This window comes from Microbacterium sp. NPDC059771 (genome assembly GCF_042732495.1).
Classification (GTDB): Bacteria; Actinomycetota; Actinomycetes; order Actinomycetales; family Microbacteriaceae; genus Microbacterium; species Microbacterium sufflavum.
Map to the genome: position 1 here is coordinate 675,610 of NZ_JBHWHK010000001.1, position 55,632 is coordinate 731,241.

At 71.4% G+C, this 55,632-nt stretch carries 54 protein-coding genes (2 of these 54 cut by a window edge); 31 read left to right on the top strand and 23 right to left on the bottom strand.

Going from position 1 to position 55,632, the window contains the following annotated elements:
• A protein-coding gene (locus ACFV3I_RS03270) for an SDR family NAD(P)-dependent oxidoreductase (RefSeq protein WP_136033936.1) crosses the window boundary here: on the top strand, positions 1-522 show its 3' end. It extends 996 nt beyond the left edge of the window; 522 of the gene's 1,518 nt are visible here — the last part of the coding sequence; its start codon lies off the left edge, out of view; the stop codon is at positions 520-522.
• Positions 523-535: 13 nt separating this feature from the next.
• Here ACFV3I_RS03270 and ACFV3I_RS03275 read toward each other — a convergent pair whose 3' ends face one another.
• The 3 genes from ACFV3I_RS03275 to ACFV3I_RS03285 are packed head-to-tail and all read right to left on the bottom strand — an operon-like array spanning position 536 to position 2,755.
• A complete protein-coding gene (locus tag ACFV3I_RS03275) occupies positions 536-955 on the bottom strand; it encodes a hypothetical protein (protein WP_378803235.1) in 420 nt (139 codons plus the stop codon).
• A gap of 53 nt (positions 956-1,008) precedes the next feature.
• Complete coding sequence (locus ACFV3I_RS03280; RefSeq protein ID WP_136033940.1) at positions 1,009-2,073, bottom strand: HAMP domain-containing sensor histidine kinase; 1,065 nt, start codon at positions 2,071-2,073, stop codon at positions 1,009-1,011.
• A gap of 10 nt (positions 2,074-2,083) precedes the next feature.
• On the bottom strand, positions 2,084-2,755 hold the full coding sequence (locus ACFV3I_RS03285; RefSeq protein ID WP_136033943.1) for a response regulator transcription factor: 672 nt from the start codon (positions 2,753-2,755) through the stop codon (positions 2,084-2,086).
• Positions 2,756-2,842: 87 nt separating this feature from the next.
• On the opposite strand from ACFV3I_RS03285, the gene ACFV3I_RS03290 reads away from it, so the two are divergent.
• The 3 genes from ACFV3I_RS03290 to ACFV3I_RS03300 all read left to right on the top strand — a co-directional run bounded on the left by ACFV3I_RS03290 (position 2,843) and on the right by ACFV3I_RS03300 (position 5,834).
• Positions 2,843-3,508 (top strand): M15 family metallopeptidase, encoded by a 666-nt coding sequence (locus ACFV3I_RS03290; protein WP_136045217.1) that lies wholly within the window; start codon positions 2,843-2,845, stop codon positions 3,506-3,508.
• Positions 3,509-3,840: 332 nt separating this feature from the next.
• Positions 3,841-4,887 (top strand): alanine racemase, encoded by a 1,047-nt coding sequence (gene alr, locus ACFV3I_RS03295; RefSeq protein ID WP_378822360.1) that lies wholly within the window; start codon positions 3,841-3,843, stop codon positions 4,885-4,887.
• Entirely contained in the window at positions 4,884-5,834 is a 951-nt protein-coding gene (locus ACFV3I_RS03300) for a D-alanine--D-alanine ligase (RefSeq protein ID WP_136036692.1), read from the top strand. The genes alr and ACFV3I_RS03300 overlap by 4 nt, the downstream gene beginning before the upstream one ends.
• Before the next feature lie 6 nt (positions 5,835-5,840).
• Here the strand turns inward: ACFV3I_RS03300 and ACFV3I_RS03305 are convergent, their stop codons facing one another.
• The 4 genes from ACFV3I_RS03305 to ACFV3I_RS03320 are packed head-to-tail and all read right to left on the bottom strand — an operon-like array spanning position 5,841 to position 9,563.
• Positions 5,841-6,818, bottom strand: a complete 978-nt coding sequence (locus ACFV3I_RS03305; RefSeq protein ID WP_378822362.1) for a sugar kinase — start codon at positions 6,816-6,818, stop codon at positions 5,841-5,843.
• A complete protein-coding gene (locus ACFV3I_RS03310) occupies positions 6,815-7,573 on the bottom strand; it encodes an SDR family oxidoreductase (RefSeq protein WP_378822363.1) in 759 nt (252 codons plus the stop codon). The genes ACFV3I_RS03305 and ACFV3I_RS03310 overlap by 4 nt, the downstream gene beginning before the upstream one ends.
• Positions 7,570-8,598: a zinc-binding dehydrogenase gene (locus ACFV3I_RS03315; RefSeq protein ID WP_378822364.1), complete on the bottom strand. Its 1,029-nt coding sequence runs from the start codon at positions 8,596-8,598 to the stop codon at positions 7,570-7,572. Before ACFV3I_RS03315 ends, ACFV3I_RS03310 begins: the two co-directional genes overlap by 4 nt.
• Before the next feature lie 11 nt (positions 8,599-8,609).
• Positions 8,610-9,563, bottom strand: coding sequence for a C-terminal binding protein (locus tag ACFV3I_RS03320; RefSeq protein ID WP_378822365.1), 954 nt, complete (start codon positions 9,561-9,563; stop codon positions 8,610-8,612).
• A 145-nt stretch (positions 9,564-9,708) separates the two neighbouring features.
• On the opposite strand from ACFV3I_RS03320, the gene ACFV3I_RS03325 reads away from it, so the two are divergent.
• The 9 genes from ACFV3I_RS03325 (at position 9,709) to ACFV3I_RS03365 (ending at position 19,368) form a co-directional block, all read left to right on the top strand.
• Positions 9,709-10,797 carry a mandelate racemase/muconate lactonizing enzyme family protein gene (locus ACFV3I_RS03325; RefSeq protein ID WP_136032658.1) on the top strand — a complete coding sequence of 363 codons (1,089 nt, stop codon included), beginning with the start codon at positions 9,709-9,711 and terminating at the stop codon, positions 10,795-10,797.
• 54 nt (positions 10,798-10,851) lie between these two features.
• Positions 10,852-11,913, top strand: a complete 1,062-nt coding sequence (locus tag ACFV3I_RS03330; protein WP_205814384.1) for an ABC transporter substrate-binding protein — start codon at positions 10,852-10,854, stop codon at positions 11,911-11,913.
• Between the two features lie 34 nt (positions 11,914-11,947).
• Entirely contained in the window at positions 11,948-13,507 is a 1,560-nt protein-coding gene (locus ACFV3I_RS03335) for a sugar ABC transporter ATP-binding protein (RefSeq protein ID WP_378822366.1), read from the top strand.
• Positions 13,504-14,490, top strand: coding sequence for an ABC transporter permease (locus tag ACFV3I_RS03340; protein ID WP_378803243.1), 987 nt, complete (start codon positions 13,504-13,506; stop codon positions 14,488-14,490). The genes ACFV3I_RS03335 and ACFV3I_RS03340 overlap by 4 nt, the downstream gene beginning before the upstream one ends.
• Complete coding sequence (locus ACFV3I_RS03345) at positions 14,487-15,476, top strand: ABC transporter permease (RefSeq protein WP_136032665.1); 990 nt, start codon at positions 14,487-14,489, stop codon at positions 15,474-15,476. The genes ACFV3I_RS03340 and ACFV3I_RS03345 overlap by 4 nt, the downstream gene beginning before the upstream one ends.
• A gap of 32 nt (positions 15,477-15,508) precedes the next feature.
• The gene (locus tag ACFV3I_RS03350; RefSeq protein ID WP_136032667.1) at positions 15,509-16,288 is read left to right on the top strand and encodes a glucose 1-dehydrogenase; all 780 of its coding nucleotides are present in this window, start codon (positions 15,509-15,511) and stop codon (positions 16,286-16,288) included.
• 23 nt (positions 16,289-16,311) lie between these two features.
• Entirely contained in the window at positions 16,312-17,805 is a 1,494-nt protein-coding gene (locus ACFV3I_RS03355; RefSeq protein WP_206251955.1) for an aldehyde dehydrogenase family protein, read from the top strand.
• 80 nt (positions 17,806-17,885) lie between these two features.
• Positions 17,886-18,911 carry a LacI family DNA-binding transcriptional regulator gene (locus ACFV3I_RS03360; RefSeq protein WP_205814383.1) on the top strand — a complete coding sequence of 342 codons (1,026 nt, stop codon included), beginning with the start codon at positions 17,886-17,888 and terminating at the stop codon, positions 18,909-18,911.
• 67 nt (positions 18,912-18,978) lie between these two features.
• Positions 18,979-19,368 (top strand): VOC family protein, encoded by a 390-nt coding sequence (locus tag ACFV3I_RS03365; RefSeq protein ID WP_136036685.1) that lies wholly within the window; start codon positions 18,979-18,981, stop codon positions 19,366-19,368.
• Between the two features lie 22 nt (positions 19,369-19,390).
• Here the strand turns inward: ACFV3I_RS03365 and ACFV3I_RS03370 are convergent, their stop codons facing one another.
• The 6 genes from ACFV3I_RS03370 to ACFV3I_RS03395 form a co-directional block, all read right to left on the bottom strand.
• Entirely contained in the window at positions 19,391-21,925 is a 2,535-nt protein-coding gene (locus tag ACFV3I_RS03370; protein ID WP_378803245.1) for a DEAD/DEAH box helicase, read from the bottom strand.
• 24 nt (positions 21,926-21,949) lie between these two features.
• Entirely contained in the window at positions 21,950-22,444 is a 495-nt protein-coding gene (locus ACFV3I_RS03375) for a roadblock/LC7 domain-containing protein (protein ID WP_136036683.1), read from the bottom strand.
• Positions 22,444-22,980 carry an ATP/GTP-binding protein gene (locus tag ACFV3I_RS03380; protein ID WP_136036682.1) on the bottom strand — a complete coding sequence of 179 codons (537 nt, stop codon included), beginning with the start codon at positions 22,978-22,980 and terminating at the stop codon, positions 22,444-22,446. The genes ACFV3I_RS03375 and ACFV3I_RS03380 overlap by 1 nt, the downstream gene beginning before the upstream one ends.
• A 98-nt stretch (positions 22,981-23,078) precedes the next feature.
• Positions 23,079-23,450, bottom strand: coding sequence for a hypothetical protein (locus ACFV3I_RS03385; RefSeq protein WP_136045494.1), 372 nt, complete (start codon positions 23,448-23,450; stop codon positions 23,079-23,081).
• Between the two features lie 140 nt (positions 23,451-23,590).
• Positions 23,591-24,259, bottom strand: coding sequence for a DNA alkylation repair protein (locus ACFV3I_RS03390; RefSeq protein ID WP_378822368.1), 669 nt, complete (start codon positions 24,257-24,259; stop codon positions 23,591-23,593).
• A gap of 19 nt (positions 24,260-24,278) precedes the next feature.
• Positions 24,279-25,316, bottom strand: coding sequence for an aromatic acid exporter family protein (locus tag ACFV3I_RS03395; protein ID WP_136032684.1), 1,038 nt, complete (start codon positions 25,314-25,316; stop codon positions 24,279-24,281).
• Positions 25,317-25,451: 135 nt separating this feature from the next.
• Between ACFV3I_RS03395 and ACFV3I_RS03400 the strand changes: the two genes are divergently transcribed.
• From ACFV3I_RS03400 to ACFV3I_RS03410, 3 genes are all read left to right on the top strand, one after another.
• Positions 25,452-26,408, top strand: coding sequence for a manganese catalase family protein (locus ACFV3I_RS03400; protein WP_136036679.1), 957 nt, complete (start codon positions 25,452-25,454; stop codon positions 26,406-26,408).
• Between the two features lie 102 nt (positions 26,409-26,510).
• Entirely contained in the window at positions 26,511-26,966 is a 456-nt protein-coding gene (locus ACFV3I_RS03405; RefSeq protein ID WP_136036678.1) for an SRPBCC family protein, read from the top strand.
• Between the two features lie 142 nt (positions 26,967-27,108).
• On the top strand, positions 27,109-28,158 hold the full coding sequence (locus ACFV3I_RS03410; protein ID WP_378822369.1) for a DUF998 domain-containing protein: 1,050 nt from the start codon (positions 27,109-27,111) through the stop codon (positions 28,156-28,158).
• A gap of 20 nt (positions 28,159-28,178) precedes the next feature.
• Here the strand turns inward: ACFV3I_RS03410 and ACFV3I_RS03415 are convergent, their stop codons facing one another.
• Positions 28,179-28,778, bottom strand: coding sequence for a TetR/AcrR family transcriptional regulator (locus ACFV3I_RS03415; protein ID WP_378822370.1), 600 nt, complete (start codon positions 28,776-28,778; stop codon positions 28,179-28,181).
• A 123-nt stretch (positions 28,779-28,901) separates the two neighbouring features.
• On the opposite strand from ACFV3I_RS03415, the gene ACFV3I_RS03420 reads away from it, so the two are divergent.
• Entirely contained in the window at positions 28,902-29,846 is a 945-nt protein-coding gene (locus ACFV3I_RS03420) for an alpha/beta hydrolase family protein (protein WP_378822371.1), read from the top strand.
• 68 nt (positions 29,847-29,914) lie between these two features.
• Here the strand turns inward: ACFV3I_RS03420 and ACFV3I_RS03425 are convergent, their stop codons facing one another.
• Both ACFV3I_RS03425 and ACFV3I_RS03430 read right to left on the bottom strand, forming a co-directional pair.
• Positions 29,915-31,522 carry an alpha/beta hydrolase gene (locus ACFV3I_RS03425; protein ID WP_378822373.1) on the bottom strand — a complete coding sequence of 536 codons (1,608 nt, stop codon included), beginning with the start codon at positions 31,520-31,522 and terminating at the stop codon, positions 29,915-29,917.
• A gap of 21 nt (positions 31,523-31,543) precedes the next feature.
• The gene (locus tag ACFV3I_RS03430; protein ID WP_378822374.1) at positions 31,544-32,185 is read right to left on the bottom strand and encodes a hypothetical protein; all 642 of its coding nucleotides are present in this window, start codon (positions 32,183-32,185) and stop codon (positions 31,544-31,546) included.
• Between the two features lie 94 nt (positions 32,186-32,279).
• Between ACFV3I_RS03430 and ACFV3I_RS03435 the strand changes: the two genes are divergently transcribed.
• The 12 genes from ACFV3I_RS03435 to ACFV3I_RS03490 all read left to right on the top strand — a co-directional run bounded on the left by ACFV3I_RS03435 (position 32,280) and on the right by ACFV3I_RS03490 (position 45,596).
• Complete coding sequence (locus ACFV3I_RS03435) at positions 32,280-32,891, top strand: TetR/AcrR family transcriptional regulator (protein ID WP_378822375.1); 612 nt, start codon at positions 32,280-32,282, stop codon at positions 32,889-32,891.
• Between the two features lie 163 nt (positions 32,892-33,054).
• Entirely contained in the window at positions 33,055-33,285 is a 231-nt protein-coding gene (locus tag ACFV3I_RS03440) for a hypothetical protein (RefSeq protein WP_136045203.1), read from the top strand.
• Positions 33,282-36,230, top strand: a complete 2,949-nt coding sequence (locus tag ACFV3I_RS03445) for an AAA family ATPase (protein WP_378822376.1) — start codon at positions 33,282-33,284, stop codon at positions 36,228-36,230. The genes ACFV3I_RS03440 and ACFV3I_RS03445 overlap by 4 nt, the downstream gene beginning before the upstream one ends.
• 75 nt (positions 36,231-36,305) lie before the next feature.
• Positions 36,306-36,509, top strand: coding sequence for a cold-shock protein (locus ACFV3I_RS03450; protein ID WP_025104028.1), 204 nt, complete (start codon positions 36,306-36,308; stop codon positions 36,507-36,509).
• Positions 36,510-36,697: 188 nt separating this feature from the next.
• Entirely contained in the window at positions 36,698-37,723 is a 1,026-nt protein-coding gene (locus ACFV3I_RS03455) for an iron-siderophore ABC transporter substrate-binding protein (protein WP_136032707.1), read from the top strand.
• 28 nt (positions 37,724-37,751) lie between these two features.
• Positions 37,752-38,795, top strand: coding sequence for an iron ABC transporter permease (locus tag ACFV3I_RS03460; protein WP_247638200.1), 1,044 nt, complete (start codon positions 37,752-37,754; stop codon positions 38,793-38,795).
• Positions 38,792-39,865: an iron chelate uptake ABC transporter family permease subunit gene (locus ACFV3I_RS03465; protein ID WP_136032712.1), complete on the top strand. Its 1,074-nt coding sequence runs from the start codon at positions 38,792-38,794 to the stop codon at positions 39,863-39,865. The genes ACFV3I_RS03460 and ACFV3I_RS03465 overlap by 4 nt, the downstream gene beginning before the upstream one ends.
• Positions 39,862-40,662: an ABC transporter ATP-binding protein gene (locus tag ACFV3I_RS03470; protein WP_247638201.1), complete on the top strand. Its 801-nt coding sequence runs from the start codon at positions 39,862-39,864 to the stop codon at positions 40,660-40,662. Before ACFV3I_RS03465 ends, ACFV3I_RS03470 begins: the two co-directional genes overlap by 4 nt.
• Positions 40,652-41,611, top strand: coding sequence for a siderophore-interacting protein (locus ACFV3I_RS03475; RefSeq protein WP_247638202.1), 960 nt, complete (start codon positions 40,652-40,654; stop codon positions 41,609-41,611). The genes ACFV3I_RS03470 and ACFV3I_RS03475 overlap by 11 nt, the downstream gene beginning before the upstream one ends.
• A gap of 1 nt (position 41,612) precedes the next feature.
• Positions 41,613-42,452: an ABC transporter ATP-binding protein gene (locus ACFV3I_RS03480; protein WP_136032718.1), complete on the top strand. Its 840-nt coding sequence runs from the start codon at positions 41,613-41,615 to the stop codon at positions 42,450-42,452.
• 28 nt (positions 42,453-42,480) lie between these two features.
• Positions 42,481-43,512 carry an ABC transporter substrate-binding protein gene (locus ACFV3I_RS03485; RefSeq protein ID WP_378803253.1) on the top strand — a complete coding sequence of 344 codons (1,032 nt, stop codon included), beginning with the start codon at positions 42,481-42,483 and terminating at the stop codon, positions 43,510-43,512.
• Positions 43,509-45,596 carry an iron ABC transporter permease gene (locus tag ACFV3I_RS03490; RefSeq protein ID WP_378822377.1) on the top strand — a complete coding sequence of 696 codons (2,088 nt, stop codon included), beginning with the start codon at positions 43,509-43,511 and terminating at the stop codon, positions 45,594-45,596. Before ACFV3I_RS03485 ends, ACFV3I_RS03490 begins: the two co-directional genes overlap by 4 nt.
• 210 nt (positions 45,597-45,806) lie before the next feature.
• Here ACFV3I_RS03490 and ACFV3I_RS03495 read toward each other — a convergent pair whose 3' ends face one another.
• A complete protein-coding gene (locus tag ACFV3I_RS03495; RefSeq protein ID WP_247638205.1) occupies positions 45,807-46,649 on the bottom strand; it encodes an alpha/beta fold hydrolase in 843 nt (280 codons plus the stop codon).
• A gap of 96 nt (positions 46,650-46,745) precedes the next feature.
• On the opposite strand from ACFV3I_RS03495, the gene ACFV3I_RS03500 reads away from it, so the two are divergent.
• Positions 46,746-47,312 carry a TetR/AcrR family transcriptional regulator gene (locus tag ACFV3I_RS03500; protein WP_136032725.1) on the top strand — a complete coding sequence of 189 codons (567 nt, stop codon included), beginning with the start codon at positions 46,746-46,748 and terminating at the stop codon, positions 47,310-47,312.
• Between the two features lie 16 nt (positions 47,313-47,328).
• On the opposite strand, the gene ACFV3I_RS03505 is transcribed toward ACFV3I_RS03500, so the two are convergent.
• On the bottom strand, positions 47,329-48,570 hold the full coding sequence (locus tag ACFV3I_RS03505; RefSeq protein WP_247638206.1) for a glycosyltransferase family 4 protein: 1,242 nt from the start codon (positions 48,568-48,570) through the stop codon (positions 47,329-47,331).
• Positions 48,571-48,733: 163 nt separating this feature from the next.
• Between ACFV3I_RS03505 and ACFV3I_RS03510 the strand changes: the two genes are divergently transcribed.
• Entirely contained in the window at positions 48,734-49,552 is an 819-nt protein-coding gene (locus ACFV3I_RS03510) for a tryptophan-rich sensory protein (protein ID WP_247638207.1), read from the top strand.
• Here the strand turns inward: ACFV3I_RS03510 and ACFV3I_RS03515 are convergent.
• The 5 genes in view from ACFV3I_RS03515 to kdpA are tightly spaced (at most 45 nt apart) and all read right to left on the bottom strand, a layout consistent with a single transcriptional unit that may run on beyond the window.
• Complete coding sequence (locus ACFV3I_RS03515) at positions 49,534-50,205, bottom strand: response regulator (RefSeq protein WP_136032732.1); 672 nt, start codon at positions 50,203-50,205, stop codon at positions 49,534-49,536. The genes ACFV3I_RS03510 and ACFV3I_RS03515 overlap by 19 nt on opposite strands.
• Positions 50,202-52,757 (bottom strand): ATP-binding protein, encoded by a 2,556-nt coding sequence (locus ACFV3I_RS03520; protein WP_247638208.1) that lies wholly within the window; start codon positions 52,755-52,757, stop codon positions 50,202-50,204. The genes ACFV3I_RS03515 and ACFV3I_RS03520 overlap by 4 nt, the downstream gene beginning before the upstream one ends.
• A complete protein-coding gene (gene kdpC / locus ACFV3I_RS03525) occupies positions 52,754-53,335 on the bottom strand; it encodes a potassium-transporting ATPase subunit KdpC (RefSeq protein ID WP_247638867.1) in 582 nt (193 codons plus the stop codon). Before kdpC ends, ACFV3I_RS03520 begins: the two co-directional genes overlap by 4 nt.
• Before the next feature lie 45 nt (positions 53,336-53,380).
• Positions 53,381-55,519, bottom strand: coding sequence for a potassium-transporting ATPase subunit KdpB (gene kdpB, locus ACFV3I_RS03530; protein WP_378803256.1), 2,139 nt, complete (start codon positions 55,517-55,519; stop codon positions 53,381-53,383).
• Position 55,520: 1 nt separating this feature from the next.
• Positions 55,521-55,632, bottom strand: the end of a protein-coding gene (gene kdpA, locus ACFV3I_RS03535; protein WP_378822379.1) for a potassium-transporting ATPase subunit KdpA. The gene runs 1,565 nt beyond the window's last position; the window shows 112 of its 1,677 coding nt (coding positions 1,566-1,677); its start codon lies off the right edge, out of view; the stop codon is at positions 55,521-55,523.

A 55,632-nucleotide genomic window follows, 5' to 3' on the forward strand; every position in this document is an offset into this window, starting at 1 on the left:
GCGATCGACGCGGGCGGGCTCGTGCCCGACGTGAACCGCGTCAACAGCTGGGTGCAGTCGGTCGACCAGGTGGATCCGCTGGAGATGCTGGAGGTGCAGCTCGCCAACACGACGGCGCCGTTCCTGCTGATCAGCCGTCTGCGCGCCTCGATGGCCGCGTCGTCCGCGCACCGGAAGTACGTGGTGAACGTGTCGGCGATGGAGGGGCAGTTCTCCCGCCGCTACAAGGGACCGGGCCATCCGCACACGAACATGGCGAAGGCCGCGCTGAACATGCTCACCCGCACCAGCGCGGGGGAGATGCTCGAGAAGGACGGCATCCTCATGACCGCCGTCGACACCGGCTGGATCACCGACGAGCGTCCGCATTACACGAAGGTCCGGCTGGCCGAAGAGGGCTTCCACGCGCCGCTGGACCTGGTCGACGGCGCCGCCCGCGTGTACGACCCGATCGTGCGCGGCGAGGCGGGCGAGGACATCCACGGCGTCTTCCTGAAGGACTACGAGCCCAGCCCCTGGTGACCCTCCGGACGGCTCAGGCCCAGATGTCGGAGAGGGCGACGGGGGCGCTCGAGACCGGGCCGTACCCGGTGACGCTGGCGACCGCGCGGAGCTGCGTGTACGCGCCGATCACGGACCGCGGGAGCGTGCTGGCGTAGTAGCCCGACGAGTTCGTCGACTGTCCCGTGTAGATCGTTTCCCAGCCGGAGGCTCCGTCGCCCTGGAAGTCGAACGTCTGCGTCAGATCGGCGGTGCCGGGGCGGGAGAGGGTGACCGTGCCCCAGGCGTAGTTCGCGTCGAGGGCGAAGGCGCTGAGCGTCAGCTCCGGGGTGCCGACCGAGGCGGCTGCGGCGGGAGCAGCGGCAGAGAACGCGATGACCGGTGCGGCCCACGCCGCGTGGACGATCGTGCGGCGGGAGAGAGCACCGCGTTCGCGCGGCTTTTCGGGCATCATGGCGAAACACTATCGTGCAGACGCGGTGCAGCGAGATCGCCGCGGCCCGGGGGTCAGCGCGGGTACGGGAGGGGGAACCACACCGTCACGACGAGGCCGCCCTCCGCGCGCGGCGTCAGCACCAGGGTGCCGCCGTGCGTCTCGGTGATGCGCTGCACGATCGCCAGCCCGAGCCCCGCACCGGCGTGGTCGTCGCGCGTGCGCTCGGACCCGCGCTGGAACGGCTCCACCAGCGTCGCGATCCGGTGCTCCGACAGGCGCTCGCCCGTGTTCTCCACGACGAGCGCGACGGCCTGCGGCATCATGTGCGTGCGCACGGCCACCGCCCCGCCGCTGGGCAGGTTGTGCACGATCGCGTTGAGCACCAGGTTCGTGACGAGCTGGGGCAGCAGGGCGGACGACCCGAGCATCGGCGCGGCGGCCCCACCCACCTCGACCGCGACCCCGCGGCGGTCGGCCAGGGGCAGCAGCGCCTCCACCGCCTCCTCGGCCAGCAGCGACAGGTCGACCAGCTGCCGCGGGAACGTGCGCTGCTCCGCACGGCTGAGCAGCAGCAGCGCCTCCGTCAGCGCGATCGCGCGCGTGTTCACCTCGCGCAGGCGGGCGATCAGCTCCTCCGCGTCGCGGTCGGGGTCGTCGCGGGCGACCTCGAGCAGCGTCTGCGAGATCGCGAGGGGCGTGCGCAGTTCGTGCGAGGCGTTCGCCGCGAACCGCTGCTGCTCGGCCACGTGCGCCTCGAGCTGCTCGAGCATGCCGTCGAACACGTCGGCGAGGTCGCGGAACTCGTCGCGCGGCCCCTCCAGGCGCACCCGATGCGACAGCGACCCCTGGGCGGCGAGGCGGGCGGCGTCGCTGATGCGTTCGAGGGGCGCCAGCATGCGTCCGGCGAGCAGCCAGCCGCCGCCGAGCCCGATCGCGAGCAGGGCGACCATGACCGCGATCGCCACCGGCACGAACGCGCGGATGAGGTCGGAGCGGTTGGGCACGCGGATGTCGGCGATGATCTGCACGTCGGGGATGTACCGCAGCAGGTACAGCGCGACGGCCGCGAGCAGCAGCACCCCGGACACCACGACGATCCCGGCGTAGCTGAGGGTCAGCTTCAGCCGGGCGCTCATCCCCCGGCGCCTAGGCATCAGCGTCCGCCTCGATCCGGTACCCCACGCCGGGAACGGTGCGGATGATGCCCGGCTCACCCAGACGCTTGCGCAGCGACGACACCGTGATGCGCACGGCGTTCGTGAACGGGTCCGCGTTCTCGTCCCACGCGCGCTCCAGCAGCTCCTCGGCGCTGACCACGCCGCCCTGTGCGTCGACGAGCACCTCGAGCACCGCGAACTGCTTGCGGGTGAGGGCCACGTACCGGTCGTCGCGGTACACCTCGCGGCGGAACGGGTCGAGCCGGAGACCAGCGACCTCGAGCACGGGCGGCCGGGAGCGCTGGCGGCGGCGGTCGAGGGCCCGCAGGCGCAGCACCAGCTCCCGCAGCTCGAACGGCTTGGTGAGGTAGTCGTCCGCGCCGATCTCGAACCCGGTGGCCTTGTCGTCGAGCCGGTCGGCGGCGGTGAGCATGAGGATCGGGATGCCGCTGCCGGACGCGACGATCCACCGCGCGATGTCGTCGCCGGAGGGGCCGGGCACGTCGCGGTCGAGCACGGCGATGTCGTAGGAGTTGATGCTCAATAGTTCCAGAGCGGTGTCGCCGTCGCCCGCGATGTCGGCCGCGATGGCCTCCAGGCGCAGCCCGTCGCGGACGGCCTCGGCGAGGTAGGGCTCGTCCTCGACGATCAGCACACGCATGGCTGTGATCCTACGCACCGCGGTATATCGCGAACGTATGCAAAAGCGCATACGCCCTCGCAACCGCGCGCTTCCTTCACTGGAACCATGAACACCCGCACGAACCCCCGACCACCGCGGTCGCGTCGCCGTCGTCTCGGTGCGGCGCTGCTGGCGCTGGCCCTCGTCGTCCTCGGCGCGCTCGCGGTGCAGCAGTCTCTGGCCGCCGCCTCCGCCGACGCCGGACGGACCGTCCCGTCTCCGGCGCCGACCCCGTTCCCCGATCTGTCTTCCGGCGGCGCGGGGACCGACCACGGCGATGCGGACGGCACGATCGCCGACGGTGACCAGCCGACCGTGTTCGACGTGGAGCGGCCGAGTGTCGGCAACCTCGACCCCGATCTGCTCGCCGCCCTGCAGCGGGCCGCGAGCGATGCCGAGGTCGACGGCGTCGGGTTCCGCGTGAACAGCGGCTGGCGTTCGGCCGAGCTGCAGGAGCGGATGCTGCAGGACGCGATCGCCGAGTACGGCTCGGAGGCGGAGGCGCGCCGCTGGGTCGCGACGCCGCAGACCTCCGCGCACGTGTCCGGTGACGCGGTCGACCTGGGGCCACTGCCGGCGCTCGACTGGCTGGCGCAGCGCGGCTGGCGCTACGGCCTGTGCCAGACCTATGCGAACGAGTCCTGGCACTACGAGCTGCGCCCCGACGCTGCGGCGGACGGCTGCCCGCAGATGTATGCCGATCCCACCGAAGACCCGAGGATGCGCTCGTGACCCGGGTGACGGCCCGGGGCCTGCGCGACTCCGCCGTCGCCCCTGCTTCCGCGCCCGCGTCTGTCGCGCCCGCGTCCGTCGCATCCGCGTCTGTCGCGTCCGCGTCTGTCGCGCCCGCGTCTGTCGCGCCCGCGTCCGTCGCGCCCGCGTCTGTCGCGTCCGCGTCTGTCGCAGTCGCGCCGGCCGTTCCTGCGCTCGCCCATTCCGCCTCCGTCCGCCCCGCGCTCGCCGGTACCGGGCGCGACGTCGCGCCCGTCGCCGTCCCCTCCGGTGTCCGTTCCACGCCGCCGTCCCGCCTCTCGCGCCCGCGGTTGTGTACGCTCCCGGAGGCCGTGGCGCAGAACGTGTCGCGCGTGCGGCAGTCGACGTCCGCGCAGATCATGGCCGTGGTCAAGGCCGACGGCTACGGGCACGGGGCGGTCGCGGTCGCCGAGGCTGCCGTCGCCGCGGGTGCGACGTGGCTCGGGGTGACCGACGTCGCCGAGGGCCGTGCGCTGCGCGCGGCCGGGCTGGCCGTCCCGATCCTGTCGTGGCTGAACCCGGGCGGGATCGACGCGGTCGCGGCCGCGCTCGACCGGATCGACGTGGCGGTGGGCTCCGTCGACGAGCTGAGGGCGCTGATCGCGGACGCGGTCGCCCCGGTGCGGGTGCACCTGCACCTCGACACCGGGATGGCGCGAGGGGGCTGCCCGCTCGCCGACTGGCCTGAGCTGCTGCGGCTGGCCAGGGCGGCGCGCGGCCGCGTCGAGGTGGTCGGGGTGATGGGGCATCTGCCGCGCGCGGATGAGGCCGATCCGGCCGCCAACGCCGCGGCGGTGCTGCGGATGCGGCACGGCCGCGACGCGGTGCTCCGCGCCGGCTTCGGTCCGGTGCTCGTGCACCTCGCCGCGACCTCCGGCGCGCTGACCGATCCGGCGACGCACTTCGACCTGGTGCGCGTGGGGGCCGGGCTCGTCGGCATCGATCCATCGCTCACCACCGTGCTGACCGGCGCGGCGCGGTTCACCGCCGCGGTGGTGCACAGCGCGTTCGTGCCGGCGGGCACCGCGGTCGGGTACGGCGGCGCGCACGTGACGGATCGGGCGACCCACCTCGCGGTCGTGGGCGTCGGATACGCCGACGGCATCCCGCGCGAGCTCGCGCGGGGTGCCGGCGTGGAGCTCGACGGTGGCAGGCACCCCGTCGTCGGGCGGGTGTCGATGGACCAGATCGTGATCGACACGGGAGCGACCGCGGTGCCGCGCGGGGCCGTCGCGACCGTGTTCGGACCGGAGGGCGGCGCGGTGCCGTCGGTGCAGGACTGGGCGAGGTGGGCGGGCACCATCCCGCACACCATCGTCACCGGCATCGGCCCGCGCGTGGAGAGGGGGATCGCATGACGACCAGGGTGCTGGTGATCGGCGGGGGGCAGAACTCCGAGCACGACGTGTCGCTGGCGTCGGCGGCCGCGGTCGCCGCAGCGCTGCGACTCGGCGACCACGAGGTGGTGTGTGCGACCATCGGCCGCGACGGCGTGTGGCGGTCCGACGCGCTGCCCACGGCCGGGAGCGCGGCAGAGTCACTGCAGCAGGCGCTCGGGCTCCTGGCCACGGTCGACGTCGTGTTCCCTGCCGTGCACGGGGTGCTCGGGGAGGACGGTGCGCTCGCGGCCCTGTGCGCACTCGCCGGGGTGCGCGTGGTCGGCTCCGGGCTGCGGGCGGGCGCGATCGGCATGGACAAGTGGACCACGAAGCTCGTGGCCCAGGCGGTCGGCATCGGCACCGCGCGGGGGCGACTGGTGGGGGCGGCCGACCTCGGCGACGCGGAGTTCGACGAGCCCGTGGTGGTGAAACCCGTCTCGGCCGGGTCGAGCCACGGTGTGAGCCTGGTGTCGGCGGAGGGCGAGCTGCTGGGGGCACTGCGGGAGGCCGCGCGCTTCGACCGGCGGATCCTCGTCGAGGAAGTCGTGCGCGGCCGGGAGGTAGACGTGGCCGTGATCCGCGAGAGAGGCGGCGTGCGGTGGGCGGCCCCGCCCCTGGAGATCCACGCGCCCGGACTGTTCGACACCGCGACCAAGTACGACGGCTCCGCCCGCTTCACGGTTCCCGCGCAGCTGGATCCCGCGCAGACGAGCGCCCTGCAGCGGGCGGCGGTGGCCGTGTTCGACGCCCTCGGCTGCGACGGGGTGGCCCGCATGGACTTCTTCCTCACGGAGCGGGGGCCCGTGCTAAACGAGGTCAACACCATGCCGGGCATGACCGCGGCGTCACAGGTGCCGCGCATGTTCGCCGCCGCGGGCGTGCCCTACGTCGATCTCGTGACGCGACTGGTGCGGGCTGCGTCGTGAAGGGGGTCAGCGGATGACGGGTTCCGTCGCCGAGAGCAGTCCGAGCTCGGATCGGCGCGGGAGCCCTTCCCAGTCGCCGGGGCTGAGGCAGGCGAACGCTCCGGCGGCGTTCGCAGTCGCCAGGCGCTCGGCCGGCTCTCGCCCCGCCGCGAGTTCGGCGAGGTAGCCGCCGACGAACGCGTCACCTGCGCCGACGGTGTCGACCGGCTCGATGGCTATGCCCGGTGCCGTATGCCGCTCGCCGTCGATCACGGCCAGGCATCCCTCAGCGCCGAGCTTCACCACCGCCTGCTGGGGCCCGAGGTCTGCCAGCCGTCGCGCCAGCTGTTCCGGCTCCGCGTCTTGGTCGAGCACGAGTTGTGCCTCGTCGGCGCCCGCGAAGACGATGTCGATCTCGGGCAGCAGCCGTCGGTACACGGCGCGTGCCGTGGCGGCGTCCCAGAGGGCGGCGCGATGGTTCACGTCGAACGACACGGTCACCCCGTGGGCGCGGGCGTCGGCGATCGTGCCGACCACGGCGTCGAGGGCAGTCGTTGACAGCGCGGCCGTGATCCCTGTCACGTGCAGGATCCGTGCAGCGCGCAGCACCTCCTGTGGTACGTCCGTCCGACTGATGCGGGAGCCCGCGCTGCCCGTGCGGGCATAGGTCACCTGAGCCAGCACCGGAGTGCGGGCGATCCGCACCATGTGAGCGGTGGGGGCTGCGGCGTCGACGACGGCGTGCACGCGGACGCCCTCTGCCCGCAGTTCCCGGAGGATGAGCTCGCCGAAGGCATCGTCACCGACGCGCCCGCACCATGCCGCCGTGCCGCCCAGTCGTGTCACGGCGATGGCGACGTTGCTCTCGGCGCCGCCCACGCTCAGCGTGAAGTCGGTGTTGTGGGCCAGCGGCCCGACGCCCGTCGAGCGGAACAGTGCCAGGGTCTCGCCCAGCGTGACGACGTCGACCGTGGGCACCGTGGCGCCCGGCTCCGGGCCGCTCACCGGGCGAGCCATCCGCCGTCGACGGGCAGCACGACACCGTGCACATAAGCCGCCGCATCGGAGGCGAGGAACACCACCGCGCCCGCGAGGTCGTCCGGGTTGCCCCAGCGCCCGGCCGGGATCCGTTCCAGGATCTGGGTCCGGCGGACGCCGTCGTCGAGCAGCGCCTCGTTCATTTCGGTCGCGATGTAGCCCGGCGCGACCGCGTTGACATTGACGCCGCGGGCCGCCCACTCGTTGCACAGCGCCTTGGTGAGCTGCGCCACGGCGCCCTTCGACGCGGCGTACGCGGCCACGCGCAGCCCGCCCTGGAAGCTCAGCAGCGAGGCCATGTTCACCACCCGCCCGGAACCCCGCTCCAGCATGACCGCGCCGAAGCGCTGTGCGAGCCGGAAGGCGGCGCGGGTGTTCACGGCGAGCACCGCCTCGAACTCGTCCAGCGGGAAGGCCTCGGCGGCGTGCCGCGCCTGGATGCCCGCGTTGTTGACGAGCACGTCGACCGTTCCCCGGGCCAGCACCTCGTCGCAGGCGCGATCGATCGAGTCGACGGAGGCAAGGTCCACCGCGACCGCCGACAGGGAGACGCCGCACTCCCGCGCGACGTCCTCGAGGTGCGCGGCATGACCGCCGCGCTGCATCGTGATGACATCGGCACCGGCACGCAGCAGTCCTTCCGCCACCGCGGCACCGATCCCGCGCGACGCTCCGGTGACGACCGCCGTACGTCCGTCGAGCCGGAACGGCGCGGCGCTCATCGCTGGGCCTCCGCCGCCGCCACGGTGTCTGGAGCGACGAGCACCTTGAGGGCGGAGCCCGCTGAGGTGGCTTCCGCGAAGGCCTGTGTGGTCTCGGCCAGGTCGTACACCGAGACCGGCAGACGCTCCAGACCGAGGGCATCGCTCTCCACGAGGCCCACGGCATCGCGGAAGTCCGCGGTCGTGTACACCCGCACCCCGACGAGCGTCTGCTCGGTGAAGGTCACCGCCTGCAGGTCGAGCTCGACCGGTTTCTTGTAGACGCCGACCAGCACGATCGTGCCCCGCACCGCGGCCGCACGCGGCAACTGCCGGGCGACCGAGGGGTGGGCGGCGGAGTCGAACACGATGCGCGCGCCGCCGGGGATGGCCGCCCGGATAGCCTCCGCTGCATCGTCCGTCGCGGGCAGCGTCTCGAAACCGAGCGTCTCGGCCAGGGCGCGTCGGTCATCGCCCGGCTCGACGACCAGGATTCGTCGGGCGCCATAGTGCTGCGCGACGAGCGCGGTGAGGATGCCGATCGGACCGGCTCCGAACACCGCGACCGTCTCTCCTCCGGTCAGCCGCGACCGCCGGACCGCGTGCACCGCGACGGCGAGCGGCTCGATGAGCGCCGCGGTCCGCACCGGCACCGCGTCGTCGACCGGGAAAAGCCGGTCGTGCGGGAAGGCGGCGAACTCCGCGAGCCCGCCGGGCTCGTCGATCCCGTACAGGCCGAGCCGTTCACAGACGTGCGCGAGGCCGTCGCGGCAGGGGGTGCACGTGCCGCAGCTGAGGAGCGGAAGCACCGCCACCCGACGCCCGTGCAGCTCGGGGTCGTCACCGCTCACGACCCGACCGGTGACCTCGTGTCCCGGGATCAGGGGGGCCGCGGCGCGCGGATGAGTGCCGTGCAGGATCGAGAAGTCGGTGCCGCACAGGCCGGTCAGCTCGACGTGCACCAGCGACTCGCCCGCGCGGAGAGCGGGGCGCGGGGCGTCGGCGATGCGGACGAGATCCGGGCCCTCCCAGATCGCGGCTCTCATGGAGTTTCCGTTCACTTGCTCACCTCCGGGTTCAGCAGGTCGCGCGGTGCGCGTCCGGCGCAGTACTCCACCACGTTCTCGATCGTCCGCCTCTTCAGTTCGGCCTCGGACTCCTCGCTGTACCAGGCGGTGTGCGGCGTGACCACGACGGACGGCAGTTGCAGCAGCGCGCTGGTGGGCGGGAGCGGCTCTTCCTCGAAGACGTCCAGCGCGGCCGACTTGATGCGGCCGTCGCCGAGGGCTCGCACGAGCGCTGCCGTGTCGACCACCCCGCCGCGGCAGGTGTTCACCAGCATCGCTCCCGGCTTCATTCGCTGCAGCGCGTCGTCGTCGATGAGGTGACGAGTGCGTTCGTCGAGCGGCACGTGCAGCGACACGACATCGGCTGTCGCGAGCAGCTCGTCGAGCCCGACGAGCGTCACCCCTCCGCCCGATGCCTCGGTGCGGGGGTCGTGGCCGACGACGGCGAAGCCGAGAGCGGCGGCCTTGCGCGCGGTGGCGGCACCGATGCGGCCGACTCCCACCACGCCGAAGGTCAGGGCCGAGATGCGGTGCAGGGGCTTCACACCGCTGAGGGCGTAGGTGCCGGCGCGGGTCCGGCGGTCCAGCTCGGTCACCCCCCGCACGAGGGACAGGGCGAGCGCGATCGCGTGATCCGACACGTCCTCGGTCCCGTAGTCGGGCACATTGCACACCGCGACACCGCGCGCTGTCGCGGCTGCCACGTCGACCGTGTCGACACCGACCCCGTACCGACCGATCGCTCGCAGCTGCGGGAGCGCGTCGAGGACGCGCGCCGTGATGGGGGCGTACTGCACGAGGATCGCGTCTGCACCGGCTGCTGCGGCGATCACCTCGTCTTCCGTGCGGCACTGGAACAGCTCCAGCGCGATCCCGTGCGCGGCGGCGACGGCGGTCTCCTCCGCGATCGCATCGTGGTCGCAATCCGTGATGACGATCCGCATGCGTCGTCCTCTCCTTCGTGGCGATGACACCGTCCGCTCCCGTACGGCGAACCGGATGGTTGGCAACAGTAGCCGATCTGTGTATGGTTAGGAAATCGGTTTTCTAGCGGGGTCCGCAGGACTCCTCGATTCGGAGCACTCATCAATGGCGAAGATCACGAACGTTCGTACCGACCTGTACCGGGTGCCGCTGGCGACCGCTCTGTCGGACAGCACGCACGGCGACATGCTCGACTTCGAGCTCATCGTCGTGCGGATCACCGATGCCGATGGCGCTACCGGAATGGGGTACACCTACACGGTCAACGCGGGAGGCGACGCGGTCGCGCGGATGATCGACCCCTACCTCGGCGACATCCTCCGCGGTGAGGACGCCGATCTGATCGAGGCGCTGTGGCAGAAGATGTGGTGGCATCTGCACTACGCGGGACGCGGCGGGCACGTCACCTCGGCCATCTCCGCGGTCGACATCGCGCTGTGGGATCTGAAAGCCCGTCGGATGGGTCAGCCCCTCTGGCGCGTCTTCGGCGGCTTCGACCCGCGCGTGCCCGTCTACGCGGGGGGCATCGATCTGCAGTTCAGCACCGAGCAGCTGCTCGCCCAGGCCGACGGGTTCCGCGCCCAGGGCTTCCGCGCGATCAAGATGAAGGTCGGTCGTCCTGACCTGCGCGAGGACGTCGCACGTGTCGCCGCGATGCGCGAGCACCTCGGCGACGGCTTCCCGCTCATGGTCGACGCGAACATGCGCTGGTCGGCGGATCAGGCCATCGCGGCCGCCCGTGAGCTGCGCGCCTTCGACCTGGTGTGGCTGGAGGAGCCGGTGATCCCCGACGACCTGCGCGGCCAGGCTCGGGTGCTGGCCACCGGAGGGCTGCCCATCGCCGCCGGGGAGAACTTGCACACCCTGTACGAGTTCCGCGCCGCGATCGACGCCGAGGCCGTCACGTACCCCGAACCCGACGTGAGCAACTGCGGAGGCATGACCGTGTTCCGTAAGATCGCGGCGCTCGCCGAGGCGCACAACCTGCCGGTGACCAGCCACGGGGTGCACGACCTCACCGTGCACTGCCTCGCCGCGGCACCGAATCGCACCTACATGGAGGCGCACGGCTTCAGCCTCGAGCCGTACCTCGCAGAGACCATGCCGATCGTCGACGGCGTCGTGACCGCGCCGGATCGGCCGGGTCACGGCCTCGACCTCGACTTCGACCGGCTCGCATCGCTGCGAGCCTGACCCTCGGCCGCCGCCACCGCAGACGGCTGTCCATCAGAAATCAAAGGAGATGTCATGAGATCCACGCGCATCATCACGGCGGCCGCCCTGGCTGCCGGAATGCTCATCGCGGTCAGCGGCTGCGCGAAGCCGCTCGACGACGGCGGCGGTGCGGCGGCGAACGGCAAGGGTACCGAGCAGGTCGTCGAGAGCAGCTCGGAAGCCACCTGCGTCAACCCGAAGCCATCCGACAAGAAGCTGTCGGAGCTGAAGATCGGCTTCTCGCAGTCGGAGAACGAGCAGAACCCGTTCCGAGCGACCGAGACCGCGTCGGTGCGGCAGTCCGTCGAAGACGCCGGGTCGGAATTCGTCTACACGAACGCCAACAGCGACCAGGCCAAGCAGCTCAGCGACATCCAGTCGATGATCAACCAGGGCGTGGACGCACTGATCGTGGCGCCCATCAGCGCCACGGGCCTGCAGAGCGCGTTCGAGGCAGCCAAGGCCAAGGGCATTCCGGTCATCACGATCGACCGCGAAACCGCGGGCCAGCCCTGCACCGACTTCATTTCATTCATGGGCTCCGACTTCGAGAAGCAGGGGCAGCGCGCGGGTGAGGCGATGATCGACGCCCTGGGCGGCAAGGGCGTGGTCGCCGAGATCCAGGGCGCACCGGGGAGCGACGTGGCGACGTTGCGCACCAAGGGGTTCGCCGCAGCGACCAAGGACGCCTCCGGAATCGACGTGGTCGCCCAGCAGACCGGCAACTGGGCGACCAGTGAGGCGCAGGAGGTCCTGGCGCAGCTGTTGTCGTCCAACCCCGACATCAACGCGGTCTATACGCACAGCGACACCATGGCGCTGGGCGCTCTGACGGCCATCTCGCAGGCCGGACTGACGCCGGGCGCCGACGTCACCGTGGTGTCGATCGACGGCACGAAGGACGCGGTGAAGCACGTCGCCTCGGGCGACATCGCCGCGATCGTAGAGACGAACCCCCGGTTCGGACCCGCCGCGCTGGACCTGCTGAAGGACTGGTTCGCCGGAGACCCGGTGTCGCAGAAGATCATCATGAAGGACGAGCTCTACACGAAGAAGAATGCCCAAGACGCGCTCGACTCCGGACGAGCGTACTGAGCCCCGCCATGACACTGCGCGAGAGGACGGGCGCATGAGGTCGCCCGAGACGAACGTGATCCTCGAAGCCCGCGACATCACGAAGAGCTTCAACGGGGTCCGCGCCCTCAAAGGGGCGTCGCTGACGCTCCGGGCCGGCGAGGTGCACGGGCTGAACGGCGAGAACGGCGCCGGAAAGTCCACGCTCATCAAGATCATCACCGGGTTCTACCAGCAGGACGGCGGCGAGGTTCTGCTCGACGGTCGTCCCGTACGGTTCCAACGGCCCAAGGACTCCCAGGCTGCGGGCATCAGCACCGTCTATCAGGAGGTGAACCTCATCCCGGAGCGCACGGTGGCGGAGAACATCCTCCTCGGGCGCGAGCCGCGGCGGGCGGGGTTCCTGCGCAAGCGGGCTGCCGTCGCCGAGGCTCAGGCGATCCTCGACCGGTTCGGTCTGGGGATCTCGGCCAGGGCGACGCTGTCGTCGCTGTCGTTGGGGATGCAGCAGATGGTCGCGATCGTACGCGCGGTGGCCTTCGAGGCGAGGGCGGTGATCCTCGACGAACCCACGTCGGCGCTCAACGGCACCGAGATCGACATCCTGTTCGGCGTCGTCCGGCAGCTGCGGGACGAGGGGCTGGCGATCATGCTCGTCAGCCACCGCATGTCCGAGTTGTATGAGCTGTGCGACCGCTTCACGGTGCTCCGCGACGGGCGCTTCGTCCTCGAGAGCACCCCGGCGCAGCTGCCTCCGGCCGAGCTCGTGGCCGCCATGCTCGGGGGCATCGCCCTCAACGACACCCAGCGCGACCCGGCGCAGCACCGGGAGCGCATGGCCGCGCTCGACGACGGGGACACCGTGCTCGACGTCGAGGGGCTCACGTGGGGCAATCGCCTCCACGACGTGTCGTTCGCCGTGCGCCGTGGCGAGATCGTCGGACTGCTCGGTCTGCTGGGGTCCGGGCGGACGGAGATCTGCAAAGCCGTGTACGGGGCGATCCGCCCGGACCGGGGCACGATCCGACTCGAGGGGACAGCGCTCACGCGGTCCTCTCCTGCCCGTTCCTTGCGAGCCGGGATCGCCTACCTCTCAGAGGATCGGCGCCACGAGGGCATCTTCCCCGGACTGAGTGTGCGCGAGAACCTGACCGCGGCGATCCTCGGACGATTGTCGACTTTCGGTGTGGTGCGACCACGGGAGCAGAGCGCCCTGGTGTCCCGATTCGCCGACGAGCTGCGACTCAAGGCCGCGGGTGTGGAGCAGCCGATCTCCGAGCTGTCCGGCGGCAACCAGCAGAAGGTGCTGCTGGCACGGTGGATCGCCACCGAGCCCAAGGTCGTGCTGCTCGACGACCCCACCCGCGGGATCGACGTCGGCGCGAAGGCCGAGGTGCACCGAGTGGTGCGTTCCCTGGCCGAACGGGGTATCGGTGTGCTGGTCACCTCCAGTGAGACGGAGGAGCTGCTCGCCCTGTGCGACCGGCTCGTCGTGCTGAGCGAGGGAGCGGTGGTGGGCGAGCTCGATCCGCTCGCCGTCGATCCGGCCGATGTCGTCGGTCTGCTCTCGGCCGCCTCTGCCGGCTCTCTGACGACGACGGGAGGGAACCCGTGAGCGTTACGACCACGACCACGTCGGTGGTGATCCCCGAGCGCACACCCCGGGAGAAGCTCGCGCACTTCGCGCGCACCTCGACCGTCTACATCGCGCTGGTGGTGCTCGTCGTCTACAACCTGGTGGCCACCTCCGGCTTCGCGACCGTCGCCACCCTGCAGAACGTGCTGTTCGCCGTCGCTCCGATCGTGCTGATCGCGGTCGGCCAGACACTCGCTATCGGAACCGGGGGGATCGACCTGTCGGTCGGGTCGGTGATGTCGCTGTCGTCCGCGATGATCGCGCTGTACCTCGGGTACGGCGAGGTGGTGGCGCTGCTGACGGGAGTTCTGGTCGCAGCAGCTCTGGGTGTGCTCAACGGCACCATGATCGCCTACCTGCGCATCAACCCGCTCATCACCAGCCTCGGGCTGCTGGTCGCCGTCCGCGGCCTCGCTCAAGCCCTCTCGGGTGGGGCGCGCAGCCCGCTGCCCGGCGACGGCCTGTTCGAGTGGCTGGGCAATGCCGTGCTGTTCGGCATCCCTGCCGTCGCACTGATCGCGGTCGTCGTGGCGGCGGCGATGTGGCTGCTGGTCAAGAAGACGACGTTCGGACGGTACGCGCTCTTCGCGGGCTCGAACCGCGCGGCCGCCCACCTCACGGGTACGCCGCGCAACCGCACGCTCATCGCGATCTACGCCCTCAGCGCCGGTCTCGCCGGTCTCGCCGGCGCTTTCGTGTCGGCGCGCATCGGGGCGTCCGATCCCAGCTTCATCGGCATCCATCTGGAGCTGACCGCGATCGCCGCCGTGGTGATCGGCGGCACGCCGCTGGTCGGCGGTCGCATCAACATCGGGGGCACGGTCGCTGCAGCGGTGTTCCTCCAGGTGCTCGACACCACGTTCATCATGAACAACCTCGATTTCGCGTACGCGCAGGTACTGAAGGCGGTCCTCATCGTGGTCGCCCTCTTCCTGCAGCGTGCTGGGAAGGACGCACGATGACGGCCCTGGCGCAGGATCCCTCGCGACGGACGAGCGCGTCGTCGCACGGCCCGGGGCGATGGGCATCCGGCATGCAGCGCTACGGGATCGTGGGCGTGCTGGTCGCGGTGGGCATCGTGGCGACGTTCGTGTCACCGTCGTTCGGCACGATCGACAACGCCGCAAACATCGTCACCGCTGCCTGCTTCATCGGGCTGATCACCATCGGGCAGAGCTTCGTGCTCATCACCGGCGGGATCGACCTCTCGGTGGGTTCGATGATCGGCCTCGGCACGGTGCTCGCCGCGCTGGCGGCACCGGCCGGGTGGGTGGCGGCTCTGCTCGCGCCCATCGTCGCCGGAACCGTGCTGGGCCTCGTCAACGGCATCCTCGTCGGCAAGGCCCGCATGGCGCCCTTCATCATCACCCTCTCGGCATTGTTGGCGGTGAACGGCATCGCGGTGGCCCTCGCGAATTCGAGCATCGTGATCGATTCCGGCGTCTTCACGTCGATCGCCAACGGCAGCACCCTGGGCCTGCCCAACCTCGTCTGGATCCTGCTGCTGGCGTTCGTGGTCGCTGCCGTGGTTCTCAACCGCACCCCGTTCGGGTCGCGGATGTTCGCCCTGGGTGGCAACGAGGAAGCCGCGCGGATGATGGGCGTCAACGTGACGCGCGTGAAGGTGCAGGTGTACACGATCAGCGGTGCACTGGCCGGGCTCGCTGGCGCGCTGCTGGCCTCGCGGCTCTCGTCCGGCGTCGCCAGCTTGGGGTCGACGTACGAGCTGAAGTCCATCGCCGCGGCGGTGATCGGCGGAGTGCTGCTCACCGGCGGGGTCGGAACCATGCTGGGCGCGCTCTCGGGCGTGCTCCTCATCGCGATGATCGACAACCTCATCAACCAGCTCGGTTCGCTCAACGCCTATGTCCAGGACCTGTTCACCGGCGTGTTCCTCGTCCTGGCGATGATCGTGCAGACGCTCCTCAGCCGGCGACGAGAACACTGACCACCACCACTCCTTCGAGAAAGGGAACCCACATGTCGACTCTCGACAGCAAGATCGCACTCATCACCGGCGCCGCCTCGGGTATGGGCCGTGCCATGGCGCTCGGTTACGCCGCGGAAGGCGCCCACGTCGTCATCGCCGACCTCAACCTGGAGGGCGCGGAGACCGTCGTCCGCGAGATCGAGGCCAGCGGAGGACGTGCCTCCGCTCGAGTTCTGAACGTGGCCGATCCTGCCGCGTCCGCACAGCTCGTGGCCGACGTCGTCGAGGAGCACGGCCGCCTCGACGTGCTCGTCAACAACGCCGGCATCGGCCTGATCAAGGCGGTGTGGGACACCACGCCCGAGGAGTGGGACCGGATCTTCGCCGTGAATGTGAAGGGGCTGTTCTTCCTCACCCAGGCGGCGGCAGAACCGATGCGTCGTCAGCGCAGCGGCAAGATCATCAACATGGCCTCGGTCGCGGGTCGCCGCGGTGAGGCCCTGGTCACCGCATACTGCGCCTCGAAGGCGACGGTGATCTCGGTCACGCAGTCGGTCGCGCTCGCCCTTGCGCCGTACGGCGTGAATGTGAACGCGATCGCCCCCGGTGTCGTCGACACTCCCTACTGGAAGGAGGTCGACAAGCAGTTCGGCGCGATCACGGGCAAGGCCGAGGGCGAGACGTTCAAGGGCATCGGTGAGACCATCCCCCTCGGGCGCACCTCCGTGCCGTCGGACATCGTGCCGATGGCGGTGTTCCTCGCAGGATCCGGCTCCGACTACATCACCGGCCAGACGTTCAACGTCGAGGGCGGAACCTACTTCAACTGATCGTCTCGATTCGAGGAGCTCGCATGTCCACCATCACTCCCCGCCCGCTCCTGGGCGAAGGAACCCTACTCGGCACCACGCCGCGCATGCTGGTCGGCGGTGACTGGCGCGACGCAGAAGACACCCGTCCGGTCGTCAACCCCGCCACCGGTGCTGTGTTCGCCGAGGTCCCCGCCGCCGACGCCTCGCACGTCGATGCCGCGGTCGCGGCCGCGGTGCGTGCGCAGCGCGACTGGGCGCGTCGTCCGGCGACCGCGCGCGCGGCCGTCCTGGCCGAGATCATCCGACGCGTCGAGGAGAACGCGGAAGAGCTGGCGCAGCTGGTCGTCGCCGAGCAGGGCAAGACCATCACCGAGGCGCGCGGAGAGATCCAGGGCGTGCGGGCGTTCTTCGACTTTGCGATGAGCCAGAAGTACCGCACGGAGGGCGAGGTCGTCACACCGTCGAGTGCGGAGCGTCAGCTGATCATCCGCGAGGAGCCGTTGGGTGTGGTCGTGGCGATCATCCCGTGGAACTTCCCGGCAGCGATCTTCGCTCGCAAGGTGGCTCCCGCGCTGATGACCGGCAACGCCATCATCGTCAAGCCGAGCGATGTCACTCCGCTCTCATCCCTCGCCCTCGCGCGGATCTGTCAGGACGCGGGCGTTCCCGACGGGCTCCTCAGCGTGCTCACGGGGCGCGGCAGCGTCGTGGGGACGGCGCTGATCGACCACCCGGACACGTCGATGATCACGGTCACCGGGTCCACGAGGGCGGGGGTCGAGATCCTCGAGCGCGCGGCGAAGAAGGTCATCCCGGTGTCGCTCGAGCTGGGAGGCAAGGCCCCCTTCATCGTGTTCGGCGACGCCGACCTTCCACGCGCCGTGCAGGACGCATTCGAGGCGCGGTTCATGAACTGCGGTCAGGTGTGCACCTGCAACGAGCGCACGTACGTGCACCGGTCGGTGTTCGACGAGTTCGTCGCTCGGCTCGTCGAGAAGGTCCGCGGCCTGCGGGTGGGGGATCCGCTCGATGAGGACTCGCAGATGGGCCCGAAGGTGTCGGCGGAGGAATGGGCGAAGGTCGACGACATGGTGGCGGCGGCGGTGGCGGCCGGTGCGAAGCTCGAGATCGGCGGCGGGCGGCCGTCGGGGTCCGAAGGGAATCCGGGCTTCTGGTACGCCCCGACGGTCTTGACGGGTGTGACGAACGAGATGGACATCGTGCAGCAGGAGGTGTTCGGGCCGGTGCTGCCGATCGTGCCGTTCGACGACGAGGACGAGGTCTTCGACTTCGCCAACTCCACCCCGTACGGTCTCACCGCCTACGTCTACACGACCGACATCCGCACGGCCCTGCGCGCCACGGACGCACTCGCGTTCGGCGAGGTGTACATCAACCGGGTGGGCCCGGAAGAGGTGTCGGGCTTCCACACGGGGTGGAAGATGTCGGGTCTCGGCGGCGATGACGGGCATCACGGCTTCGAGCGCTACACCCAGCGCAAGACCGTGTACGTCGACTACAGCCGCGACGCCTGATCGCCGGCGAGCTGACGCAAGACCGCTGTGCCGGGTTCGGGGACCCCGGGCCCGGCACAGCCCGCATGAGAAGATGACGCGTGCCCGATTCACCCCCAGCTCGCGGGCGAGTCCGTCTGATCGACGTCGCCGAACTCGCCGGCGTGACCAAATCCGTCGCCTCCCGGATCCTCAGCCGTGACGAGACGCTGAATGTGCGGCCCAGCACCCGCGCGCGCGTGCTCGACGCTGCCGAGCGCCTGCAGTACTCTCCGCACGCCGGGGCGCGAGCGCTCGCCGCATCGACCACCGGTGCGCTGTCGCTGCTGATCCCTGACCTGACGAACCCCGTCTACGCCCGCATCGCCCGCGGCGCCTATCAGCGCGCGCACGATCTCGGCTACGTGGTGCTGTTGGCCGAGGACAATGAGGAGACCGATGCGCGGGCCGACTTCACCGACCTGGTGGACGCCGGTCGCGTGGATGGCCTGCTCATCGCGAGTGCCCGACAGGATCACCCGCTCATCGAGTCGGGCCGCCTCGCTGCGATCCCCCACGTGTTCGTCAACCGCACCGTGCCGGACTCCGGACGCAATGTCACCGTGGACCTGGAACTCGCGAGCCGGGTCGCGTACGAGTACCTGCATGGCCTGGGCCACCGCGCGGTCGCGCACATCTCGGGCCCCGGCGGGCTGAGCCCGGCACGGGACAGGGAACGGGGGTTCCTGGAGGCCGCCGCTCGGTCGCATGCGCCGATACCGCACGTGGTCCACGCCGACTTCTCGGAGGCGGGCGGGTACGCCGCCGTCGAGGAGATCCTGCGCGAGCGGCCCGACATCACCGCGATCTACGCCGGCACGCTGCCGCAGTCGATCGGAGCCCTGAAATCCCTGCAGGTCCTGGGGCGCCGGGTTCCGCACGAGGTGTCTCTGCTGTCGTACGACGACCTGCCGATGGCGGCGTACCTGACGCCGGCGCTGACGACCCTGGAACTCCCACTGCAAGAGCTCGGAACCGCTGCGGTCGACGAGCTGGTGCAGCAGTTGCGCGGGGGGCCGCCGCGCGATGTCACGCTCGGCTCGCACATCCGCATCGTCGAACGGGATTCGGTCACGTCGATCTCGTGACGCGACTGGTGCGGGCTGCGTCGTGAAGGGGGTCGACAGGGGTCCTACGACGGCGGATCCTGGGAACATGACGGCGTTCACGGTGCAGGATGCGTTCAGCGGTTTCAGTGTCGACGACCTCGACGCGGCGCAACGGTTCTACGGCGAGACCCTCGGGCTCGAGGTCGCCCGGAATGCGATGGGCTTCCTCGAGCTGCGGCTCGCCAGCGGCGGCAGCATCCTCGTGTACGACAAACCGAACCACGAGCCGGCGAGCTTCACGATCCTGAACTTCCCGGTGGCGGATGTGGATGCCGCGGTCGACGAGCTGCGTGCCAAGGGGGTCGAGACGAAGATCTACCCCGACGACGTGTTCCCCTCGGACGACCGCGGGATCGTGCGCGGCGACGGACGCGGGCCCGACATCGCGTGGTTCCGCGACCCGGCGGGCAACGTGCTCGCGGTGATGCAGGCCTGACGCCCGTCGGGCCCGCGCCGGCTCAGAGCCGGTCGACCGCGGTCACGGTGACGACCGCCTCGCCGGCCTCGTCTGAGGCGGCGAGGTCGATCGTGGCGCTGATGCCCCAGTCGTGGTCGCCCGCGGGGTCGTCGAGGATCTGCCGCGCGGTCCAGGCCGTCGGGCCCTCGGTGAGCAGCAGCAGCCGGGAGCTGCGGGCGTCGGCACCGGTCAGGATCTCGTCGTGCTCGGCGAAGTAGCCGTCGAGCGCGTTCGACCAGGCGTCGGCGCCGAAGCCGGGGTCGAGCTCGGCGAGCGCCGCCACGTCCTCCCGCGCGGCCAGCTGCACGCGACGGAACAGCTCGTTGCGCACCAGGATGCGGAACGCCCGGGTGTTGGCGGTGAGGCGCTTCGGGGCGGGCGGCACGATCGGCTCGTCCGGCGCGTGCGGGTCGAAGCGGCCGTTGTCGGTGCCCGTCGCGAGCTCGGTCCACTCGTCGAGCAGGCTGGAGTCGATCTGGCGCACGAGCTCGCCCAGCCACGCGATGAGGTCGCGGAGGTCCTCGTCCTTGCGCTCCTCGGGGATCGTCTGCGATGCCGCGCGGTAGGCGTCGGACAGGTAGCGCAGCACCACGCCCTCCGACCGGGCGATCTTGTAGAACGCGACGTATTCCCCGAACGACATGGCCCGCTCGTACATGTCGCGCACGACCGACTTGGGGCGGAGGGAGAAGTCGCGGATCCACGGCTGCGCGGCGCTGAACGTCTCGAACGCGGCGTCCAGCAGCTCGTCGAGCGGGCGCGGGTAGGTGATCTGCTCCAGCAGCTCCATCCGCTCGTCGTACTCGATCCCCTCCGCCTTCATCGCCGCGACCGCCTCGCCGCGGGCGAGGAACTCCTGCTGGCTGAGCACGGCGCGCGGGTCGTCGAGCGTCGACTCCACGATCGAGATCATGTCGAGCGCGTACGAGCCCGTGCCGGTCCCCGCGGACGGGTCGGGGTCGAGCAGGTCGAACGCGGCGAGGGCGAACGGCGACAGGGGCTGGTTGAGGGCGAAGTTCGGCGGCAGGTCGACCGTGAGGCGGATGTCGCCGTCGGCGGTGCGCTGCACGACTCCCGACTCCCGCAGCGTGCGGAAGATGCCGATCGCCCGGAGCGCCAGCTCCCGCTGTCGGACGCGGGTCTCGTGGTTGTCGTAGACCAGGCGGCGCATGTGGGCGAACACGTCGCCGCCGCGCGCGATCACGTTGAGCATCATGGCGCTGGTGATCTGCATGTGCGAGGTCAGCGTCTCGGGTGTCGCGTCGATGAGCTTGCGGAACGACGGCTCGCCCCACGACACGAACCCGTCGGGCGCCTTCTTGCGGATGATCTTCCGCTTCTTCTTCGGGTCGTCTCCGGCCTTGCGGATTGCGGCGAGGTTCTCGGTCTCGTGCTCCGGGGCCTGGGCCACGACGGTGCCCGCGGTGTCGAAACCCGCCCGCCCCGCCCGCCCGGCGATCTGGTGGAACTCGCGCGCGTTGAGCTGCCGCATCCGCGTGCCGTCGAACTTCGTCAGCGCCGTCAGCAGCACCGTGCGGATGGGCACGTTGATGCCGACCCCCAGCGTGTCGGTGCCGCAGATCACCCGCAATAGTCCGCGCTGGGCGAGCTGCTCGACCAGGCGGCGGTACTTCGGGAGCATGCCCGCGTGATGCACGCCGATCCCGGCGCGCAGGAACCGCGACAGCGTCTTGCCGAACGCCGTGGTGAAGCGGAACTCGGCGATCAGGGCCGCGATCTCGTCGCGCTGCTCGCGCGACGCGACCTTCGTGCTCGACAGCGCCTGGGCGCGCTCCATGGCCGCCGACTGCGAGAAGTGCACGATGTAGACCGGCGCCTGCCCGGTGGCGAGCAGGTCGTCGATCGTCTCGTGGATGGGCGTCGTCTCGTAGAAGAAGTGCAGCGGCACCGGGCGCTCGACACCCGTGACCGTCGCGGTCTCCCTGCCCGTGCGTCGGGTCAGGTCGGCAGCGAGCGCGGTCACGTCGCCGAGGGTCGCCGACATGAGCACGAACTGCGCCTGCGGCAGCTCCAGCAACGGCACCTGCCACGCCCACCCGCGCTCCGGGTCGGCGTAGAAGTGGAACTCATCCATCACGACCAGCCCCACGTCGGCGTCGCTGCCGTGCCGCAGGGCGAGGTTGGCGAGGATCTCGGCGGTGCAGCAGATGATGGGAGCGTCCGCGTTGACCGAGGAGTCACCCGTGATCATGCCGACGTTCTCGGCGCCGAACACGTCGACCAGGGCGAAGAACTTCTCGCTCACGAGCGCCTTGATCGGCGCCGTGTAGAAGCTCCGACGGTCGCCGACGAGCGCGGCGAAGTGCGCCCCCACCGCCACCAGCGACTTCCCGGTACCGGTCGGGGTCGACAGGATCAGGTTGTTCCCCGAGACGATCTCGATGAGCGCCTCGTCCTGGGCGGGGTAGAGCCGGATGCCCGTCGACTCCACCCACTCGACGAACGTCAGGTACACGGCGTCCGGATCGGCCGCGTCGGGAACGGTGGCGGGCTCGAGCCGCGGCGGTGAAGTCATGGTCCCTCGATCATCGCATCTGCATCAGACTCCCGTTCCCGTCACGCCGAGTGCGGTCAGCAGCTCGTAGGCCGTGGACCGCGCGTGCACGATGACCGCGCCGAGCTGCGATTCCGCGGCCGACACCGACAGCAGCAGCTGCCCGTATGGCGCGAGGATGAAGCTCAGCAGCGCCATCTGGCTGTCTTCCACCGACAGCGAGACGATCGCGGACAGCGTGGGTTCGGTACCGCCCGAGATGATCTCCGCCTCGGCGCGGGCCACGCCGAACAGCGAACCGTTCATGGCCGCGAGGTGCTCGCCCGACTGCGGGTCGAGTCCGATCGACGCGATGTGCAGGCCGTCGGCGGTGCCGAGGACGGCCGAGGTCAGCTCGGGGAAGCGGCTCTTCAGCTGCTCCAGCCGGGTGATGGCGGACTGGTTCACGATGCCCGACCAGAGCGCCCAGTTGCCGGCGATGTCGGGGTGCATGCGTGACGGGTCGTGCGGAGCGGCCTCCGCGTCACCGTGTGGTCTCATCAGTTCTCCTCCGGAAGGTCGAGCGCAGCGCTGGCGACGCGCATCACGCTGTCGCGGTCGCGGGCGTCGGCCGCGAGCACGCGCGAGGGTGGCACCGCGTACTGCTGCAGCACGTCGGCGAGAGCCCGACGGATCGAGCCGATCGATCGGTGGTCGCTGTGGCTGACGACGATGATCAGCCGATGCAGCTCGGCGGGGAACAGTCGCAACCACTCCGCCGTGTCGGAGGTCATGGTGGGCTGATCGCCCCGCACCCAGAGCAGGATGCGGGTGCCGGGCAGCGACACGTTCGGTCGTGCTGCGGCGAACCGGCGCTGCCCCGGTACGCCGATGAGCGCGACAGAGACCTCGGGTGTCGGCCGCCACGTGCCGAAGTCGAGCCCGACCGTGGTCGTCGTCTTGTCCTCGCCCTGGGCCGCGGTGGCGCTCATCGGCACGTCGGTGTCGACCGGCGGCACGTCGCTCAGAGCGCGCACCGCGGTGGTCTTGCCGGCGCCGACGGGCCCCGCGAAGATCATGCGATATCGGGTCGGCATGTCTGCTCGTCGCCAACGAGAGCGCCTCAGTGGCTTCTCCGAGGAGTGTGCCCTGCGTGGCCGCGAGCTTCCGAGGCCGCTCCCGACGGCCTCCTCGGTCAAGCGGCGAGCGCCGTGACGTGGCGGTTCACCGACGAGCGCAGCATCGCCAGGTTCGTCGCCTGCCGATCGGCCGCGATGTACAGGAACATGCCGCCGTCGATGAGCTTGAGGAGGTGCAGCTGCGTGTCGAGCGTGAGCAGCATGTCCTCCAGGTGGGCGTCGAGCCCGAGCGCCTCGATGGTGCGGTTCTTGTTCTTCACGATCTCGGCGTTGAAGGCGCTCGCGACATCGAGATCGAAGTCCGGTCGGGTCGAGCTCGACGTGATCGGCAGCCCCGACTCCAGGTCGACGATCGACGCGCCGATGAAGCCGTTGATGTCGTGGGCGATGTCGTCGATCAGCTGGTTCAGCTCATCCTGCGTGGCCATGGTTCTCCCCAGTGTGTGGTTTTCACCGCGCGCACCAGAGACCGCCCAGTGCGGTCACCCCCAGAGTGCACGCGATCAGAAAAGTGTATAACGTTACCCGCCACTGCGCGAACCGGGTCCCGCCACGCCGCGCCCGAGCGTCAGCCCTCGCGGCGCCGCACGATCTCGGCGATCCACAGCGGAGCGAACGGCGAGGTGCAGCCGGGAGCGGTGGGGTAGTCCGCCAGCACCCGCAGGCGCTCGCCGATGTCGATGGCCCTGGCGCGGTGCTCCCGGTGGAAGATGCCGATCGTCGCGAGCGTCTCGTTCATCGCCCACTGCAAGCGCGGCGGCGCGTCGGCGAGGTCGCGCTCGATGCGGTCGAGCAGCGCGTCGAGATCGAGCCCGTCGGGGTCTTTCGCGACGCGCACGGTCGTGAGCGACCAGGCGGCCGCGGCCACGGTGGGATCCGGGTCGTCGAACCAGCGGCTGCGGAGCTCCTCCGTGAGCGGCGACTTCTTCACGACGTAGTTCACGAACCAGTCGTTGACCTTCGGCGGACGCGTGTCGCGCAGCAGGGCGTCCAGCTCGTCGGCGGTGAAGTCCCGCGGCCGGCAGATCAGGATCGCCAAGAGCCGGGCGGCGGTGTCGCCGGTCGCCCACAGCGCGGTCGCGAGCGCCTGGTCGGTCCCGATCCGCTTGGCCAGGGCGCGCATCCGGCTGAGGTTGATGCCGTGGTCGTCGCCGCGCTTCTCGTTCGCCGCGCGCTGCTTCGGATCTTCGAGCGCCGCGAGCTCGGCCACGGCGGCGTCCACGGTCATACCGGCCATGCTCACAGGGTACGCGCGGTCACTCCTCGTCGAGCAGCTCCCCGCGGATCCGCCGCAGGTCCTCCATGAGCGACCCGACGAGGATCCAGTGCTGCGACGACGGCGGACGGACCACCAGCGGCGCCGTGAGGGCCGGGATCGCCGAGGTCAGCGCCTCGGGCTCGGGCGCCGGGGCGGACGACTGCACTGCGAGCCGCACGTCGTGCCCGGCCCGGCGCAGCTGCTCCGCGATCGCGGCCACCGCCGGCTCCTCGCCGAGGCGGTCGTCGTAGTGGTCGAAGTAGGCGCGGGTCATCCCGATGGTCTGCGTGACGATGGGGGACAGGCGGTCGAGCAGCTGCCGCAGTTCCGCCAGGTCGGCCCGGTGGGTCGAGCGGCGCGGGTTGAGGGTGAGCGACTCCTCCCCGGCGGCGATCGCGGCCTCGGCAGCGTCTTTCATCGGGCGGAGCAGCCGCACCTCGAGCATCAGCTCCTGGAGTCGCGCGGGGGTCTGCGGCTCGGGGAGGGCATCGGCGAGGCGGTCCAGGCTCGCCGCGAGCTCGCGCCCGAGGAGTCCGACGTCGCGCCGTGCCGGCTCGACCAGCACGGGCGGCACGATCAGGGCGTTCACCACGATGCCGATCACCACGCCGATCAGCGTCTCGGCGATGCGGGCGATCGCATACTCCGGGCTCGACGACCCCAGGGCCAGCACGAGCATCGCCGAGATCGCCACCTGGTTGCCGGTGCCCGGCGAGGCCCGGAAGATCCAGGCGACGAGCATCGCCACCACGATCGCGAGCAGCACGATCCAGCTCGGTGAGCCGAGGAGGAGCCCCAGCGCGACGGCGATCACCACCCCCACGATCACGCCGATGCTGCGCTCCAGCGCCTTGGACAGCGACTGGTTGACGCTCGGCTGCACCACCAGCAGGGCCGCGATCGCCGCGAACACGGGCAGCTGCCCCGGGAAGGCCCAGCCCGCGATCAGCCAGGCCGCGATCGTGGCCGCGGCCGACTTCACGACCTGCAGCAGCGGTGACCGCTGGGAGGCGCGGATCGCGGCGGGGATGCGCATGGCCTCCACGCTAGTGCGCCCGCGGGCGCGGGATGATACGCGCCGACTGCGGACCCGTCCATCGGGGTGACCGATCCGCCGGCCAGGCGGAGAGTGGGCCACCCCAGCGACAAGCGACCCGGCGAGGAGGCCGACATGTACTTCCACCTGCAGCAGCTCATCAACGACATCGAGGTCGACGAACCGGACCCCGCGGCGGCCAACGCGCTGCAGGAGGGTCTGGGCGGCCAGTTCGGCGAGATGCGCACGATGATGCAGTACCTGTTCCAGAGCATCAACTTCCGTGGTCCCGCCGGCAAGCCGTATCGCGACCTCATCCAGGGCATCGGCACAGAGGAGATCAGCCACGTCGAGCTGATCGGCACGACCATCTCCCGGCTGCTCGACGGCTCTCCGGCGTATCAGGGCAAGAAGGACGCCCCGGTAGATGCACCGGGAGCCGGCGGCGCGGTGCCGCTCGAGATCGCGCTCGACCACAGCAACATCCACCACTACCTGGTCGGCGCGCAGGGCGCCCTGCCGGTGGACGCGGCGGGGAACCCGTGGATGGGCAGCTACGTGTACAACTCCGGCAACCTCGTGCTCGACCTGCTCTACAACCTCATGCTCGAGTCGACCGGCAGGCTGCAGAAGTGCCGCCTGTACGAGATGACGGCGAACAAGACGGCGCGCTCCACGATCTCGTACCTCATCGTGCGCGACCAGGCGCACGAGAACGCCTATGCGAAGGCGCTCGAGACCCTGGGGGTGAACTGGCGCACGAGCCTGCCGATCCCCAAGACGAACGCCGAGAGCTTCCCCGAGGTGAAGCGGCTGCTCGACCTCGGTCTGCAGAGCAAGCAGTACTCGTTCGACCTGGACGACCGCTCCGAGGCCGGGCGCATCTTCCAGGGGATGTCGCCGTCGGGCGACGGCACCGAGCTGATCGCCGACCAGCAGGCACCGGAGGGCGTGCCGTCGGTCATCGCGCCGGAGCGCCCCGAGGAGTTCGCGCCGGGTGCGGACGCGGAGCTGCAGGCGCTCATCCAGGCCACCGCCGAGATGGAGATGGCCGACATCGACGCGACCTTCGGCCGGATGACGTCGAGCTGAGGACCGTCGTCGATCGGCGCCGCGATGTCAACCCCGTGGCCGATACCGGCTCGTGACGCCTGAATGGAAGCACACGAACGACGAACAGCAGAGGAGCATCCCATGGTGCAGATCATCGAGACCATCGACGTCGACGTTCCCGTCCGCACGGCATACAACCAGTGGACGCAGTTCGAGAGCTTCCCGAAGTTCCTCGACGAGGTCGTGTCCATCACGCAGACCGACGACACGCACACGCACTGGAAGGTGAACGTGGGTGGAGCGGAGCGCGAGTTCGACGCCGAGATCACCGAGCAGCACCCGGATGAGCGCGTCGCCTGGAACAGCGTCGGCGGCGAGACCGAGCACGCGGGCGTGGTGACCTTCCACAAGCTCGACGACACGTCGACCCGCGTCACGGTGCAGCTCGACTGGGAGCCGGAGGGGCTGCTGGAGAAGGTGGGCGCGCTCGTCGGCGCCGGCTCGCACGCCGTGAAGAAGGACCTCAAGAACTTCAAGGAGTTCATCGAGGGGCGCGGCGTCGAGACGGGCGCCTGGCGCGGCGACGTCGACGCCTGATCCGCAGGCGACCGGAGGGCGAGCGACCGGAGATCGACGAGGCCCGGAGCACCGCAGCACGCGGGGTTCCGGGCCTCGTCGCGTGTCCGCCGTGCGCGGAGTCGGGGGTGCGCACGTCGGCGCCCCGTGCTTGCATGAGCGCATGGAGAGGGACCGGAGGCTGCGCGCCGAGGCTGCAGCGGTCGCGGCGACCGCCGTGTGCTTCGTGCTCGGCGTCGGCGCGGGACTCGTCGTGCTGCGCGGGGCGTCCAGGCCGCTGACCGGCGAGACGGGTCTGGCGATGCCGGTCGCCGTGGTCGCCGGGGTGATCGCCGCGGGGGCCTTCGCGGTGAGCACACTGCGACACCGTCGCGGCGAGACCACCGGGATGCCGCGCTGGCAGGTGGTCGTGTCGCACCTCTCGGCAGGCGCACTCACGCTCGCGTTCGGCGCCGTGACCGTGATGGGCGTGCTGCTCACAGCGGAGGTGCTGGCCGTCGGGCTGCGCGGGCTCGAGCTCGGGGCGGTGGGCGGCGGTCTGCTCGCCGGGGTCGCGGCGGCCGTGGGCGGCCGGTTCGCGTTCGGGGCCGGGGTCGGGCTGCGCACGGCCGACCTCGCCGGGCTCCTGTTCGGCTTCCTGGTGATCGGCACGCTGTTCGCGATGGTGACGGCGGTCGACCCGCGGTGGTGGGAGGAGAACTTCTCGCAGCTCGGCGTGGGGTGGGCGTTCAACGGCACGCTCGTGGTCGCCGGGCTGCTCGTCGCCACGGTCGGCGCGTACATCGGCCGTGACCTGCACCGCCTGCAGGGCGACGACGCCCTGCCGCGCATCGCCGTGATCGTGGGCCTGTGGGCGGCCGCTGGTGCGGCGCTCGCCGCCGTGGGGCTGCTGCCCCTGTACCGGGCACCCCTGCCGCACGACATCGCGGCCTTCGCGGCGCTCGTGCTGTTCCTGGCCGCCGCGGCACTGACCACGGTCGCGGTACCGGGGCGACCGACGGCGCTCGTGGCGACGTCGATCGCGGTGGGCGTGCTCGTGGTGGTGGCGGTCGTGCTGTGGCTGCCGTTCGGGCTGTACGCGGTCACGGCGCTCGAGGCGATCGTGGTCGGGCTGGGGCTGCTGTGGCTGACGACGCTCGTGCGCGTGCTGGCGATCCTGGTGCCGGAGGCGTCGCGTCCCTCGGCCCGGCGCTCGCCGCTGCGCGCGGGCTGACGCCGGCTCGACGAGGGGGGTCAGCGAGCTTCGGGTGCGAGCACGCCGGAGATGAGCAGTTGCACCAGGTCGGAAGCCCGGTACCGCGCGTCGCCGGTCGCGCCGATGCAGAGGTTCCCGATGCCTCGGAGCACGGTGTACGCATCGATCGGGGGCGTCCCCCCCGCGGACCCGCGCGCTGCCTCCAGGAGCGAGGCGCACACCGGGACGAGACGGTCGACGAAGGAGGTGTGCAGGGCGTCGGATCCGGCGCTGTCGCCCTGCAGTGCGCCGGGCAGGCCATGCTTGGTGACCAGGAACTCCACGAACAGGGCCACCCACGCCCGCAAGGCGGCTTCGGGAGTCGCGCTCTCCGCAAGAAGGCGGGGACCGGCGTCGGCGCACGCTTCGACCTGGTGCCGGTACACCGCGACCACCAGCTCGGAACGCGTCGGAAAGTGACGATAGATCGTCCCGACGCCGACTCCCGCCTTCGCTGCGATCTCTCGGACCGGAGCATCGACGCCGGACGTCACGAACACTGCTGCCGCCGCCTCGAGCAGAGCCTGCTCGCTCCGGCGCGGGCGACCCGCTCGCTGCGGCCGCGCATCGTGCGACGGCTCGCTCTCGACCTCGCTCATGTCCTGCTCCGGTTCCCTCGACGGCGCTCGCTTGCATTACGGAGCATTGTTCCGTAATGTTGCGGAACAGCGCTCCGATATCCACTATCGCAGAGCGCTGCACCCCTCGGAAAGGAACTCGCCGTGACCTCATCCATCGTCGACACGCTGGACGGCATCATCGGTGCCGGACGCGCGGTCGTCTCCGTCGCTCCCGTGGCGTTGTCCGCGCCCGGCCGAGCGGTTCCCCTCGACGTGCGGGTGTCCGCTCCCGCGACGGGATCGAACCTTCCCGTCGTGCTGTTCTCCCACGGCAACGGCTGGAACCTCGATGGGTATGCGCCGCTCACCGCGTTCTGGGCCTCCCGCGGGTTCGTCGTGATCCAGCCGACGCATCTGGATTCGCGCCGCAACGGGTTCGGGTTCGATCACCCGGTGTTCCCCACGATCTGGACCGAACGGATCACGGATCTCACTCGCATCCTCGACCAGCTCGACACCATCGAGGCCGCCGTTCCCGGTCTCTCCGGCCGCATCGATCGCACGCGCGTCGCCGCGACCGGTCATTCCTGGGGCGGACAGACCGCGCAGTCCGTGCTCGGGGCGCGGATCCTCGACGACTCGGGCACGGTCGGCGACGACATGTCCGACGGACGCGTCACCGCAGGCATCCTGTTCGCGGCGACCGGTGTCGGCGGCGACCACCTTCACCCTTTCGCACGGACGAACTTCCCCTTCATGCGTCCGTCCTTCGCGGAGCTTCGCACGCCGACCCTCGTCGTCGCCGGAGATCACGACCAGTCCGCCATGTCCAGCCGCGGACCGGACTGGTTCACCGATGCCTATACGCACAGCCCCGGTGCGACGGATCTCCTCACGCTCCACGGTGCCGAGCACTCCCTTGGCGGCATCGTGGGGTACGACGTCGCCGAGACCACCGACGAGCACCCCGAGCGGGTCGCCGTCATCCAGCGGATGAGCACCGCCTACCTGCGGACCGCTCTGCACGTCGACGACACCAGCTGGCCCGCTGCTCGCGCCGCGTTCACGGAGGGCGGCCATCCGATCGGTCACATCGACAGCAAGTGAGAGGTGTGCCCGTGTCCCTCGCCGTGCACGAGCAGCAGGCGAGGGACCAGGCGTCGCCAGGGAGGAGATCACAGCGCGCAGCGCGCTCCGTCCTCGGGGAGTTCGAGGTCGACGAGGTAGTCGGCGACGATCTCGTCGATGCACTCGTTGCGGGAGACGATGGTGCCGTGCTGGTTGCCGTCGACGGTGAGCAGTCGGGCGCCGAGGGTGTCGGCGAGGCTGATGCCTCCGTCGTGAGGGGTCACCGGATCTCCCGTGGCCGACACCACGAGCACCTCGGGAAGCCCGCCGATGTCCGTCGCGTAGGGGTAGCCGAGTGTCGGTTCGGACGGCCAGTACTCGCAGCCGTCCTGGGTGGGGGGAGCGGTCCCCGGGTCGAGGAACGGTACGGCATCGTTGAGGTCTTCGCCGAGCCTCGCCATCTCCTCGGCGGTGAAGCGTTCTTCGTCCAGGCAGTTGATCGCGAAGAGCGCCTCGTACGAGTTCGTGTACTCGCCGCTCTCGGAGCGGCCGTATGACCCGTCGCGCAGCGCGAGCAGGGCATCCGGCCGACCTGCCTTCAGCTCCGCCAGCCCTGCCGCGATCGCGGGCCAACTCGCCTCGGAGTACAGCCCGGCGACGATGCCTTCGCCGGCGGCGAGGAAGCCGACCTCGCGGCCGTCGGCGGCGATCAGCGGTTCATCGACAAGCGGCCGCAGGAGCCGCTGCGCCTCGCTCGTCGCCCGTGCGGGATCGGCGCCCAGAGGGCAATCGGCCTGGGCCGCACAGAAGTCGGCGAAGCGCTGGAAGGACGCCTGCAGCCCCTCGCTGAGGTGGATCCGACGCTCCCGGGTGTTCTTGAGCGGGTCGACCGCGCCGTCGAGGACGAGGGCGCGGACGTTCTGCGGGAACATCTCGGCATAGACCGCTCCGAGGCGCGTGCCGTAGCTCACACCCGCGAAGGTGAGCTTCTCGTCGCCGAGCGCGGCTCGGAGGATGTCCATGTCGCGAGCGGTATCGCGGGTTCCGAGGTGCGCGAGCACGTCGCCTCGGCCCGTGCCATCGGCGCACTTCTCGACGATCTCGCGGGCGGAATCGTCCGTCCACTCTCCGAGTGCCGCGAGGGGAGCGTCGGCGTCTCGCTCGTCGTCGGTGTAGCAATCGACGGCGGGGCGGCTGAGGCCGACCCCCCGGGTGTCGAAGCCCACGATGTCGAAGCGGTCGGTGAGGGGCCCGCCCGACCACAGGGCGGCCACCAGAGGGGCGAACGTCGTCGCCGCCGCGCCTGGTCCGCCGGGATTCAGCACGACCGAGCCGATGCGGTCCTCGCCGGTGGCTGCGATGCGGGCCACCGCCAACTCGATGGTCTCACCCGCGGGGTCCCCGTAATCCAGGGGCACCGTGAGCATCGCGCACTCGGCGCTCTCCGCCGCATCGATGACCTGAGGGACGGCGGGTTGCGACCTCACGAGCGCGGGGTCACAGGCCCCGAAGTCGAGCTCCTGCCCCCTGTACCGCTCGAGGTCCGAGTCCTGCACGGCTTCCGATTCGGGCGCGGCGTCCCGGTCGTCCTGCGTCGCGGCGGTGCAGCCGGCCAGCAGCAGCGATGCGACCGCGGTGACAGCGGCGACCGGTGCCACCCATCGCCGTCGATGATCGTTCCTCCGTCGGCTGCGGATCGGCGAGCGGTTCCTCATGGTGTTTCCTTTCGTGGGGTCTCAACTGGCGAGTTCATCGATCCAGCTCGATCGCATCCGCAGGGCCCGCTCCGTGCTGCCGGCGACGGCCGCGAGCCCGATGAGCAGATTGATGTGCAGGGGGAGCTGGAAGGGGGACGTGAAGGTGCCCACCGATGCGGCGATCAGCGGTATCTGCGAAAGAGCCTCGATGATCTGGGGAACCTCGACGCAGAGTCCGACGACGACGAGGGTGAGGGAGATGAGGCCGATCGCACGGCTCGCCCGGGGATGCCGGTGGTGCAGGCGGGCGCGGCGCCCCTCGGCCGATCGCGGATCGGGTGACAGCTGTTCTTCGGTGCCGTCTGCGCGCACGTAGTGGCAGCGCTTGAGCCCGAAGCCGGTGATCGCGACCTCGATGTGGCCGCCGGGCACCGCGAAGCGGGTGGGCATCTTCGCGTACGACCGGAGTGCGCCGTCGACGTAGAGGCGGGCGCGGACCTCCCCGTCGCTCATGTCACCCCCGTGGCGCACGTCGACGGTGTAGATGGATGCCGTGCCGTCCGGTGACGCCAGGGTGATCGAGCGCAGCGATCGGCTGAACATCTGCCACCAGCGGTACCGCCGCAGTGGTTCTCCTGACCCGTGGCGGACGCGGCGGTTGCGCCAGTTCGCGATTCCCATCGTCGCGGTCCTCGTCTCGATTAGTACAGCGTGCTAGTGAACGAGGGGCTAAGCTATCACACTGTGATAGATCGATGGTTTGCGGAAGGCGGGCATGGGCGCTGAATCGAAGGAGCCGGGGACCCGCTCGAAGATCCTCATCGCGGCGGCGACGATGCTCGGCGAGAACCCCACGGCTCGACTGAGCGTGCGGGGCGTGGCCGCGCGTGCCCAGGTGAGCACCGGCTCGCTGCGGCACTTCTTCCCCACCCGGCGGGAGCTCATCGAGACGGTGGTCGCGGGGATGTACGACCTGGAGATTCCCGACGACCCCATCGACGATCGCTCCCTCACGCCCGAAGAGCGCCTGACCGCGTGCCTGCAGTTGCTTCTTTCCCACGTGGGCGTGGGCGAACGCGCCAGGCAGCAGTGGGGAGCGCTCTACGAGGCGTACGTCGCCACGCCTCCCTCCGAGGACCAAGCCGCGACCTACCTCGCGCTCGAACGGATGGGGCGCCACCGCATCGAGCAGTGGCTGAGGACCCTGGTCGACGAGGGTGCGATCGCTGCGGGTGGGATCGAGGAGCGCGCGCGGTTCCTCGCCACCGTGACGTCGGGCATCGCGACTGAACGCGCGCTGCCCTCCGAGACGGTGCGCGTCGATGCCGAGAAGGAGACCCTGCGTCTCGCCGTCCACGCGGTCATGAGCGGGCCGCCCGCCGCATGAGTTCTCGCTTCGACGGCATGCCCGTCGCGCGGACCGCCTCCGTCGTCGCCACTCCCTAGGCGGGTGTCTCGCCGGGGCGCGCGGAAGATAGGGCATCCGTCCGATGTGGCGGTGGGGCCTCAGAGCGGAGTGTAGGGATACACCGAACCGCCGAGGAGAGATCATGTTCGAGCACCCCTATCTGACCCAGCAGGTGACCGCTCACGAGCAGGAGCGCATCGCGACGGCCGTCGAGCAGCGCCGCCGCCTGATCGAGCACGCGGACCAAATCGTGCCGCGGGCGGACGGGCCCGTGCGGCGGCTGCTGCGTCGCCTCGTGCAGCGCGGGGTCGTCTCGCGCACGGCTGTCGCGGAGCGCGAGTGCCGACCGTGCGAGCCCGCGGTCGCCCGGTGACCGACGCGGTCCTGCTGCCGTTCCCGCACCGCGACCCCGATGTCGGCGGTGGGTGGGACGATGGAGGCATGGCCCCAGCCCCCAGCGCCGCAATGGTCGGGCGAGACGCCGAGCTCGCCGAGGTGCGCCGTCTGTTCGACGGAGCGCGCGACGGCGTGCCCGCGGCCGTGCTGGTGGAGGGCGAGGCCGGGATCGGCAAGTCCCGCCTGGCGCGCGAGTTCGGCGCCGAGGTCGCGAACGCCGCCGACGTGCATGTCGGATGGTGCCTCGACCTGGGCGCGTCGCGCATGCCGTTCGGCCCTCTCACCGGCATCCTCCGGTCGATCGTGGCGCGGATGGGCGTCGAGCGCGTGCGAGCGGTCGTCGGCGTGGGCATCGAGGCGCTCGGGATGCTGCTGCCCGAGCTCGTCGACGCCCCCGCCGACCGCGAGCGCACGAGCCCGGAGCGTCTGCGCGACGCCGTGGCGTCACTGGTCGAGGCCGCGGCGGAGGAGTCGCCGCAGGTGCTCGTGGTGGAAGACCTGCACTGGGCCGACGACTCGACCCTGGCCATCCTGTCGTTCCTGCTGCGGGCGTGGAACCGCGGTCGCATCCTGCTGCTCATCACCTGCCGCACCGACGACGTGCGTCGCGGCGACGCGGTGAGCCGTTTCATCGGCGAGGCCACGAGGGCGCGGCTGCTGGAGCGGCTGACGGTGTCGCGTCTGGAAGACGAGGCCGTCCGCGAGCTGGTCGAGCAGATCACCGGGCGCGCGCCGTCGCCGTCCGCGCTCGAGCGGCTGCAGGTGCGCGCCGAGGGCGTGCCGTTCTTCGTGGAGGAGATCGCCGGGTGCTCCCAGGGCCCGCTGCCGGACAGCCTGCGCGACCTGCTGCTGGCACGCTTCGACCGTCTCGGCGACGACGCAGGGCGTGTGGTGCGGGTCATCTCCGGCGCCGAGCGTCCCCTGAGCCACCCGCTCGTCACGCGCCTGGCCGGGCTGCCCGAGGAGCGTCTCGACGAGGCCCTGCGCGAGGCCGCCCGCAGCGGCATCATCGTGGTGGAAGACGACGACTACCGGTTCCGGCACGCCCTGCTGCGCGAGGCCGTGCACGACGATCTGCTCCCGGGGGAGCGCGCCCGCCTGCACCGCGCCTACGCCGAGGCGCTGGAGGAGCAGAGCGAGGGGGCCGCCGACCGGGGCGATGCCGCCGCGCTCGCGTATCACTGGCAGCTCGCGCAAGACGACCGTCGCGCGATCACGGCCGCCGCCGAGGCCATGCGGCAGGCCAAGGCGCAGTATGCCTTCGCGAGTGCTGCGCGCTTCGGCGAGCTCGTGCTCGAGCTGTGGCCGCTCGTGCCGGACGCCGCCGCCGCGACGGGGTTCGGGCGCCTGGAACTGCTGCACGTGCTCGGGTCGGTGCTGCGCAACGCGGGCGACGGGGAGCGCGCTCTCGCGGTGGCCAACGTCGCGCTCGCCGAGGTCGATGCGACGACGGTCGACCCGCGACTGCACGCCCGTCTTCTGCGCAACAAGGCGCTGTTCCTGGTGAACCTGGGGCGGCTCGGGGCCGTGCCGCTGCTCCGCGAGGCGCTGGCCATCGCAGAGGAGCACGTGCCCGATGAGGCGTTCCGCGCCGAGCTGCTCAACCAGCTCGCCGGTCGCCTGATGATCGCGGGCGACCGGGAGGATGCGATCCGGCTCGCCGACGAGGCCGAGCGCCGGGCCGCGGCCGCGGGGTCGCGCGACCAGCAGTCGATCGCAGCGAACATGCGCGGCGGCTCACTGGCGCACCTCGGCGCCGTCGAGGCGGGCGTGCGGGAGTTCGAACGGGCGAGGGCGCTGGCAGACGGCTCGACCGCCGAGATGCGCTACCGCGTGAACTACTCCGACCTGTTGACGCTGCTCGGCCGGTACCGGGAGGCGGTCGCGGTGGCCGAAGCCGGGCTGCGCCGCGCGCGGGAGCTGCGTGTCGAGCGCACGTCGGGCACGATCATGGCGCAGAACATGATCGTCCCGCTGCTCGAGCTCGGCGAGATCGACCGCGTCGAGGAGATGCTGTCGCGCGACTTCGTGCAGGGCACGCTGCGGGTGTTCCGCATGTACATGAGCATGACGCGCGTGCGGGTGCTGGCGTGGCGCGGCCGGTCGACCGAGGCGGCGGAGATGCTGCGCGAGTGGCGGCCGGCGTTCGAGGAGACCGGCGGCTCTGAGCGCCAGATCTGGTACGACCTCGTGACGATGACGGTCGCGGTGGCGCAGAGCGAGGGCGACCTCACGGGTGCGCTCGACGCGATCCTCGCGATGGTGCACGACGAGAAGCCGGCGCTGCTGCATCAGCGTCGGCTGCTGCTGGAGGGCGGGGCGATCATCGCGGAGCTGCGGTCCCGGGGGGCCGACGTCGAGGCGGCCTCGGCCACGATCCGCGACGCCTGGCTGGCGCAGCCCGACCAGCTGCAGCACGACGCCTGGGGGCTGATTCTCGATGCCCTGCTCGACCCGCGACCGGAGAAGGTGGAGGAGGCGCTGCGCCGCGCTGACGGCGACGACGTGCCGGTGACCTTCCGCGCGGTGCTCCGCCTGGAGCGCGCGCAGGTGCACGTGCGAGACGGCGAGCGCGCGGCCGCCTCCGCCGTGGTCGCCGAGGCCGCCGCGCTCGCGGAGGAGTGGGACCATGCCCCGCTGCGGGCCGCCATCGCACGATTCGCCGACGCCGCGGGCCTGCGTGCCGGAGCAGCGCCCGCCGACGCGGAACTGCTGACCGCCAGGGAGCAGCAGGTGCTCGACCTCATCGCGGAGGGGCTCAGCAACCGTCAGATCGGGGAGCGCCTGTTCATCAGCGTGAAGACGGTGAGCGTGCACGTGTCGGCGGTGCTGCGCAAGCTCGGGGTCAGCACGCGCACGGAGGCGGCGCTCACGCGGCAGGCCCTCGACCCGACGTCGGGCAGGTCCGCCGTGGTAGCGTGACCGAGCACGCGTGTCGGATCTTCCGGTGCGGTGCAGGCCGCGTCAGCGGCCGGCTTAACAGAAAGTAGAAAACACATGGCCACTGGCACTGTGAAATGGTTCAACGCGGAGAAGGGCTTCGGCTTCATCGCTCCTGATGACGGCACGGAAGACCTCTTCGCCCACTACTCGGCTATCGCCGGCTCCGGTTTCAAGGAGCTCCGCGAGAACCAGAAGGTCGAATTCGACGCTGAGCGTGGCCCCAAGGGCATGCAGGCGGCGAACATCCGCGCTCTCTGAGCGTGCGCTGACTTCCTGAAGCCGGTCGGATCCATCGGATCCGACCGGCTTTTCGCATCCCTCCGGACCTCCGTGCGGTGTCATCGAATTGAGGATGACCTAACTTCGGGTTAGATTAGGCGAGGCTTACCAAAGGCCGGGCGCGTTCTCGTGCCGCCACCCCTCCTCCCATCCCGAAGGGAACGCCTGTGCGCATCTCTCGCCTGCTCGCCATCGGCGCGGCCGCCGCGCTCGCCGTGTCGCTCGCCGCCTGCTCGTCCTCGGCCCCCGAGTCGACCTCCTCCTCGGGCGGCAACCCCGCCTCCGACGACGCGTTCCCCGTCACGATCGAGCACGCCTTCGGCGAGACCACGATCACCGAGAAGCCCGAGCGCGTGGCCACGGTCGCCTGGGCCAACCACGAGGTCCCGCTCGCGCTCGGCATCGTCCCGGTCGGCATGAGCAAGGCCACCTGGGGAGACGACGACGACAACGGCATCCTCCCCTGGGTCGAGGAGAAGCTCGACGAGCTCGGCGGCGACACCCCGGCTCTGTTCGACGAGACCGACGGCATCGACTACGAGGCCGTGGCCGACACCGAGCCCGACGTGATCCTCGCGGCCTACTCCGGCCTGACGCAGGAGGAGTACGACACGCTCTCCAAGATCGCGCCGGTCGTGGCCTACCCCGAGGTCCAGTGGGGCACGTCGGTCGACGACATGATCGAGATGAACGCCACCGCGCTCGGGCTGAAGGACGAGGGTGAGGCACTGATCGATGAGCTGCACGCCGACGCCGACACCGCGCTCGAGGCCCACAGCGTGCTGAAGGACAAGAAGGTGCTGTTCGCGTACTTCGACCCGAGCGACCTCAGCACCATCGGCTACTACACGGCCGCGGACACGCGCCCCGGGTACCTCCACTCCCTCGGCCTGCCGTTCCCCGCGATCGTGGAGGAGAGCGTGGGCAGCGACAAGTTCAACCTCGAGGTGAGCGCCGAGGAGGCGCAGAAGTTCGACGACGTCGACGTGCTGGTCACCTACGGCGACGACACGACCCTCGCCACGCTGCAGGCCGACCCGCTGCTGTCGAAGATCCCCGCGATCGCCGAGGGCCGCGTCGCGATCCTGCCCAACGCCACGCCCATCGCCGCCTCGGCGAACCCGTCGCCGCTGTCCATCCCGTGGGGCCTCGACGACTACCTGGCGATCCTGGCCGCACCGCTCGCGCCGTAACCGCGTCGCACCGCCGCCGAGAGTCACCGTGATCTCCGCACCCGTGCTCGCACCGGACGCCGCCGCCCTGCGGCGCCCGGTGCTGGCGCGCACCCTCTGGCTGTGCGCCGGGGTCGTGGTGCTGCTGGTGCTGGCGGTGCTCTCGGTGTCGTTCGGGGCACGCGCGGTCTCCCTCGACGACATCCTCGCCGCCCTGGGCGGACAGTCCGACACGATCGGGCAGGCCGCGGTTATCAAGCGCCTCCCGCGCACGGTGCTCGCGCTGCTCGTGGGCGCCGCGCTCGCGCTTGCCGGGGCGACCATGCAGGCCGTGACCCGCAACCCCATCGCCGAGCCCGGCATCCTCGGCATCTCGAACGGGGCGTCGTTCGCGGTCGTGCTCGGCATCGCGTTCTTCGGGCTGAGCAACCCGTACGGCCAGATGGCGTTCGCGATCGCCGGCGCCGCGGCCGCCGCGGTGTTCGTCTACGCCGTCGGGTCGCTCGGCCGCGGCGGCGCCACCCCGCTCAAGCTCGCCCTGGCGGGCGCGGCGACCTCGGCCGCGTTCGCCTCGCTCATCAGCGCGGTCATGCTGCCGCGGGTCGACCTGCTGCAGACCTTCCAGTCGTGGCAGATCGGCGGGGTCGGGGGAGCCGAGTGGCCGCGCATCGCGATCACCGCCCCCGTGCTCGCGGTCGGCGCGCTGCTGTGCTTCCTGACCGCCCGCGGCATGAACTCCCTCGCACTCGGCGACGACATGGCCACGGGGCTCGGCGAGCGCGTGGCGCGCACGCGCGCGGTCTCGGCGCTCGGCTCGGTGATCCTGGCCGGAGCCGCGACCGCGATCGCCGGGCCCATCGGCTTCGTCGGGCTCATCGTGCCGCACCTGTGCCGCCTGCTCGTGGGCACCGACCACCGCTGGCTGCTGCCCTTCTCGGCCCTCGCGGGAGCGGCCCTGCTGACCGCGAGCGACATCGTCGGCCGGGTGATCTCGCCGTCGTCGGACGAGATCCAGGTCGGCATCATCACCGCGATCATCGGGGCGCCGTTCTTCATCTGGATCGTCCGCCGACAGAGGGTGAGGGAGCTGTGAGCGCCACGGAGCACACGCTCGTCCGCGCGGAGGAGTCCGCGGCCGCCCGCACGGCCAGGGTGATCGCCGGACGCCGGGCCCGTCACCGCCGGCACGCGCTCGTCACGGTCGCGCTGGCCGTGGTCGTGCTCGCCCTGTTCACGGTCGCGCTCATGGTGGGCAACACGTTCTATCCGCTCGACGAGGTGATCCGCGTGATCCTGGGCGAGACCGTGCCGGGGGCGTCGTTCACCGTGGGCGACCTGCGGTTGCCGCGGGCGATCCTCGCCATCCTCGCGGGGCTCGCGTTCGGCATGGCCGGCGTCACCTTCCAGACCATGCTGCGCAACCCGCTCGCCTCCCCCGACATCATCGGGATCTCGCACGGCGCCGGGGCGGCCGCGGTCTTCGGGATCGTCGTGCTCTCGCTCAACGGCCCGATGGTGTCGCTGCTCGCACTCGCCGGCGCCCTCGTCACCGCGCTCGCGATCTACCTGCTCGCGATCAAGGGCGGCTTCGCCGGCGCCCGACTGATCCTGATCGGGATCGGGGTCGCGGCGATGCTGCAGAGCGTCATCGCCTACCTGCTCTCCCGCGCCGCGAACTGGGACATCCAGACCGCCATGCAGTGGATCACCGGCAGCCTCAACAACGCCTCGTGGGAGCGGGTGCTGCCGATGGCGATCGCCGCGGTCGTGCTGGTGCCGCTGCTGCTGACGCAGGGGCGGGCCCTGGGCGCGCTCCAGCTGGGCGACGACTCCGCGGCCGGCCTCGGCGTGCGCGTCGGCGTCACCCGCGTGGTGTTCATCCTCGGTGCCGTCGCGCTGCTCGCCGTCGCGACCGCCGCCACCGGCCCCATCGCGTTCGTCGCGTTCATGGCGGGACCGATCGCCGCCCGGCTCACCGGACCGGGCGCGACCCTCCTGCTGCCCAGCGGTCTCGTCGGCGCGGTGCTGGTGCTGGCGGGCGACCTCATCGGCCAGTTCGCGCTCGGCACGCGCTACCCCGTCGGCGTCGTCACCGGCGTCGTCGGCGCGCCGTACCTGATCTACCTCCTCATCCGCACCAACCGCACCGGAGGCTCCCTGTGACCGCCGCCCACACCCTGTCCGCCGAGGGCGTGACGCTCTCCTACGGCGACCGCACCGTGGTCGAGGGGCTCGACCTGCAGATCGCCCCGGGCAAGATCACGACCATCGTCGGCGCGAACGGCTGCGGCAAGTCCACCCTGCTGCGCGCCCTCGCCCGGCTGCTGTCGCCCGTGGCCGGCCAGGTGGTGCTCGACGGCACGTCCGTGCACACCCGCCCCACCAGGGAGGTCGCGCGCATCCTCGGGCTGCTGCCGCAGTCGCCGGTGGCCCCGGAGGGCATCGCGGTGGCCGACCTCGTCGGGCGCGGACGCCACCCGCACCAGCGGGCGCTGTCGCGCTGGAGTGCGCACGACTACGAGGTCGTCGCCGATGCGCTCGACGCCACGGGCATCAGCGATCTCGCCGACCGCAGCGTCGACGAGCTCTCCGGCGGACAGCGTCAGCGCGTGTGGATCGCGATGGCCCTCGCGCAGGAGACCGACATCCTGCTGCTCGACGAGCCGACCACGTTCCTCGACGTCGCCCACCAGGTCGAGGTGCTCGACCTGCTCACCGACCTGAGCGTCGCCCGCGGCACCACGATCGTGATGGTGCTGCACGACCTCAACCTCGCCGCCCGCTACGCCGACGAGCTCGTCGCCATGAAGGACGGCCGCGTGTACGCCACGGGGTCGCCGCAGGACGTGGTGACCGCCGAGCTCGTGGAAGAGGTCTTCGGGCTGCCCAACCAGATCACCGTCGACCCGGTCTCCGGGAAGCCGATGGTCACCCCCATCGGAAGGCATCATGTCCGCTGAGACGACCACGACCGAACGCCCGACCTACCTCCTCACCCGCGCCGAGGTGCGCGCCGTGGAACGCGTGTCGCCCTCGTTCGTGCGGGTGACCCTCGGCGGGGACGACCTGCGTGAACTGGGCACCCCCGGCGCCGTGTTCGACAGTCGCATCAAGCTCGTGTTCCCGCCCGCCTCCGGGGTGCTGCCCGAGATCGACCGCACTACGGACGACTGGTGGGGCTCCTACCTCGCGGTGCCCGAGGCCGAGCGCGGCGCGATGCGCACGTACTCGGTGCGCGAGCTGCGGGTGGCCGCCGACGACACGACCGAGGTGGACGTGGACTTCGTGCTGCACCTGGAGCCGGGGCTCACCGGGCCCGCATCGCGGTGGGCGAGCACGGCCGCCGTGGGGCAGGAGCTGTGGCTCGTCGGTCCGCGGCGCGGGGTCGTTCCGCACGGCGGTGCCGAGTACCGCCCCGGTCGCGCCGACTCCGTGGTGCTGGCGGGCGACGAGACGGCCGCCCCCGCGATCGCCCGCATCCTGGAGGACGCGCCGCGCGACCTCCGCGGCGTCGCGTTCATCGAGGTGCCGTCGCCGGCCGACGTGCTGCGCATCGACCCGCCCGCCGGGGTGGAGGTGCACTGGCTGCCCCGCGACGTGGGTGAGCCGCACGGCCTCCGGCTCATCCCCGCGGTGCTCGGCTACCTCGGAGACGCCGACGCGACCGACGAGATCCGGGTGAAGGACGTCGAGACGGAAGACCTGCTGTGGGAGACGCCGGAGTACTCGGGTCTCGGCGAGGACATCGACCCCGCGACCGCGACCCCGGTGGAGCGCTACTTCTGGATCGCGGGGGAGAGCGGCGTGGTCACGACCCTGCGCCGGCACCTGGTGAAGGACCTCGGCATCGACCGCCGCCAGGTCGCGTTCATGGGCTACTGGCGCCGCGGCGTGGCGATGCGGGGCTGACGTGACCGCGACCGACGGGCGGCCCGCCCTGCAGGGCGACTCCCTGGTGCTCGGCTACGGCCGTTCCCGCGTGGTGCACGACGTGTCGCTGCGCCTCGCCCCCGGGCGGGTGACGGCGCTGATCGGCCCGAACGGCAGCGGCAAGTCGACCGTGCTGCGCGCCCTCGCCCGCCTGCACCGCATCGACGGCGGCACGGTGCGCGTCGGCGGGGACGAGCCGCGGGATGCGGCCGCCCTGTCGGCGAAGGAGTTCGCGAAGACCGTGGCGATGCTGTCGCAGTCGCGTCCCCACCCGTCCGGCATCGAGGTGTCCGACGTGGTCGCGTACGGGCGGCACCCCCACCGCGGTCGCTTCGCCGGCATCACCGAGGCCGACCGGGCAGCCGTGGCCCGCGCGCTCGCGCTCACCGGGCTGTCCGACATGGCCGCCCGCCCGGTCGACCAGTTGTCGGGCGGAGAGCTGCAGCGCGTGTGGCTGGCGACCGCGCTGGCCCAGGACACCGGGGTGCTGCTGCTCGACGAGCCGACCAACCACCTCGACCTGCGCTACCAGGTGGAGACGCTCGACCTGGTGCGCGAGCTCGCCGACGACCACGGCACCGCCCTTGGCGTGGTGCTGCACGACCTCGACCACGCGGCCTCGGTGGCCGACGACGTGGTGCTGCTGCATCGCGGGCGCGTGCACGCCGCCGGGACCCCCGTCGAGGTGCTCACGGGCGAGAACCTGTCGGAGGTCTACGGGCTGCGCATCGACACCGTCGTCGACGACGAGACCGGGCTGGTGCGCGTGCGACCGCGCGGCCGCCATCACGCCCGGCATCGCGCCGGCACCGCACTCTGATCCACCCCCACCCCTGGAGGAACACCCGATGAAGAAGACCCCCCTGGCCGTGCTCGCCCTCGGTGGTGCGCTGACCCTCGCGCTCGCCGGGTGCGGCACCACGCAGACGCCGTCCGCCTCGGACGCCGCAGTGCCCGTCTCGACCAGCGAGGGCTGCGCGGACGACGCGACCGCGACCTCGACCGGTGCCGTCTCGGTGACGGACGACCTGGGCCGCACGGTCGAGCTCGACCGGCCGGCCGAGCGCATCGCGGTGCTGGAGTGGCAGCAGATCGAGGACGCGCTGACGCTGTGCGTGGCCCCGGTCGCCGTCGCCGACGCCGAGGGCTACTCCACGTGGGTGTCGGCGGAGGAGCTGCCGGACGACGTGGTGGATGTGGGCACGCGGCAGGAGCCGAACCTGGAGACCCTGTTCGGCACCGACCCCGACCTGGTGATCGTCGAGGTGCGCGGGACGGACGACCCGATCGTGGCCCAGCTCGAGGAGTACGACGTGCCGGTGCTCGCGACGGTGGGCGCCGATGCGAAGGACCCCATCGCGAAGATGCTGAACACGCTCGACCTGATCGCGCAGGTCACGGGTCGTGAGGAGCGCGCCGACGACGTGACCGCGGAGTTCCAGCAGCACCTCGACGACGCGAAGGCCGAGCTGGCGGACCGCGAGCTCGCGACACGCGACTTCGTGTTCTTCGACGGCTGGGTCGACGGCGGCAACGTCGCCCTGCGGCCGTTCGGCCAGGGCTCGCTCGTCGGCGAGGTCGGCGAGCAGCTCGGACTCGTGAACGCCTGGACCGGGACGGTCGACCCGGTGTACGGCCTGGGGCAGACCGACGTGGAGGGCATGACCACGGTCGGCGACGCCAACCTGTTCTACACCGGTACGGAAGACCCCGACTCGGAGAACATCATGGACGCCCTCGCCGACAACCCGGCCTGGACCTCGCTGCCCGCCGTGGCCGACGGCCGCCTGACCGCGTTCCCCGCGGGCATCTGGACGTTCGGCGGCCCCCGCTCGACCGCGCAGATCGTCGACGGCTTCGTCGAGGTGCTCTCGAAGTGACCGAGACCCTCCGCCTCGACGACACGACGGATCCCGCGGCGCCGGCGCGTCGCGCGACCGCCGTCTCCGTCGAGGCGGAGAGTCGCGGGCCGAAGGCCCTCCTGACGGGGGTCGGGGTGCTCGTCCTGCTCGCGGTGCTGCTGGTCGCGGTCGCCGGCTGGCATCTCACGCAGGGCACGAGCGGGGCCGTGCTGCCCCCGGCCGACGTGTTGTGGGGCTCGCGGATCCCGCGCCTGGCCGCGGGCGTCGCGGTCGGGGTCGCCCTGGGCGTGGCGGGGATCCTGCTGCAGTCGCTCGCCCGCAACGCGCTCGCCTCGCCCGACACGCTGGGGGTGACCGCGGGAGCGTACCTGGCGGTCACGGCGCTCGCCGCGTTCGGGATCGCCGTGCCCGTGTGGGCGTCCGGAGCGGTGGCGTTCGCGGGCGGGCTCGTGGCGGCCGGGATCGTGCTCGGGCTCGCGGGCGGTGCCGGCTCGTCCACCACGCGCCTCATCCTCGCCGGCACGGCCCTGGCGCTGGCCTTCCAGGCGGGCACCTCGACCCTGCTGATCCTTTTCGACGAGGAGACCACCGGGCTGCTCGCGTGGGGGAGCGGGAGCCTGTCGCAGCTCGGGCTGACCGCGTTCCTCCAGGCGGCCCCGGTCGTGGTGGTCGCCACCGTGCTGGCCCTGGTGCTCGCCCGACGCCTCGACATCCTGGCGCTCGGCGACGACACGGCCTCGTCGCTCGGGGTGCCGATCCGTTCCACGCGGGCGATCGGGATCCTCCTCGCGGTCACGCTGACGGCCGTGTCGGTCACGCTCGCGGGACCGATGGGCTTCGTCGGACTGTGCGCGCCGGTGCTCGCGCGGCTGCTGTCCCGCGTGGTGCCCAGCCTGAACCGGCACCTGCTGCTGATCCCGGCCGCGGGGCTGCTCGGCGCGATCGTGGTGATCCTGGCCGACGCCCTGCTGCGGGCGCTGATCGGCGCCGAGGCCGCGATCCTCATCCCGACGGGGGTCGCGACGACGCTGCTGGGCGCGATCGTGCTGGTGCTCATGGCCCGACGGCTGCGCGACGCCGGCCCCACCCGCGAGCCGCCGCGCGTGCGCTTCGGTGTGCGCAGCCGCGTGCGCTTCCGCGTGACCCTGGTGGTCGTGGCGCTCGGGGTTGCCGGGGTGCTGCTGCTCGGGCTGCTCGCCGGTCACACGTGGCTGCTGACGGGCGACATCGCCCTGTGGCTGCAGGGGCAGGCGGCCCCGCCGATCGCGTTCGCGCTGGACGAGCGGGCCCCGCGGGTCGTGGCCGCGGTCGTGGCGGGAGGCGCGCTCGCCCTCTCCGGCACGCTGATCCAGGGGGTGAGCCGCAACCCGCTCGCCGACCCCAGCATCCTCGGGGTCACCGGTGGCGGCGGGCTGGGGGCCGTGCTGGTGATCACGAGCGCGGCGTCGTCGACGGGCGGCATGATCGCGGGTGCCGTGACGGGCTCGCTGCTCGCGTTCGCCCTGGTCTACCTCCTGTCGTGGCGAGGAGGTCTGAGCGCGGACCGGTTCCTGCTCGTGGGTATCGGGGTGTCGTACCTCACGGTCTCGCTCACGACGTTCTTCCTGCTGCGGTCGAACCCGTGGGACACCCCGCGGATCTACACGTGGCTGTCCGGCACGACGTACGGTCGCGCGTGGGAGCAGATCCTCCCGCTGGTGATCGTGCTGGTCATCGCACTGCCGTTCGTGGTGTCGAGCCGCCGCGAGCTCGACGTCCTGTCGCTCGACGAGGACACGCCGCGGCTGGTGGGCATCCGGCTGGAGCCGGTGCGCCTGCTGCTGCTCGCGGTGGCGGCCGTGCTCGCCGCGCTGAGCGTCACGGCGATCGGGGTGATCGGCTTCGTGGGGCTCGTCGCGCCGCACGCCGCCCGGGCGCTGGTGGGGGCGCGGCATGCGCGGGTGATCCCGGTCGCCGTGCTGCTGGGCGGGCTGCTGGTCGCGGTGGCCGACACGATCGGTCGCACGGTCATCGCGCCCGCGCAGCTGCCGGCCGGCCTGGTGGTCGCGCTGATCGGCGCCCCGTACTTCGTCTGGCTGCTCTGGCGCTCGCGCGACGCCTGACCCCGCTCCCCGGCCCGCCCTGTCCGTTCGTCCCGTGGCGGGATCGAAAACGCACCCTCGGGCCGGTTCGGGGGCGCGTTTCTGATCCCGCCTCCGCCCGCCCCCGCGTTCGGTCGGAGGCGGGAACGAAAACGCACCCCCGGGGGTGTCCGGAGGTGCGTTCTCGATCCCCGAGCCGGGGTGGGTGGGTGGAGGAGGGGGGGAGGGGGTTTACTTCGCGAGGAAGTCGTTCAGGGCGGCGTTGACCTCGTCGGCGTGGGTCCAGAGCAGGCCGTGCGGCGCGCCCTCGACCTCGATGTACGTCGCCTCGGGGACGGCCTGGTGGAAGCGGCGGGCGGTCGCGTCGATCGGCAGGATGTTGTCCTTCGTGCCGTGCAGGATGAGCGTGGGCTTGCCGGCCGCGCGCACGGCCTCGACGTCGCCGCGGAAGTCCTCGATCCACGTCGGCACGACCGCGTAGGCGGCGACCGGGGCGCTGGTGACCGAGAGGTTCCAGTTGGCGTCGACGACCTGCTGGCTGATGCGGGTGCCGAGGTTCTCGTCGAGGTTGTAGAAGTTCTTGTAGAACTCGGTGAACCAGGCGTAGCGGTCGCCCTTGGCGGCGGCCTCGATCCCGTCGAACACGTCCTGCGGCACGCCCTCGGGGTTGTCGTCGCGCTGCACGAGGAACGGCTCGAGCGAGGCGAGGAAGGCGAGCTTGGCGACGCGCTCGTGCCCGTAGCGGCCGACGTAGCGGGCGAGCTCGCCGGTGCCCATCGAGAAGCCGACGAGCACGACGTCGCGCAGGTCGAGGGTCTCGAGCACGGTGTTGAGGTCGGCGGCGAAGGTGTCGTAGTCGTAACCGCTGCCCACCTTGGAGGACTGACCGAAGCCGCGGCGGTCGTACGTGATCACGCGGTAGCCCTGGGCGAGCAGCTCACGCGTCTGGCGCTCCCAGCTGTGCCCGTTGAGCGGGTAGCCGTGGATCAGCACGACGGGCTGCCCGGATCCCTGGTCCTCGTAGTACAGCTCGATCGGGGTGCTGTTCTCGTTCCCGACGGTGATGTAGCCCATGATCCTGGTCCTTTCGGTTCCGGTGAGAACGATCGTTCTCGCTCGATGTGTCCAATCTAGAGAACGAGCGTTCTCATGTCAAGTAGACTTCTGCACATGACCGAAGACGACGCTCGCGAGCGCATCCTCTCCGCCGCGGAGGAGCTCTACTACCGCAAGGGATACGCGGCCGTCGGCATGGACGAGCTGCGCACGGCCGCCGGCGTGTCGCTGCGTCGCCTCTACTCGCTCTTCCCTGCCAAGACCGATATCGTCTCGGCGGTCCTCGCCCGCAGGCACACCGAATGGGAGTCGGGTCTCTCCGCCGCTGTCGCCGCCGCGGGCGACGGGCCCCGCGCGCGGCTGCTCGCCGTCTACGGCTACCTGGAGGACTGGTTCTGCAGCGACGGCTTCCGCGGCTGCGCGTTCATCAACGCATTCGGCGAGCTCGGCGGGACGAACCCCGAGGTCGCCTCCATCGTCCGCGCGCACAAGGCCTCGTTCCAGGAGTACATGGCCGCGCTGGTCGCGGACACCGGTGCCCCGGCCGCGTTGGCCGCCCAGCTCTCGATCCTCGCCGAGGGGGCGCAGAGCACCGCGGCGATCTCGGCCGACCCGCAGGCGGCGGTGCACGCGCGCCGGGCAGCCGAGGTGCTCATCGACGCGGCGTTCGCCACCGCCTGAGCTTCGGCACCTCTCGTCAGGTGTCGTCGTCGGCCGCCCGCCGAGCCGCCGTATCCCAGGCCTCGCGCACGCCCCGCAGGTGCTGCTCCGGCTGGAACGGGTGCGACGCCGTCACGGTGCGCAGCGAGCGCTCGACCACGATCCCGGGGTGGTGCACGAGCTCGCGCAGCATCGCCGCCATGCCCTTCGCATCGGGTGAGCCGCACAGGATCCCCGCCTCGGCCAGGCCCTCCCGCAGCCGAGGGTCGACGTACAGCACGCTCCGCGCCGCCCGGAACGCCTCCGCGACCACGACCGGCTGCGGGTCGAGCCCGAACGACGTGACGGCCAGCAGGTGCGAGTCACGCAGAAGGGGCTGGATGCTCTCCGGCTCGACGCGACCGAGGAACTGGATGCTGCTGCCGCTGTCTGGCGCCGCGGTCCCCGCGACCTCGCGCGCCTCGGCGTACAGCGGTCCGTCTCCCGCGATCCGCGCCACGAGCGACCCCGGCGGCAGGTCCTCCCCGGCCCGTCGCACCGCGCGCACGAACTCCAGGATCCCCGACTCGAGGGTGAGCCGGCCCACCCACAGCACCTGCAGCGGCAGCTCGACCGCCTGGAGCGGCACCCCGGGGATCGCGCGCGGTGGCATCGGGTTCGGCACCACCTCCACCTCCGGCAGCCCGGCGATCCGCAGCGCCTCGGCCTGATGCGCCGAGGGCGAGATCACGGCGTCGGCCTCCAGTGCGGCGTCGAGCGTGACGCTGCGCACCGCGGCATCGATCGCGCGCGGGGTGTCGGCGAGGGCGGTGCGAGGAGGGCGTCCGCGCAGCACGCGGGCCAGTCCGCGGACGGCCGCCGCCGCGACCCGGTCGAATCGTCGCAGGTCCGGTCCCTGCCAGAAGAAGGTGTGCACCGTGTGGACGACGGGGATGCCCTGCTCCTGGGCCACCCGGATCGCCGCGGCGGTGAGGCCGAACTCCGAGTGCACGTGCACCACGTCGATCGACCGCTCCCGGAACAGGCGCCGCAGCCGCGCTCGCAGGGCACGACTGTTGCGGATCGCCGGCATCTCGACGCCGGGGATGACCCACGCGGCGGCCATCAGGATCGGTGCTTCCCCCGGCGGCACGGGGCGTGGCGCGCTCCCCGGCTGCGCGGCGCCGATGACCACCACCTCGTCGCCCGCGGAGCGCAGCAGCTCCGCCTCGCGCAGGACGACGGCCTGCGCATCTCCGATGCGGTCGAGTGCGTAGTCGCAGACGAGTGCGATCCTCACGGCGGTCACCCCCAGGTCGTGCGGAACAGAGTGCTGTCAAACGTAACATCTTACCCGCCGGGTGAATGACGCGGGGTGGCACAAGTCTCTTACCTGGTTAGCGATCGGCGGCGGGGCTGTCAAGGGCACTGCGGCGGCGGTGCCGTCACCCTAGAGTCGCGGCATGGAGACTTCGACGAAAGGCATCCTCCGCCAGAGCCTGGTGATCGCGGCGGCCGTGTTCATGCTGATCGCCGCCGCCATCGGTGCCGGCGCATTCGGCGGCACCTCGGTCGACGAACTGCAGAACGGTGCGCTGTCCGCTCAGGGCTCGTATCTCGCGCCCGCCGGACCGGCGTTCTCGATCTGGTCGCTCATCTACCTCGGCCTGCTCGCCTACACGGCGTGGCAGGCCCTCCCCGCCCGCCGCCAGGACCCCCGGCAGGAGGCCGTCGGCGGCTGGATCGCCCTGTCGATGGTGCTCAACGGCCTGTGGCTCGTGACCGCCCGCTACCTCACGCTGTGGCTCACGGTGCTCGTGATCGCGCTGCTGCTCGCCGTGCTCGCGCGTGTGATCGTGCTGCTGGGACGATTGCCCGCCCGCAGCGCCGTCGACCGCGTGCTCACCGACGGCGCCAACGGGCTCCACTTCGGCTGGGTCACGATCGCCACCGTCGCCAACACCGCCGCCTGGCTCACGCAGACCGTCCCGGAGAGCGCGGAGCAGCAGGCGGAGGTGTGGGCCATCGCGGTGCTCGCCGTGGTGCTGCTCATCGGTGCCGCGAGCGCGTGGTTCACCGGGCGTCTCGCGCCCGCCCTCGCCACCGCGTGGGGGCTCGCCTGGCTCGCGGTCGGTCGTCTGACCGGCGAGCCGCAGAGCACGCCGACCGCCATCGCCGCGATCGTGGTGGCCGCGGTCCTGGTGCTCGTGGGGGTCGTGGCCGTCGTGCGCCGGCGTCGAGCGACCCCGGCGACCCTCGCGCCTCAGAGCACCAGCCGGTAGCCCATGCCCGCCTCGGTCAGCAGGTGCACGGGCGAGGAGGGCTCGCTCTCGAGCTTCTTGCGCAACTGCGACATGTACAGGCGCAGGTAGCCGGAGTCGGACACCTGCGCGCTGCCCCAGATCTCCTTCAGCAGATCCTGCCGGGTGACTAGCGCCCCCGGGTGCCGTGCCAGGTGCTCCAGCATGCGCCACTCGGTCGGCGTCAGGTGCACGCGGGTACCGGAGCGGGTGACCGTCTTGGTCGCCAGATCCACCACCACGTCGCCGAAGGCCACGACCGACTCGCCGTTGGCGGCCACCGCGCGGCGGGAGAGCGCGCGCAGTCGCGCCAGCAGCTCGTCCACCTGGAACGGCTTGGTGACGAAGTCGTCGGCCCCGGCGTCGAGCGCCTCGACCTTGTCGGCGGAACCCGTGCGACCGGAGACGACGATGATCGGCACGGTCGTCCACCCCCGCAGCGCCTGGATCACCTCGATGCCGTCGAGCCGCGGCATCCCGAGGTCGAGCATGATGAGGTCGGGGTGCGACTGCGCCGCGGCGGCGATCGCGGCGGCGCCGTCCGCGGCGACGACCACCTCGTAGCCGTGCGCGGCGAGCGTGATGCGCAGCGCCCGCACCATCTGGGGGTCGTCGTCGGCGATGAGGAGCTTCACTCCGTGTCCTCCGTGTCGGCAGGCCCTGCGGCGAGCGGCAGGGAGATGACCATCGTGAGTCCGCCACCCGGCGTGTCCTCGGGTGTCAGGGTACCGCCCATGCCCTCGGTGAACCCGCGCGACAGCGCGAGCCCGAGGCCGAGGCCGGTCGTGTTGTCGGTGTCGCCGAAGCGCTGGAACGGCTGGAAGATGCGGTCGCGGCGCTCGGGCGCCACGCCCGCGCCCCGGTCGACGATGCGGATCTCCGCGCGCTCACCCAGACGGCTGGTGGTGACCAGCACCCGGCTGCCCTCGGGGGCGTGACGGTGGGCGTTCGCGATCACGTTCACCAGCACGCGCTGCAGCAGCACCGGGTCGGCGAACAGCGCGGGCAGGGCGGGGTCGAGCGCGAGGTCGACCTCGGACGGACCGAGACCGAGCTCGTCGACCGCCGCGAGCACGGGACCGGCCGCGTCCACGCGCGAGGCCGAGACCGCGAGCACGCCCGCCTCCACCCGGCTCACGTCGAGCAGGTCGGTCACCAGAGTCGACAGGGTCGCGAGGCTCTCGTCGGCGGTGGCGAGGAGCTCCGCGCGGTCGGTCGCCGACAGGCCCTGCGCGGCGCGGAGACCGCCGATCGCCGCGACCGCCGACGCCAGGGGCCGGCGCAGGTCGTGGCTCACCGCCGAGAGCAGGGCGCTGCGCACCTGGTCGGTCTCGGCCAGCGCCTCCGCCTCGCGCGCGGTCGCCCGCAGGTCGGTGTGCTCGATCGCCGCGGCGAGCTGCGCCACGATCGCGTCGAGCAGCCGGCGCTCCGGACCCGCGAGGGGCTCGCCGTTCAGCTCCAGCAGGGCGCGGGGCCCGCCGCCGGCCGCACCCACGGGGATGGTCGTGGCGCGGCCGTCCGGCACCGGCTCGCCGTCGCTGGCGAGCACCTGCCCGTCGGGCGTGAGCAACCGGACGCCGCTGAGCCCGAAGGCCTCCCGTGTGCGGCTCACGAGCGCCAGCACGGCGTTGTCGCCGCGGAGCACGTTGCCCGCGACCGCCGCCAGCAGCTCCGCCTCGGCCGTCGCGCGCTGCGCCGTCCTCGCCCGGCGGGCGGCCTGATCCACGATGATGCTCACCAGGATCGCGATGACCACGTAGAGCGAGAGCGCGAGGGCGTGCAGCGGATGCGCGATCGTGATCGTGAACAGCGGTGCCACGAACAGGAAGTCGAGCGTGATGCCCGACAGCACGGCGGCGAACACCGCGGGCCGGATGCCGCCGATCAGCGCCACCACGACCACGAGCAGCTGATACGCGAGCACCTCGGCGGTGATCGACTCCGGGCTGCGGAAGGTGAACATGAGCCACGACAGCAGGGGGCCGAACACGAGCGCGACGCCGAAACCGAGCGCCTGGCGCCGCCACCCCAGCGCCCCGCCGGTGATGCGCGGCAGCGCGAGTCGCCCGCCCGCGGCCGCGTGGGTCACGATGTGCACGTCGATGTCGCCCGAACGCCGGATCACCTCGGAGCCGATGCCCGGTCCGGTCAGCGCGGCCGTCAGGCGGCCGCGGCGGCTCACGCCGATCACGAGCTGCGTGGCGTCGGCACCCTGCGCGAACTCCACGAGCGTGCCGGGGATGTCGTCGCCGACCACCTGGTGGTACGTGCCGCCGAGGGACTCCACGAGCGCGCGCTGTGCGGCCAGGGCGCCCGGGGTCTCGCCGCGCAGGCCGTCCTGGGCGGTCACGTGCACCGCGAGCAGCTCGCCCCCGGCCGACCGTGCGGCGATGCGGGCTCCGCGGCGCAGCAGCGTCTCGCCCTCCGGGCCCCCGGTCAGCGCGACGACCACCCGCTCGCGCGCCTGCCAGGAGCCCTCGATGCCCTGCTCGGCGCGGTAGCTGCGCAGCGCGCTGTCGACCTCGTCGGCGAGCCACAACAGTGCGAGTTCGCGCAGCGCGGTGAGGTTGCCCAGACGGAAGTAGTTCGACAGTGCCGCGTCGATCCGCTCCGCGGGATACACCAGGCCCGCCGACAGCCGGTCGCGCAGGGTCTGCGGGGCGAGGTCGACCACCTCGACCTCGTCGGCTGCACGCACCACGGCATCCGGGATGGTCTCCTGCTGCGCGATGCCGGTGATCTTCTCCACCACGGCGTTCAGCGACTCGATGTGCTGCACGTTGACGGTGGTCACCACGTCGATGCCCGCCCGCAGCAGCTCCTCCACGTCCTGCCAGCGCTTGGGGTGGCGCGAACCGGGGATGTTCGTGTGCGCGAGCTCGTCGACCAGGGCGATCTCCGGTGCGCGGTCGAGCACGGTGTCCAGGTCGAGCTCGGTCAGCACCACCCCGCGGTGCTCGTCCACGCGTCGCGGCACCTCGGGGAGCCCGGCGGTGAGGGCCGCGGTGGCCGCCCGGCCGTGGGTCTCCACGACCGCGATCACCACGTCGCGGCCCTCGTCGAACAGGCGCCGCCCCTCCGCGAGCATCTCGAACGTCTTGCCCACCCCGGGGGCGGCGCCCAGGAGCACGCGCAGGCGCCCCCGGCGCTGGTGCTCCGGCGGGCGATCCGTGCGCGCTGCGCTCATTCACCCTCCCGGTCGTCCAGTGCGAGGTTGAGTTCGGCGACGTTGATCCGCTCCTCGCCGAGGAACCCCAGGTCCCGCCCTTGAATCCTAGACTCCACGAGCGCACGCACCTCGTCCTCGGGCAGGTCGCGCGCGGCGGCCACCCGCGGCACCTGCAGCAGGGCATAGGCGACGCTGATGTGCGGGTCGAGACCGGAGCCGGAGGCGGTCACGGCGTCGGCGGGCACCAGGGACGGGTCGACACCCTCGCGCTCCGCGACCTCGGCCGTGCGCTCGGCGATCGACGCGACCAGGTCGGGGTTCTCCGGTCCGAGGTTGCTGCCGCCCGAGGCGGTGCCGTCGTAGCCGTCGCCCGCCGCGGACGGGCGCGACTGGAAGTACTGCGGCAGGGCCTCGCCGTCGGCGTCGGTGAAGGACTGTCCGATCAGGGCGCTGCCGCGGTCGTCGGGCAGCATCGAGCCGTTCGCCTGTGCGGGGAGCAGCAGCTGACCGATGCCGGTGACGAGCAGGGTGTAGCCGACGCCGAGGACGAGGGTGAGCACGAGCATCGCGCGGACGGCGACCCCGGCGGTGCGCATCGTGGTGCGGGTGGTGGAGGACAAGGTGTGCCTTTCGCGCGGGGGTCAGAAGCCGGGGAGGAGGCTCACGACGAGGTCGATGAGCTTGATGCCGAGGAACGGCGCGATCACGCCGCCGAGGCCGTAGACGAGCAGGTTGCGCTGCAGGATCTGCGAGGCGCTCGCGGGGCGGTATGCCACCCCGCGCAGGGCGAGCGGGATGAGGAAGACGATCACGATCGCGTTGAAGATGATCGCGCTCGTGACCGCAGACGCGGGCGAGTGCAGCTGCATGATGTTGAGCGCCGCGAGCCCCGGGAACACCCCCATGAACATCGCCGGGATGATCGCGAAGTACTTGGCGATGTCGTTCGCGAGCGAGAACGTGGTCAGCGCGCCGCGCGTGATGAGGAGCTGCTTGCCGATGCGCACGATGTCGATGAGCTTGGTCGGGTCGGAGTCCAGGTCGACCATGTTCCCCGCCTCCTTCGCCGCCGACGTGCCCGTGTTCATCGCCACGCCCACGTCCGCCTGCGCGAGTGCCGGGGCGTCGTTGGTGCCGTCGCCGGTCATCGCGACCAGCCGCCCGCCCTGCTGCTCGCGGCGGATGAGATCGAGCTTGTCCTCGGGGGTGGCCTCGGCGAGGAAGTCGTCGACCCCGGCCTCCGCGGCGATGGCCTGCGCGGTGAGCGGGTTGTCTCCGGTGATCATGACCGTGCGGATGCCCATGCTGCGCAGCTCGTCGAAGCGCTCGCGCAGGCCGTCCTTCACGATGTCCTTGAGGTGCACGACGCCCAGCACGCGCCCGTCCTCGCCGGTGGCGCGCACCGCCACGACCAGGGGTGTGCCGCCGCTTCTCGCGACACCGTCGGTGAGGGAGGTCAGCTCGGCGTCGGTCCCGCGGCCCAGCCAGGCCGACACCGCGGAGCCGGCCCCCTTGCGGATCTCGGTGCCGTCGGCGAGGTCGAGTCCGCTCATGCGGGTCTGCGCGGTGAACGGCACGACCACGGCGTCCTCCGGCGCCTCCACCCGGAGGCCGCGCGCGGTGGCCAGTTCGACGATCGAGGCGCCCTCGGGCGTGGGGTCGGCCAGGGACGACAGGGCGGCGACCCGCAGCAGCTCCTCCGCGTCGACGCCCGTCAGCGGCAGCACCTCGTGCGCGCGCCGGTTGCCGTACGTGATCGTGCCCGTCTTGTCGAGCAGCAGCGTGGTCACGTCTCCCGCGGCCTCGACCGCGCGGCCCGACATCGCCAGCACGTTGCGCTGCACGAGGCGGTCCATCCCGGCGATGCCGATGGCCGACAGTAGCGCGCCGATGGTGGTCGGGATGAGGCAGACGAGCAGAGCGATCAGCACCGGGATGCTCACCGGGGAGGCGGCGTACGAGGCGATCGGGTTCAGCGCCAGCACCACCACGACGAACACAATCGACAGGCTCGCGAGGAGGATGTTCAACGCGATCTCGTTCGGGGTGCGCTGACGGCTCGCGCCCTCGACCAGCGCGATCATGCGGTCGACGAAGGTCTCACCGGGCTTCGACGTGATGCGCACCACGATGCGGTCGGACAGCACCCGGGTGCCGCCCGTGACGGCGCTGCGGTCGCCGCCGGACTCGCGGATGACCGGGGCGCTCTCGCCCGTGATCGCCGACTCGTCGACGGTCGCGATCCCCGCCACGATGTCGCCGTCGCCCGGGATCAGCTCGCCCGCGGTCACGATCACGACGTCGTCGCGCTGCAGCTCCGCCGACGACACCTCCACGGTCTCGGCGCGCTCGGCCGCGGGATCCGCCGCGGGATCGTGGCGCACCACGCGGCGGGCCATCGTGCTGGTGCGGGTCTTGCGCAGGCTCGCGGCCTGCGCCTTGCCCCGGCCCTCCGCGACCGACTCGGCCACGTTCGCGAACAGCACCGTGAGCCACAGCCACACCGCGATGCCCCACGTGAACGCGAGCGGCACCGGCGAGCCACCGGAGTCGGCCGGTCCGCCCAGGAAGGGCTCCGCGATCGCGAGCACGGTCGTGAAGGCCGCACCCACCCAGACGAGCAGCATCACGGGGTTGCGCACGAGCGTGGCGGGGTTGAGCTTGCGGACGGCGCCGGGCAGCGCCTGCACGAGCTGCGACCAGCCGAACGACCGCGGTGTCGCAGCGGGGGCGGGGGCCGCGGCGCTCTCGGGCGCGGACGGCGTGGTGAGGAGGGTCATGTCAGAGTCCTTCGGCGAGCGGTCCCAGTGCGAGCACGGGGAAGTAGGTGAGGGCGGTGACCACGACGGTCACCGTGAGGAGCAGGCCGACGAACTGCGGCCGGTGGGTGGGC

What these genes read in the sequence shown, in the direction of transcription:
- ACFV3I_RS03410 (WP_378822369.1), top strand. Translation starts at nt 27,109, where the DNA reads ATGGAGAGGGACCGGAGGCTGCGCGCCGAGGCTGCAGCGGTCGCGGCG.
- ACFV3I_RS03380 (WP_136036682.1), bottom strand. Translation starts at nt 22,980, where the DNA reads ATGCCGACCCGATATCGCATGATCTTCGCGGGGCCCGTCGGCGCCGGC.
- ACFV3I_RS03300 (WP_136036692.1), top strand. Translation starts at nt 4,884, where the DNA reads ATGACGACCAGGGTGCTGGTGATCGGCGGGGGGCAGAACTCCGAGCAC.
- ACFV3I_RS03350 (WP_136032667.1), top strand. Translation starts at nt 15,509, where the DNA reads ATGTCGACTCTCGACAGCAAGATCGCACTCATCACCGGCGCCGCCTCG.
- ACFV3I_RS03485 (WP_378803253.1), top strand. Translation starts at nt 42,481, where the DNA reads ATGAAGAAGACCCCCCTGGCCGTGCTCGCCCTCGGTGGTGCGCTGACC.
- ACFV3I_RS03325 (WP_136032658.1), top strand. Translation starts at nt 9,709, where the DNA reads ATGGCGAAGATCACGAACGTTCGTACCGACCTGTACCGGGTGCCGCTG.
- ACFV3I_RS03330 (WP_205814384.1), top strand. Translation starts at nt 10,852, where the DNA reads ATGAGATCCACGCGCATCATCACGGCGGCCGCCCTGGCTGCCGGAATG.
- ACFV3I_RS03415 (WP_378822370.1), bottom strand. Translation starts at nt 28,778, where the DNA reads ATGAGCGAGGTCGAGAGCGAGCCGTCGCACGATGCGCGGCCGCAGCGA.
- ACFV3I_RS03510 (WP_247638207.1), top strand. Translation starts at nt 48,734, where the DNA reads ATGGAGACTTCGACGAAAGGCATCCTCCGCCAGAGCCTGGTGATCGCG.
- ACFV3I_RS03280 (WP_136033940.1), bottom strand. Translation starts at nt 2,073, where the DNA reads ATGAGCGCCCGGCTGAAGCTGACCCTCAGCTACGCCGGGATCGTCGTG.
- ACFV3I_RS03315 (WP_378822364.1), bottom strand. Translation starts at nt 8,598, where the DNA reads ATGAGAGCCGCGATCTGGGAGGGCCCGGATCTCGTCCGCATCGCCGAC.
- ACFV3I_RS03370 (WP_378803245.1), bottom strand. Translation starts at nt 21,925, where the DNA reads ATGACTTCACCGCCGCGGCTCGAGCCCGCCACCGTTCCCGACGCGGCC.
- ACFV3I_RS03475 (WP_247638202.1), top strand. Translation starts at nt 40,652, where the DNA reads ATGTCCGCTGAGACGACCACGACCGAACGCCCGACCTACCTCCTCACC.
- ACFV3I_RS03320 (WP_378822365.1), bottom strand. Translation starts at nt 9,563, where the DNA reads ATGCGGATCGTCATCACGGATTGCGACCACGATGCGATCGCGGAGGAG.
- ACFV3I_RS03450 (WP_025104028.1), top strand. Translation starts at nt 36,306, where the DNA reads ATGGCCACTGGCACTGTGAAATGGTTCAACGCGGAGAAGGGCTTCGGC.
- ACFV3I_RS03430 (WP_378822374.1), bottom strand. Translation starts at nt 32,185, where the DNA reads ATGGGAATCGCGAACTGGCGCAACCGCCGCGTCCGCCACGGGTCAGGA.
- ACFV3I_RS03520 (WP_247638208.1), bottom strand. Translation starts at nt 52,757, where the DNA reads ATGAGCGCAGCGCGCACGGATCGCCCGCCGGAGCACCAGCGCCGGGGG.
- ACFV3I_RS03285 (WP_136033943.1), bottom strand. Translation starts at nt 2,755, where the DNA reads ATGCGTGTGCTGATCGTCGAGGACGAGCCCTACCTCGCCGAGGCCGTC.
- ACFV3I_RS03500 (WP_136032725.1), top strand. Translation starts at nt 46,746, where the DNA reads ATGACCGAAGACGACGCTCGCGAGCGCATCCTCTCCGCCGCGGAGGAG.
- ACFV3I_RS03290 (WP_136045217.1), top strand. Translation starts at nt 2,843, where the DNA reads ATGAACACCCGCACGAACCCCCGACCACCGCGGTCGCGTCGCCGTCGT.
- ACFV3I_RS03365 (WP_136036685.1), top strand. Translation starts at nt 18,979, where the DNA reads ATGACGGCGTTCACGGTGCAGGATGCGTTCAGCGGTTTCAGTGTCGAC.
- kdpB (WP_378803256.1), bottom strand. Translation starts at nt 55,519, where the DNA reads ATGACCCTCCTCACCACGCCGTCCGCGCCCGAGAGCGCCGCGGCCCCC.
- ACFV3I_RS03495 (WP_247638205.1), bottom strand. Translation starts at nt 46,649, where the DNA reads ATGGGCTACATCACCGTCGGGAACGAGAACAGCACCCCGATCGAGCTG.
- ACFV3I_RS03345 (WP_136032665.1), top strand. Translation starts at nt 14,487, where the DNA reads ATGACGGCCCTGGCGCAGGATCCCTCGCGACGGACGAGCGCGTCGTCG.
- kdpC (WP_247638867.1), bottom strand. Translation starts at nt 53,335, where the DNA reads ATGCGCACCGCCGGGGTCGCCGTCCGCGCGATGCTCGTGCTCACCCTC.
- ACFV3I_RS03400 (WP_136036679.1), top strand. Translation starts at nt 25,452, where the DNA reads ATGTACTTCCACCTGCAGCAGCTCATCAACGACATCGAGGTCGACGAA.
- ACFV3I_RS03390 (WP_378822368.1), bottom strand. Translation starts at nt 24,259, where the DNA reads ATGGCCGGTATGACCGTGGACGCCGCCGTGGCCGAGCTCGCGGCGCTC.
- ACFV3I_RS03375 (WP_136036683.1), bottom strand. Translation starts at nt 22,444, where the DNA reads ATGAGACCACACGGTGACGCGGAGGCCGCTCCGCACGACCCGTCACGC.
- ACFV3I_RS03310 (WP_378822363.1), bottom strand. Translation starts at nt 7,573, where the DNA reads ATGAGCGCCGCGCCGTTCCGGCTCGACGGACGTACGGCGGTCGTCACC.
- ACFV3I_RS03275 (WP_378803235.1), bottom strand. Translation starts at nt 955, where the DNA reads ATGATGCCCGAAAAGCCGCGCGAACGCGGTGCTCTCTCCCGCCGCACG.
- ACFV3I_RS03405 (WP_136036678.1), top strand. Translation starts at nt 26,511, where the DNA reads ATGGTGCAGATCATCGAGACCATCGACGTCGACGTTCCCGTCCGCACG.
- ACFV3I_RS03355 (WP_206251955.1), top strand. Translation starts at nt 16,312, where the DNA reads ATGTCCACCATCACTCCCCGCCCGCTCCTGGGCGAAGGAACCCTACTC.
- ACFV3I_RS03395 (WP_136032684.1), bottom strand. Translation starts at nt 25,316, where the DNA reads ATGCGCATCCCCGCCGCGATCCGCGCCTCCCAGCGGTCACCGCTGCTG.
- ACFV3I_RS03385 (WP_136045494.1), bottom strand. Translation starts at nt 23,450, where the DNA reads ATGGCCACGCAGGATGAGCTGAACCAGCTGATCGACGACATCGCCCAC.
- ACFV3I_RS03440 (WP_136045203.1), top strand. Translation starts at nt 33,055, where the DNA reads ATGTTCGAGCACCCCTATCTGACCCAGCAGGTGACCGCTCACGAGCAG.
- ACFV3I_RS03435 (WP_378822375.1), top strand. Translation starts at nt 32,280, where the DNA reads ATGGGCGCTGAATCGAAGGAGCCGGGGACCCGCTCGAAGATCCTCATC.
- ACFV3I_RS03425 (WP_378822373.1), bottom strand. Translation starts at nt 31,522, where the DNA reads ATGAGGAACCGCTCGCCGATCCGCAGCCGACGGAGGAACGATCATCGA.
- ACFV3I_RS03335 (WP_378822366.1), top strand. Translation starts at nt 11,948, where the DNA reads ATGAGGTCGCCCGAGACGAACGTGATCCTCGAAGCCCGCGACATCACG.